The sequence below is a fragment of the Neobacillus niacini genome (genome assembly GCF_023715785.1).
GTDB lineage: Bacteria > Bacillota > Bacilli > Bacillales > Cytobacillaceae > Neobacillus > Neobacillus niacini_E.
The window spans coordinates 459,525-517,195 of the sequence record NZ_JAMBOX010000002.1; the positions used below are offsets into that span (position 1 = coordinate 459,525).

General features: G+C 43.8%; 49 protein-coding genes and 4 pseudogenes (2 of these 53 cut by a window edge). 9 read left to right on the forward strand and 44 right to left on the reverse strand.

From position 1 onward, the window contains the following. Positions 1-853: the beginning of a lipoteichoic acid synthase gene (ltaS, locus tag M3234_RS06865; RefSeq protein ID WP_262303986.1), read on the reverse strand. The gene continues 1,103 nt to the left of window position 1, outside the view; only the first 853 of its 1,956 coding nucleotides appear in the window; it begins with the start codon at positions 851-853; its stop codon lies beyond the left edge, outside the window. Positions 854-1,101: 248 nt separating this feature from the next. Between ltaS and M3234_RS06870 the strand changes: the two genes are divergently transcribed. The 3 genes from M3234_RS06870 to M3234_RS06880 all read left to right on the forward strand — a co-directional run bounded on the left by M3234_RS06870 (position 1,102) and on the right by M3234_RS06880 (position 4,592). After that, positions 1,102-1,773: a helix-turn-helix domain-containing protein gene (locus M3234_RS06870; RefSeq protein WP_262303987.1), complete on the forward strand. Its 672-nt coding sequence runs from the start codon at positions 1,102-1,104 to the stop codon at positions 1,771-1,773. 196 nt (positions 1,774-1,969) lie between these two features. After that, complete coding sequence (locus tag M3234_RS06875; RefSeq protein WP_262303988.1) at positions 1,970-3,169, forward strand: iron-containing alcohol dehydrogenase; 1,200 nt, start codon at positions 1,970-1,972, stop codon at positions 3,167-3,169. A 10-nt stretch (positions 3,170-3,179) separates the two neighbouring features. Beyond that, entirely contained in the window at positions 3,180-4,592 is a 1,413-nt protein-coding gene (locus M3234_RS06880) for an aldehyde dehydrogenase (RefSeq protein WP_396953931.1), read from the forward strand. Positions 4,593-4,641: 49 nt separating this feature from the next. Here the strand turns inward: M3234_RS06880 and M3234_RS06885 are convergent. The 4 genes and pseudogenes from M3234_RS06885 to M3234_RS06900 form a co-directional block, all read right to left on the reverse strand. Next, positions 4,642-7,254 (reverse strand): annotated as a pseudogene (locus tag M3234_RS06885) (cytochrome P450); the annotation flags it as partial. A 7-nt stretch (positions 7,255-7,261) separates the two neighbouring features. Then, positions 7,262-7,837: a TetR/AcrR family transcriptional regulator gene (locus M3234_RS06890; protein ID WP_262303989.1), complete on the reverse strand. Its 576-nt coding sequence runs from the start codon at positions 7,835-7,837 to the stop codon at positions 7,262-7,264. Between the two features lie 243 nt (positions 7,838-8,080). After that, complete coding sequence (locus M3234_RS06895; protein WP_262303990.1) at positions 8,081-9,049, reverse strand: NAD(P)-dependent alcohol dehydrogenase; 969 nt, start codon at positions 9,047-9,049, stop codon at positions 8,081-8,083. Between the two features lie 148 nt (positions 9,050-9,197). Beyond that, complete coding sequence (locus M3234_RS06900; protein WP_262303991.1) at positions 9,198-10,427, reverse strand: CapA family protein; 1,230 nt, start codon at positions 10,425-10,427, stop codon at positions 9,198-9,200. Between the two features lie 174 nt (positions 10,428-10,601). On the opposite strand from M3234_RS06900, the gene M3234_RS06905 reads away from it, so the two are divergent. Continuing rightward, entirely contained in the window at positions 10,602-11,729 is a 1,128-nt protein-coding gene (locus tag M3234_RS06905; protein ID WP_262303992.1) for a glycosyl hydrolase family 18 protein, read from the forward strand. A gap of 78 nt (positions 11,730-11,807) precedes the next feature. On the opposite strand, the gene M3234_RS06910 is transcribed toward M3234_RS06905, so the two are convergent. From M3234_RS06910 to M3234_RS06930, 5 genes are all read right to left on the reverse strand, one after another. After that, complete coding sequence (locus M3234_RS06910; RefSeq protein ID WP_262303993.1) at positions 11,808-13,412, reverse strand: FAD-binding oxidoreductase; 1,605 nt, start codon at positions 13,410-13,412, stop codon at positions 11,808-11,810. 6 nt (positions 13,413-13,418) lie between these two features. Continuing rightward, positions 13,419-13,835 (reverse strand): acyl-CoA thioesterase, encoded by a 417-nt coding sequence (locus M3234_RS06915; protein ID WP_066304763.1) that lies wholly within the window; start codon positions 13,833-13,835, stop codon positions 13,419-13,421. 10 nt (positions 13,836-13,845) lie between these two features. Then, positions 13,846-14,985 carry an iron-containing alcohol dehydrogenase gene (locus M3234_RS06920; RefSeq protein ID WP_262303994.1) on the reverse strand — a complete coding sequence of 380 codons (1,140 nt, stop codon included), beginning with the start codon at positions 14,983-14,985 and terminating at the stop codon, positions 13,846-13,848. Between the two features lie 375 nt (positions 14,986-15,360). Continuing rightward, the gene (locus tag M3234_RS06925) at positions 15,361-16,851 is read right to left on the reverse strand and encodes a class I adenylate-forming enzyme family protein (protein WP_262303995.1); all 1,491 of its coding nucleotides are present in this window, start codon (positions 16,849-16,851) and stop codon (positions 15,361-15,363) included. A gap of 203 nt (positions 16,852-17,054) precedes the next feature. Then, a complete protein-coding gene (locus M3234_RS06930; protein ID WP_262303996.1) occupies positions 17,055-18,155 on the reverse strand; it encodes a metallophosphoesterase in 1,101 nt (366 codons plus the stop codon). Positions 18,156-18,352: 197 nt separating this feature from the next. Here M3234_RS06930 and M3234_RS06935 point away from each other — a divergent pair, with 197 nt between their 5' ends. Continuing rightward, positions 18,353-18,715 carry a hypothetical protein gene (locus M3234_RS06935; RefSeq protein WP_262303997.1) on the forward strand — a complete coding sequence of 121 codons (363 nt, stop codon included), beginning with the start codon at positions 18,353-18,355 and terminating at the stop codon, positions 18,713-18,715. Between the two features lie 49 nt (positions 18,716-18,764). Here M3234_RS06935 and M3234_RS06940 read toward each other — a convergent pair whose 3' ends face one another. The 3 genes from M3234_RS06940 to M3234_RS06950 are packed head-to-tail and all read right to left on the reverse strand — an operon-like array spanning position 18,765 to position 20,665. Beyond that, complete coding sequence (locus tag M3234_RS06940) at positions 18,765-19,544, reverse strand: DODA-type extradiol aromatic ring-opening family dioxygenase (protein ID WP_262303998.1); 780 nt, start codon at positions 19,542-19,544, stop codon at positions 18,765-18,767. 20 nt (positions 19,545-19,564) lie between these two features. Beyond that, positions 19,565-19,993: a DoxX family protein gene (locus M3234_RS06945; protein ID WP_262303999.1), complete on the reverse strand. Its 429-nt coding sequence runs from the start codon at positions 19,991-19,993 to the stop codon at positions 19,565-19,567. 27 nt (positions 19,994-20,020) lie between these two features. Then, positions 20,021-20,665, reverse strand: a complete 645-nt coding sequence (locus tag M3234_RS06950; RefSeq protein WP_262304000.1) for an alpha/beta hydrolase — start codon at positions 20,663-20,665, stop codon at positions 20,021-20,023. A gap of 279 nt (positions 20,666-20,944) precedes the next feature. Here M3234_RS06950 and M3234_RS06955 point away from each other — a divergent pair, with 279 nt between their 5' ends. Next, the gene (locus M3234_RS06955) at positions 20,945-21,484 is read left to right on the forward strand and encodes a helix-turn-helix domain-containing protein (protein ID WP_262304001.1); all 540 of its coding nucleotides are present in this window, start codon (positions 20,945-20,947) and stop codon (positions 21,482-21,484) included. Between the two features lie 38 nt (positions 21,485-21,522). On the opposite strand, the gene M3234_RS06960 is transcribed toward M3234_RS06955, so the two are convergent. The 9 genes and pseudogenes from M3234_RS06960 to M3234_RS07000 form a co-directional block, all read right to left on the reverse strand. Continuing rightward, positions 21,523-21,774, reverse strand: a complete 252-nt coding sequence (locus M3234_RS06960; protein ID WP_066304739.1) for a hypothetical protein — start codon at positions 21,772-21,774, stop codon at positions 21,523-21,525. A gap of 109 nt (positions 21,775-21,883) precedes the next feature. Beyond that, complete coding sequence (locus M3234_RS06965; protein ID WP_262304002.1) at positions 21,884-22,159, reverse strand: DUF1292 domain-containing protein; 276 nt, start codon at positions 22,157-22,159, stop codon at positions 21,884-21,886. Between the two features lie 66 nt (positions 22,160-22,225). Continuing rightward, positions 22,226-22,546: pseudogene (locus tag M3234_RS06970) on the reverse strand (nucleoside recognition domain-containing protein); the annotation flags it as partial. Between the two features lie 180 nt (positions 22,547-22,726). After that, positions 22,727-23,422, reverse strand: a complete 696-nt coding sequence (locus tag M3234_RS06975) for a FeoB small GTPase domain-containing protein (RefSeq protein WP_262304003.1) — start codon at positions 23,420-23,422, stop codon at positions 22,727-22,729. Next, positions 23,412-23,666, reverse strand: a complete 255-nt coding sequence (locus M3234_RS06980; RefSeq protein WP_262304004.1) for a FeoA family protein — start codon at positions 23,664-23,666, stop codon at positions 23,412-23,414. The genes M3234_RS06975 and M3234_RS06980 overlap by 11 nt, the downstream gene beginning before the upstream one ends. A gap of 129 nt (positions 23,667-23,795) precedes the next feature. Then, positions 23,796-26,072, reverse strand: a complete 2,277-nt coding sequence (locus M3234_RS06985; RefSeq protein ID WP_262304133.1) for a helicase C-terminal domain-containing protein — start codon at positions 26,070-26,072, stop codon at positions 23,796-23,798. Positions 26,073-26,259: 187 nt separating this feature from the next. After that, a complete protein-coding gene (locus M3234_RS06990) occupies positions 26,260-27,501 on the reverse strand; it encodes a glutamate-5-semialdehyde dehydrogenase (protein WP_262304005.1) in 1,242 nt (413 codons plus the stop codon). Positions 27,502-27,506: 5 nt separating this feature from the next. Then, positions 27,507-28,619 (reverse strand): glutamate 5-kinase, encoded by a 1,113-nt coding sequence (gene proB, locus M3234_RS06995; RefSeq protein WP_262304006.1) that lies wholly within the window; start codon positions 28,617-28,619, stop codon positions 27,507-27,509. 434 nt (positions 28,620-29,053) lie between these two features. Continuing rightward, positions 29,054-30,370, reverse strand: coding sequence for an FAD-dependent oxidoreductase (locus M3234_RS07000; protein WP_262304007.1), 1,317 nt, complete (start codon positions 30,368-30,370; stop codon positions 29,054-29,056). Between the two features lie 130 nt (positions 30,371-30,500). Here M3234_RS07000 and M3234_RS07005 point away from each other — a divergent pair, with 130 nt between their 5' ends. Next, a complete protein-coding gene (locus M3234_RS07005) occupies positions 30,501-31,739 on the forward strand; it encodes an MFS transporter (RefSeq protein ID WP_262304008.1) in 1,239 nt (412 codons plus the stop codon). A 35-nt stretch (positions 31,740-31,774) separates the two neighbouring features. On the opposite strand, the gene M3234_RS07010 is transcribed toward M3234_RS07005, so the two are convergent. The 13 genes from M3234_RS07010 to M3234_RS07070 all read right to left on the reverse strand — a co-directional run bounded on the left by M3234_RS07010 (position 31,775) and on the right by M3234_RS07070 (position 47,688). Next, entirely contained in the window at positions 31,775-33,130 is a 1,356-nt protein-coding gene (locus M3234_RS07010) for an aspartate aminotransferase family protein (protein ID WP_262304009.1), read from the reverse strand. Between the two features lie 156 nt (positions 33,131-33,286). After that, positions 33,287-34,753: a CoA-acylating methylmalonate-semialdehyde dehydrogenase gene (locus tag M3234_RS07015; RefSeq protein WP_262304010.1), complete on the reverse strand. Its 1,467-nt coding sequence runs from the start codon at positions 34,751-34,753 to the stop codon at positions 33,287-33,289. A gap of 117 nt (positions 34,754-34,870) precedes the next feature. Beyond that, on the reverse strand, positions 34,871-36,481 hold the full coding sequence (locus M3234_RS07020; protein ID WP_262304011.1) for a PucR family transcriptional regulator: 1,611 nt from the start codon (positions 36,479-36,481) through the stop codon (positions 34,871-34,873). A 70-nt stretch (positions 36,482-36,551) separates the two neighbouring features. Then, positions 36,552-36,770 carry a hypothetical protein gene (locus tag M3234_RS07025; RefSeq protein ID WP_262304012.1) on the reverse strand — a complete coding sequence of 73 codons (219 nt, stop codon included), beginning with the start codon at positions 36,768-36,770 and terminating at the stop codon, positions 36,552-36,554. 19 nt (positions 36,771-36,789) lie between these two features. Then, complete coding sequence (locus M3234_RS07030; protein ID WP_262304013.1) at positions 36,790-38,265, reverse strand: NCS1 family transporter; 1,476 nt, start codon at positions 38,263-38,265, stop codon at positions 36,790-36,792. Between the two features lie 145 nt (positions 38,266-38,410). Then, entirely contained in the window at positions 38,411-39,829 is a 1,419-nt protein-coding gene (gene hydA / locus M3234_RS07035; RefSeq protein ID WP_262304014.1) for a dihydropyrimidinase, read from the reverse strand. 25 nt (positions 39,830-39,854) lie between these two features. Continuing rightward, positions 39,855-41,141, reverse strand: coding sequence for an NAD-dependent dihydropyrimidine dehydrogenase subunit PreA (preA, locus tag M3234_RS07040; RefSeq protein ID WP_262304015.1), 1,287 nt, complete (start codon positions 41,139-41,141; stop codon positions 39,855-39,857). Positions 41,142-41,155: 14 nt separating this feature from the next. After that, positions 41,156-42,511 (reverse strand): NAD(P)-dependent oxidoreductase, encoded by a 1,356-nt coding sequence (locus M3234_RS07045; protein ID WP_262304134.1) that lies wholly within the window; start codon positions 42,509-42,511, stop codon positions 41,156-41,158. Positions 42,512-42,929: 418 nt separating this feature from the next. Beyond that, the gene (locus M3234_RS07050; RefSeq protein WP_262304016.1) at positions 42,930-43,736 is read right to left on the reverse strand and encodes a uroporphyrinogen-III synthase; all 807 of its coding nucleotides are present in this window, start codon (positions 43,734-43,736) and stop codon (positions 42,930-42,932) included. Positions 43,737-43,748: 12 nt separating this feature from the next. After that, a complete protein-coding gene (locus M3234_RS07055) occupies positions 43,749-44,420 on the reverse strand; it encodes an oxidoreductase (protein WP_262304017.1) in 672 nt (223 codons plus the stop codon). A gap of 252 nt (positions 44,421-44,672) precedes the next feature. Next, positions 44,673-45,440, reverse strand: coding sequence for a cobalamin-binding protein (locus M3234_RS07060; protein ID WP_262304018.1), 768 nt, complete (start codon positions 45,438-45,440; stop codon positions 44,673-44,675). A gap of 47 nt (positions 45,441-45,487) precedes the next feature. Further along, complete coding sequence (locus M3234_RS07065) at positions 45,488-46,060, reverse strand: branched-chain amino acid aminotransferase (protein ID WP_262304019.1); 573 nt, start codon at positions 46,058-46,060, stop codon at positions 45,488-45,490. A gap of 95 nt (positions 46,061-46,155) precedes the next feature. Beyond that, the gene (locus M3234_RS07070; RefSeq protein WP_262304020.1) at positions 46,156-47,688 is read right to left on the reverse strand and encodes a DHA2 family efflux MFS transporter permease subunit; all 1,533 of its coding nucleotides are present in this window, start codon (positions 47,686-47,688) and stop codon (positions 46,156-46,158) included. Positions 47,689-47,874: 186 nt separating this feature from the next. Between M3234_RS07070 and M3234_RS07075 the strand changes: the two genes are divergently transcribed. Further along, positions 47,875-48,780, forward strand: a complete 906-nt coding sequence (locus M3234_RS07075; protein WP_262304021.1) for a TetR/AcrR family transcriptional regulator — start codon at positions 47,875-47,877, stop codon at positions 48,778-48,780. A 38-nt stretch (positions 48,781-48,818) separates the two neighbouring features. On the opposite strand, the gene M3234_RS07080 is transcribed toward M3234_RS07075, so the two are convergent. The 3 genes from M3234_RS07080 to M3234_RS07090 all read right to left on the reverse strand — a co-directional run bounded on the left by M3234_RS07080 (position 48,819) and on the right by M3234_RS07090 (position 51,038). Further along, the gene (locus M3234_RS07080) at positions 48,819-49,205 is read right to left on the reverse strand and encodes a hypothetical protein (protein ID WP_262304022.1); all 387 of its coding nucleotides are present in this window, start codon (positions 49,203-49,205) and stop codon (positions 48,819-48,821) included. 181 nt (positions 49,206-49,386) lie between these two features. Beyond that, complete coding sequence (locus M3234_RS07085) at positions 49,387-49,872, reverse strand: PaaI family thioesterase (RefSeq protein ID WP_262304023.1); 486 nt, start codon at positions 49,870-49,872, stop codon at positions 49,387-49,389. Between the two features lie 14 nt (positions 49,873-49,886). Then, complete coding sequence (locus M3234_RS07090) at positions 49,887-51,038, reverse strand: lactate 2-monooxygenase (protein WP_262304024.1); 1,152 nt, start codon at positions 51,036-51,038, stop codon at positions 49,887-49,889. Between the two features lie 163 nt (positions 51,039-51,201). On the opposite strand from M3234_RS07090, the pseudogene pepF reads away from it, so the two are divergent. Continuing rightward, positions 51,202-53,020: pseudogene (gene pepF, locus M3234_RS07095) on the forward strand (oligoendopeptidase F). Between the two features lie 125 nt (positions 53,021-53,145). On the opposite strand, the pseudogene M3234_RS07100 reads toward pepF, so the two are convergent. The 6 genes and pseudogenes from M3234_RS07100 to M3234_RS07125 form a co-directional block, all read right to left on the reverse strand. Further along, a pseudogene (locus M3234_RS07100) lies at positions 53,146-53,841 on the reverse strand (bifunctional acetaldehyde-CoA/alcohol dehydrogenase); the annotation flags it as partial. Positions 53,842-53,968: 127 nt separating this feature from the next. After that, positions 53,969-55,699 (reverse strand): bifunctional metallophosphatase/5'-nucleotidase, encoded by a 1,731-nt coding sequence (locus tag M3234_RS07105; protein WP_262304025.1) that lies wholly within the window; start codon positions 55,697-55,699, stop codon positions 53,969-53,971. A 118-nt stretch (positions 55,700-55,817) separates the two neighbouring features. Continuing rightward, complete coding sequence (locus M3234_RS07110; RefSeq protein WP_262304026.1) at positions 55,818-56,312, reverse strand: hypothetical protein; 495 nt, start codon at positions 56,310-56,312, stop codon at positions 55,818-55,820. 38 nt (positions 56,313-56,350) lie between these two features. Then, positions 56,351-56,785 (reverse strand): universal stress protein, encoded by a 435-nt coding sequence (locus M3234_RS07115; protein WP_262304027.1) that lies wholly within the window; start codon positions 56,783-56,785, stop codon positions 56,351-56,353. A 307-nt stretch (positions 56,786-57,092) separates the two neighbouring features. Then, complete coding sequence (locus M3234_RS07120) at positions 57,093-57,290, reverse strand: hypothetical protein (protein ID WP_262304028.1); 198 nt, start codon at positions 57,288-57,290, stop codon at positions 57,093-57,095. A gap of 135 nt (positions 57,291-57,425) precedes the next feature. After that, positions 57,426-57,671, reverse strand: partial view of a hypothetical protein gene (locus M3234_RS07125; RefSeq protein ID WP_396953932.1) — the final stretch only. 309 nt of this gene lie beyond the right edge of the window; only the last 246 of its 555 coding nucleotides appear in the window; its start codon lies off the right edge, out of view; it ends in the stop codon at positions 57,426-57,428.

Sequence of the window (57,671 nt, forward strand, 5' to 3'; positions counted from 1 at the left end):
TTGTCAACGAGTTTAAAAACGGTGTTACCTCTTCCCCATGCAATGTGTAGTTGATCAGGAAGTTCTGCATTGATTCAAGATGCAAATAAATCACGTTCATGCCTTTCGCAGCACCAAAATATTTCGGGTTCGGCGCGGCATAGTTAGACGTAGTGAAGTTCTGGACTTCTGTTATATCATCGCTATCAGCCATAACGCGCTGTGCCGATGCTTTCGTGCTTTTTACTGCATCGTAAATTTGATAGTTATACATGCCCAAATATTTCACAATGTAGTTGCGGTCAAATCCACGTGTCAATAACTGTGGCCGATCTGTTTCTGCTAACGAAAGATTTAAACATGAAATCGCCAGTGACATCGAGAATAACGCAGCCACTTTTGGACGGCTCATGTTTTTTGCCTCGATTTTTACAACGCGGAAAACAAGCAAGGCAATTAACAGCAGCGTATCAACAAAGAACAGGAAATCATATGGCTTCATTAATGTTATTATACTGCCGCTGACATCGCCGAAGTTTTGTGTTTGAGTCAAAGTCGGCAATGTGATGAAATCATTAAAGAATCGGTAATACAAAATATTGGCATATAAAAGGAAAGATAATAGAAAATCTAACACAATCAGCCAAATGTATTTCTTTCTCCCTTTAAATAAGGAAGAAAAACCGAGAAAGATTAGGGCCGAACCTAAAGGGTTAATAAACAACAAGATTTTTTGCAGCGGGTTTTCAATCCCCAAGTCAAATTGCGTTAATTGAGCAAAGTAAGTTTTCAGCCATAACAGCAATACGGCGAAAAAGAAAAAGCCAATATATTTATTGAAAATACGTTGACTCACTCGTCGTAAGGTATTCATATTTTACACCATCCTTCTAGCAAGTAATGCTATCTATCTATATATTAAACTAGAATTAAATTAGCATGTTTTTTAGTTTAGCATTAAGATATGAACAAACTATGAACAAATCAAGGCAATGTCTTTACAAAGCCTTAACAATTTATTAACTATACTACTTTTTATAAAAATGTCAAGGCACCTTAAAAGGTTATTCATGATATAATAATTTTAAAAAAATTCATTTAAATCTCGGAGGTGAGAGCTCTGTGTCGATAACCAAAAGAAGACGGGAGTTTTTAGATCATATTTATCGTCAATATAATAAAACCAGCCTTCCTGTTCATTATTCCGAGGTTGCCAAAGCAATCGGGGTCAGCAAATGGACAGCATATGACGTATTAAAAGAATTGGAAAACCAAGGATTGGTAAAACGAACGTATTCGATGAATGAAAATGAAGCAGGCCGGTCAATGGTGGTATTCTCCCCCACCGAATTGGCTGAAACTTTCTTTCAAAAAGAGCGGCGGGAAATCTCCAATCTTGAAGAATGGAACAACATACATAACCAGGTTATTAAGGCAGTTGAAAATCCACAAAACCTACCGCTGCGCGAAGCTATTAATCAAACCATTCATCTAATGAAGGATGTCGAGGTTAAACTTGAGTTTTGTGCTTACTTTTTAAGCATCTTGCTATTGTATTTGAATAGTCTGGGGAAACAAGTGAAAAGTTTGACGGTCAACGTGATCAATGCTTCAAAAGAACCTAAAATCCAGCTTACCGTCTTTGTCGGCGCCGTTGTTGGGATGATTATACAGTCTGTGAGCGATGATTTAAGCCCGGAAATGATCCAGCTGATCCAGCAATTTTTCAATAATGTTAACCAACTGAATTCGGATGAAATGCAGCTATTAATCGAGTTAATAGAATATTGTTAAGAAGCCAACCGATTGGTTGGCTTTTTGATTTCAGTGCTAGTGTAAAAGCGTTACTACCATTGGAGTATTTTTCAAAACTTTTACTATTTTACAAATATTCTCTTGACGTTCTCCTGTTAAGTAAGGTATATAAGTTATATACATTTTTTGGTCTTTTGGGTATTTTTTAAAACTATAAATAAAGTGAGGTAATGGTATGTACGAGTTGTATTGCAGGACCTACCAAGGAACAATGAAGATGGCCTCCTACGTCCTCCCGTGGCGCGAACCTGTGTTGCTCCAGGGTGAAAACAGCTTGGCGAAACTGCCAAAGCTTATTAAAACTAAGAATCTTGAAAGCGTTTTAATTGTAACCGATCAGGGCATTACCTCCATCGGCCTCATGGATGATTTCTTGGAAGGGTTAAAAGCGGAAGGAATCAAGTTTTTCGTGTATGATAAAACCGTTCCCAATCCTACTATAGATAATATAGAGGAAGCCTATCAAATGTATAAAGCCAACCAATGTCAAGGGATTGTCGCCTTTGGCGGCGGATCGCCGATGGATTGTGCCAAAGGTGTGGGGGCCAGGGCCGCCAAGCCCAACAAGAGTATCCCAAAAATGAAAGGTGTGTTAAAGGTTTTAAAGAGTATACCGCCTTTATTTGCTATTCCAACAACTGCCGGAACTGGAAGTGAAGCGACTTTGGCTGCCGTCGTCTCCAATAGCCAGACACATGAAAAATATGCGATCATGGACACCTCCCTCATCCCCCACTACGCAGTGCTGGATCCGCTGCTAACGATAGGGCTGCCGCCGCACATTACCGCGGCTACCGGTATTGACGCCCTGACACATGCGGTTGAGGCCTATATTGGCAAAAGTAACACAAAAAGTACCACCCGCTGGAGCATTGAGGCGGTTAAGTTAACTTTCGATAATTTATATGAATGCTATGAAAACGGCACAAATGTTACCGCCCGGACGAATATGCAGCGGGCTGCCTACTTGGCTGGTATGGCATTCACTCGTGCCTATGTCGGATATGTCCATGCGATTGCCCATACCCTCGGCGGCTTTTACTCGGTTCCGCACGGACTGGCAAATGCGATTATCCTCCCTTATGTGCTGGAATACTACGGCGAATCCGTCCATAAGCCATTGGCGGAGCTCGCAGATGTAGTTGGGTTGGGTGTGCCGTCGTATACTGAGGAATTGAAGGCCAAGAAATTCATTAAGGCAGTGAAACAATTAAATAAAAAAATGAACATTCCTGAAAAGGTGAGTGGAATTGTCGATAGCGATATCCCGCTTATGGTCGAACGGGCTTTAAAAGAAGCGAACCCGCTTTACCCTGTTCCGAAAATATTATGTAAAGACGATTTATTAAAGCTTTATCATATGATAAAGGAGTAGACACGGTATGATGATCACAAATAATGCCTACACCTTAAGGGAAGGTGACAGCTTGGACAATTACAGCTATCTTGTGGAAAACCAAAAGGCATTTTTTAAAACCGGTAAACCGAAGGAACTTGCCTTTCGGCTGGAAGCCTTAAAAAAGCTAAAATCTGCGATTCAAGCCAATGAAAAGAAACTAATGAACGCATTAAAGTCTGATTTAAACAAATCCGATTTTGATGCCTATACCGCGGAAATCGGATTTGTCCTCGCTGAGTTAAGTTTTACGATGAAACATCTGCTATCATGGGTCAAACCGCAGAAGGTGAAAACACCGGTGACTCATATTGGTTCGGCCAGTTATATATACTCCGAGCCCTATGGCGTGTCATTAATCATCGCACCGTGGAATTATCCGTTTCAATTGGCGATTGCTCCACTAATCGGGGCGATTGCAGCCGGTAACACGGCAGTCATAAAGCCATCGGAACTAACGCCGAATACCTCTGCTCTGTTGGCGGAGCTAATCAAAGGCCTTTATCCTGAAAAGTATATCGCTGTTGTGGAAGGTGCAGTTGAGACAAGTCAGGCCCTGCTTAAGGAGAAATTTGATTACATCTTCTTTACCGGCAGTGTTCCGGTTGGCCGAGTGATTATGGAGGCAGCTGCCAAAAATCTGACTCCTGTCACGTTGGAACTGGGCGGCAAAAGCCCTTGTATTGTTCACCATGATGCCAATATTAAATTGGCAGCGAAGCGAATTGCTTGGGGCAAATTCACCAATGCCGGACAAACCTGTATCGCACCGGATTATCTATATTTGCATAAGGGCATTAAAGAAGAATTTTTAAGCCTATTTAAAGACGCGATTAAAGAGTTATACGGAGCTGAACCGTTAAATAATCCAAATTATACTCATATCGTAAGCGAACGCCATTTCAATCGGCTTCAATCCTTCCTAAATAATGGTGAGGTGTACTGCGGCGGAAAAACTGACGCCCAGACTCTGGCCATCGAACCAACTGTTTTAACCGGTATTACCTGGAGCGATCCGATTATGGAGGATGAAATTTTTGGTCCAATATTGCCAGTGATGGAATATGAAAGTCTCGATGAGGTGCTAAAGGGTATTCACAACCATCCGAAACCATTGGCACTTTATATTTTTTCGGAACATAATGAGGTGCAGCAGGAGGTTCTTGGCAATGTCTCCTTTGGCGGCGGTTGCGTGAATGATACCGTCTATCACTTTGTCTCCCCGCATCTGCCGTTTGGCGGGGTCGGACCGAGCGGGATTGGTTCCTATCACGGTAAAGGCAGCTTTGATACCTTTTCCCATAAAAAAAGCGTCCTGAAACAAACCACTTTATTCGATCTCCCGTTCCGCTATCCGAATGTAAAAAACGGACTGAAAATAATCAAAATGTTCCTCAAGTAAATGAAAAGGTCCTTGAATCGTTACAGACTCAAGGACCTTTTCTACTTTAACTATTTTCGTGTCGAACAAAAATGACGACTTCCTCTCCCGGCTTTCGTTTAGCCAAGTAATCTTCTCCCTCCAATCTTACCTTGACCTGCTGGTTAACACATTCGGTAATTGGATAATATTTCGGTTTTAGCGATGGCAATAGCTCCACAAATCGTTCAAACGGTAGCTCACACGCTTCATATTTATCCAGGAGGTCGACCATTGTCAGCACCTTTTGCAAAACTTCCTGTTCATAGACACCCTCAACAAGCAGGGTTTCCAGCTCCCGCTTATGCGGCGGGCATACAGTGAATGCCGCCAATTCCCGGATTTGTGCTCTTGTTGACGGTTCGCGCAGCTCCACATTCTGGCTCAGCAGGTCAAAAAGGCTTACCGGACGGTCCAACGGAAGATGCGCGGTGCTATGTCCGCTTGCAGTTAAAATGACATATTCTCTTGCGTCCAACCCGAAACGCTTGAGAATACGATTCACCTCCTTAGGACTGTTCCATGGGAATACACCTAATGAATCACCAAGGTGATAAGCCACACCTTCTGGAAGAGCCATCTCCAGCTCTTTAATGCCGTTTCCGAAGTCGATAATTTCCAAAACGGCAGCATGTACAGCATCGTACTTGTTTGCCAGCGTTGATCCATTGATGGCACCAACAAACTGAATCCCCAAGGAAGGTCCCTCTTTCACTGACGTTTTATTGACACTGATGCCAAAAGTTTTAAAGGCATCGGCCAGCATCCGGTTTTTCCAATCCTCAAACTGCTTTTCAAAATCATCGCTTGCATCGCCCTCGCCGCGGCGTGAAAACCGTGTGGCCCCCTTCTGTGCCAGCAATTGATCAATCAATCTTGGAACGTCCTGATAGGTATTGGCCCAATTGCGGTCCCCGCAGCCAAACACCGCGTAATTCACATCAGTTAAATTGCCATTATCCAGCCTTTCCAGCCATTGGACAAATTGGCGTGCGTTCCGGGGCGGCTTCCCGTTATAGGAAGATGTGATGATGATAACAGCGCCTTCAGTCGGCAAATGGCCAATCCGGTCATTGAGCGGCACTGCCTCGCTCGTAATGCCATGCAGTCGGGCACTGTCGGCCAGTTCGTGGGCAATCCGCTCTGCCGTGCCCATATTGGAACCATATAAGACGAGCAGCGGCCGATTATTGACCCCAGTAAGAGAAATTTGAGGAGTGGTCTTCCCCTTATTTCTTGAAACCTTTGGCTTGGCATCAATCGTCAATGCCATTTTTCTTTCGCGCTGCTTGACACGGATTTGGAAATTGTCCGGCTTTAACGTCAAGGTTTGCTTGATTTTCAACTGGTAGTTCATATGATCAATCAATTCAAAATGTTGAAGAATCATTCCGAGAACCAATGTCGCCTCATGCAGCGCAAACTGCATGCCGATACAGGCTCGCTGGCCATTTCCGAATGGCTTATAGGCGTCCGCCGGAATTTTAGTCATATCTTCAAACCGTTCGGGACGGAACTCTTCTGCATCCTTGCCCCAAGCGGTTTTGTCGCGGTGAAGCTTTGGCAGGAGGACCGAGACACTATCATATTTTTTAATTCGGTATTTGCCGCCGATTACCGTGTCTTCCTTTGCAAAAAGAGTAAACTGCGGCGCTGTCGGGTATAACCTTAAGGCCTCGTGCAATATCATTCGAATATATTTTAAATCCAAGACTTGCTGATACGATGGAACTGATGTGGTTATCACCTGATCCACCTCTTCACGGGCCTTCTTGAGGACTTCCGGGTGCTTCAACAGAAGAAAAAGCGCAAACGACAATAATCCGCTTGTCGTTTCATGCCCAGCAATCAGGAAGGTGATGATTTGGAAACGGATATTTTCATCATCAAGCCTTTCGCCGGTATGGGGATCCTTGACGTTCAGCATTCGCGCCAGTAGATCCGTCTCTCCTTGGTCACCTCGTTCTTTTCGTTCCGCGATGATTTTGTCTACCAGCGAGAACATTGATTTTATGTCTCGTTCAAACTGCCGTTTCGTTATCAGCATCATCTTCGTTTGGATCGGGAGCCTTGTCGCCTGATGCATTGCTTCATCGAGGGCCCTTACCATGCTGATGATGAATGGGTCATGTTTTTCGCGATAAAAGCTGTTAAATCGATAGTTAAAGCCGCAAATTCCAATCGTATCCAGCGTCAACCTTGTCATGTCATCGGCGACGGCAATACTTTCATTAGGATTTAACCTCGCCCATTTTTGAATAAGCTGCCCGGCAATATCAACCATCATATCGTGGTACCCTTTCATTGCCTGCTGGCTAAAAGCCGGCATTAGGATATTGTGGGCCTTCTGCCAGTTTGGTTCTTTCGTCTTGCTGGTAAAAAGGCCGTCTCCACCCAGAGCGCGGAGAAAATATAAACCGCCGGAAAGGCTTTTGTCAAACCGGGATTCATCACAAACTTCTGCTGCCAGTTCATGTCCTGAAACGAAATACATCTTAAAGCCAAAAGCTTCAAAGCGAAATATCGGTCCGTACTCATCGGCCATATTCCAGAAGGACAGGGTTGGGGCATCTTTATCAATTAATGGAATATTTCCAAGCGGCCCAAAGGTTTTCGGCTGGGGAATCGGTATATTCTTTTCCATCCAATCATCACTCCTCCTTTTTTCCTAAAATGCCATATAGCAGGATATCGGCCATTTCATCTGCCATATGCTCAAGCGGCAATTTTTCCGGGATTAATTGTTCTTGGAGTTTTTCAAAGTTAAGGATCGACCATATGGCACTAGTGATTCCGAGTTCATATAGAAGTGATTGGACTGGGGGGATGTCTTCTTGTGTTGTTTTCATCAGCTCTTCCATGCTGTTGTCCTGGGTATAAATTTGCTCCAAGAACATTTTGGCAATCTCCGGATGGTTCGGTGATTCCCGGTAAAGAATATTAAAGCTGTCGAGGTTGCTGCGAATTAGATTCACCCTTGCTTTGATCAGAGTTCGAATAGATTCCGAGAGGTTTTCTGGATTGATTTCGACTTTGACATAGTCTGTCGGTGTCAGGCAGGCCAAAATCATCTCTTTTTTGCTTTTAAAATGCTTATACAGGGCTGCTTCCGAGACCCCGACCCTCCTGGCAATTTCAGCTGTGGTAGTGGCACTATAGCCTCGTTCCGCAAATAACTTTCGCGCCTCCTGTATGATTTTCTTTTTTGTACTGATTTGCGTCTGCACCAATATCACATTCTTTCTGGTAAGTGAATACTTACTAACAACTATATAGTCTTCAGAATATTGGGGCAATACTACTTTAGGTGTATTTGCAGCTCGGAATAAGTTTTTTAAAAAAAATAAAGAAGCTAACATAACAGGAAAAGCCGTTGTCTTTTGGAGTATCCACAACTATAAAAACATGTAAAAAAGCAATGCGTTTTGCAAATGAAATCGCATTGCTCTGGGGTTAATATCAGTTTAATATTATACAGTAATGATTACTTTGCCTTGAGCGTGACCATCTTGAAAATAGTTGAATGCTTCCGTTATTTCATTTAACGTATACCGTTTATCAATTATTGGTTTTACTTTGCCAGTCTCAAGTAATTCTTTTATATGATTTAAGTCTTGTTGGTTTGCTCTCTGTAACAGGTTACTTATTTTCTTGCCTCCAGTCATCGAAATAAAGGGGCCGAAAAATAATGTTTGAAAAAATTGGGATTCGGAACCTCCAACGTGGACAAAATGCCCATTTGGTTTTAGTGCCCGTTTATAAGCTGAAATGGAATTAGAACCGTTCACACCAAGAATCAAATCGTAACGTTCTTCATCTAGGGTGAAACCCTCTTTTGTATAATCAATGATATGGTGGGCTCCAAGTGAACGCATGATCTCTAAATTTCTTGAACTACATACAGCTGTTACATCAGCGCCAAATGATTTGGCAATTTGTACCGCGAAAGTGCCGACACCGCCAGATGCCCCATAAATTAATACCTTTTGTCCCGATTTAATTTTACCATTATCACGTAATCCCTGTAAGGCAGTTACACCTGCCATAGGTGTTCCAGCCGCTTCCTCGAAGGAGATATTGGTTGGTTTTAAGGCTATAGCATGTTCGGGAACAGCTGCATATTCAGCAAAACCGCCCCAGCCACAACCAGAGAGGTCGCCAAATACTTCATCACCTACTCGAAATAGCTTAACGTCTTTGCCAACAGCTTCAACTGTGCCAGCTATGTCACCGCCTGGTATGGAGTATTTTGGTCTCGTTAGTCCGAAGGCAAAGCGGGCTAAGAAAGGTTTGCCTTTCAAAAGAACCAAGTTGCCAAAGTTCAAGGATGCTGTATGAACTTTTACTAATACTTGATTCTCGGTTGGTAAAGGTTTTTTTACCTCTTTTAATTCAAGTACATCGGGTGAACCATATTTATCACAAACTATTGCTTTCATAAAAAACTCCCTCCAATTATCTTTAAAAGGTAAAATTTCCTTGTTTTCATTTTCTTTCATAGTAACAAGGGGATTAAAACCTTTCATTGACTTAAGTTAAGTTCATGATATTGGTAAGGGAGATTTTTTTTTGTCAGCTTTATTACTATTACTCTGTTTTGACTACTTGCTCCGTTGTGTCGTAGACGAGCCAGTCTGAGCCATTGATCTTATTGGAGGATTCAATGATTTTCTTCTTCACCCGATCACGTTCTGCTCCCGATAGTAATTTAGGCTGATAGTTATTTCTGTTTGAAACGGACGAAATCGAGAATGGCACGACGGCAATTTCTTTCTTATCGGTCAGTTCTCCATTTTTCAAATGAAAGGTTTGCTGGAATACATAGGTATCCTTGTCACTTGGATTTCTGTTGCCGCCAAACATAAAGTTGCCAAGGCTGTAAACGATAAACTTGCCATTGTATTCTTCAATTCCCTGGACGACGTGAGGATGGTGACCTAGGACCAAATCGGCGCCGCTGTCAATGGTGAAGCGGGCCAATGATTTTTGCGATGCATTGGGTACATACTGCCGTTCAATTCCCCAATGATAATGGACCAGGACAATTTGTGCCCCCTGTTCTCTCAGATGCTTGATTGCCTGCGATACTTGATTGCGGATTTGCGGTGTATCCTGCCAGCCCTCATAGCCCAATGCCCCGATTTTTATTCCTTTTACCTCGGTAATGTACTGATGGTCATAGCCGAAATAACCAATTCCTTGATTTTTCAAGGCATCAATTGTATCCGTATAGCCTTTCTCAAGATAGTCGTGAATATGATTATTGGCTAAATTGACTGCTTCGATTCCACCCAATTCAAGGATTTTTGTATAGCTGGGGTCACCTTTAAAACGAAATTTTTTGGTCGCTTTTTGTGTCGCATTGGTTAAGGTTGTTTCCAAATTCACCGTGGTAAGATCATCTTCGGCAAAGATGTTGTTCAAGCCCTTTACAAAATAAGGAAGTCCATTTGCTTTTGCCACATTGACAAACGAATCGCTATAGTTAAAAGTCTCATCTGTTCCAAGTGTGAAATCTCCGGCCGCACTTATTTTTATTGTTGTTTCTGTGACCGGTTCCGGTTTTTGCTCTTGTTTTTGTTCCTGTTTTTGTTCCGGCTGTTTTTCGGCTTTTGGCTTAGATTTTTCCTGATTAATATTATTTTGTTGTTTATCTGCAACCTTTGTCTCAGATTTGTCCGGCTTCATCAAGTATGCCAGCGAAATACTGCCAACGGCTAATACAACAATGGCAAAAATGGCAACTCGAACCCAAGTTTTCAGCCTTCTCCGTTCTTTTAACGATTTTTCCCTGCGCCTGTCTTCTCTATTATTCATTTGCGTCCTTAGACCCCTTTTTTGTATAATCCGAACATCCTAAAATTTTACCATATTTACCAATCATAAAAAAGAAATATGGAAGGGCTCCCCAATCAAAATTTTACCATCTCTCCCCTATCTCGTTTTCTGTTAAACTTTTAAATGTAATACAAGATTGGGAGGAATGTGAAGATGAAATACAGAAAGCTCCTCCTGGCAACGGTAATATTGATTACCTTTATTGGAGGAATTTTTACAGGCGTTTTAATTTCTGGCAACAGTTCAAATACTGTAAAAATAAAACAAGCGGCAAAAACAATTAACAAACCTGCAGAAAAAGAAAAACCGGTAATAGATCAATCACAATCAAAAGTTTTGATTGGGTATGTACAGGATTTTCGTGATCCAAATGTGGTAGATTACGATAAATTAACACATGTGATATTTTCATTTGCCCATCCGACCAAGGATGGCGGCATGCTGCTTAATGGTGATTCTGCCCTAGGCAACTTGCGGAAAATGGTGGCAAACGCCAAAAAGCATGACACCAAAGCGATATTGGCGATTGGCGGCTGGTATCATATCAATGGCGGTGAATCCTATGATTATTTTAAAACGGCCATTTCAGACCCAGCATCTCGTTCCAAACTAGTGAATGAGCTTGCTAGTTTCGCGGATCGGGAACAGCTTGACGGCATTGATGTTGATTTTGAACATCCCCGCAATGAGGCAGACGCGCAAAATTTGGCTGCTTTTGTAAAGGAATTAAGCGAGCAACTTCACCCGAAACATAAAGAGGTATCCGTTGCGGTATACTCCAAAATCCATGCGGTGACCCTAACAGAGGTTGGCTTTGTTCAATTTGACCCGTCCATGTTCCAATATGTGGACCATGTCAATATCATGGCCTATGACGGCCAGTGGGATGACGGGTACAATGCCGCGAATTTGTCGCCATATCCGTACACAGAGGCTATTGTCAACTATTGGAGCAATCTCTTTGATACACTTCAGATTACGCGGGAAAAACTTGTCCTGGGTGTCCCGTTATATGCCCAGCCTGAAGACCCGAAAATTAAGCAGGTCTCCTTTGCGGCCATTATCGACCAAAATGAAGAGAATGCCGGAAACGATACCGTTAGTATTAACGGCACGACCTATCATTATAATGGCGAGAAAACCATGAAAATGAAAACCAAATTGGCGATTGAACAAGGTTTCGGCGGGATGATGCTGTGGGAGGCAGGCCTTGATGCCCATGGACCAAATAGTTTGACAGCGTCAATATTTGAAACGCTGAAGGATTCCGAAAAAGATTAAATCAAGTATTATTCGACGAAAAAATAGCAGTTAAAAAGGCAGCACTCTTTGTTTTTGAGCGGCTGCCTTTTTGATTTCTTAATCTATCAAGATTCCAGGATTCAAAATATAGTTGGGATCCAGTGTCTGTTTGACTGCCTGTAAAGCAGAGGCATACAAGGGTGGCCGCTGCTGGTCATACCATGGGCGGTGGTCACGTCCTACCGCATGATGATGCGTAATGGTTCCACCTAAATGAATAATAGCTTCCGACACAGCCGCCTTGATTTCATCCCACTGCTCCAGCTCGCTGCCTTTTTTGCCAAGTGCTTTTACGGTGTAATATGGAGCAGGGCCATCGGGATACACGTGAGTAATTCGGCATGTCACCCAGCCATTCAGTCCGGATATTTCCCGGATTGCCTTTTGGGCGGCCTCCATGACACCATTATGGAATTCCTCAAATCGGTTCCATGTAACAGCTGTTTCAAAGGTTTCCACAATCACACCTAAACCTACCATAACATCGCGAAAGTATGGCGCTTGAATAAAGGCGTTTCGCCAAGTTTCCGCTGCTCCTTCTCTTCTTATCGATGAGTCTTGATTTGTTTTTATAGCATCCGGATGATAAGTGCCTCCAAATTCTTTGCAGCACTCCAAGGCTCGTATCATCCAAATATCCAACAGATGGTCATGTGATTCAAAACCAAGCATTAAAACGGCGGATTGCCCGTCTCCTGCGCCAGAATCACCCGTTTCGCCTGGGTCAAGCAACCGGCAATTGGACGGATACAATCCTGATTGGCTCAGTCTTCTAACCGCCTTTACACCAGATTGGAAATCAGGAAACCGTACCGAAGCTGATGTTCGATGAATAGGGCGGTCCTGAAGCCGTACCCATGCCTCCGTAATAATTCCTAGTGTTCCTTCCGAACCTATAAATAAACGGTCTGGACTTGGACCTGCACCGGAACCAGGCAATCTCCTCGTTTCTACCACTCCTTTTGGCGTAATGACCCGAAGTGACTCCACTAAATCATCAATATGGGTGTGTAATGTAGCAAAATGTCCGCCAGCTCGCGTAGCAATCCATCCACCTAATGTAGAAAATTCAAAAGACTGGGGAAAGAAACGAAGCGATAGACCATATTCTTTTAACTGGCTTTCCATGGCTGGACCGCGAATTCCCGCTTGAATCTTAGCAGCGCGGGAGATTCCGTCCACTTCGAGCACCTGATTTAGGTTCCTTAAATCGATGGAAACGGCTCCGGAATATTGCTCCCCAATGACAGCCTCCACTCCCCCTACCACACTCGTTCCGCCGCCATAAATAATAGCTGCGGCATTTATTTGATTACACCAATCCAATATGTTTATTAAGTCCTCTTCCGTACGGGGAAACGCTACGATATCAGGAGCGTTTTTGAAGTCACGGCGAAAAGCTCGGACTACATCCCGATAGGATTTACCGTAAGTATGCGACAGTCTCTCAAAGGGGTCGTTTGAACAAAGATGTTGGAGTGTTTGCGGAATGGATAATCGTGCTGGATTTAACGGTATTTCTTCCATTGTCGGAGGCGGTGTGGTCCGCCATTCACTAACGCCAAACCGATGGGCCATCGCGGCTTCCACTTGTTTCTGAATTTGGGGAGACAATCCATCTTCATAGCCCCAACCCCAGAATTTCAATTTGCGAGGTGCCATTACCATTCACCCTTTCAGTTGTTCGGATTCATTTCGGTAGTCGTGCTGTTGGAGCTCCTGTCTGATGTGGTCTGGGATACGTTCAGACTTTTGCGTTTGGAGATTAAAGTTGACATATAATGCTGTCCCTTTTGCACATAACCGCCCTTCTTGGTGAATTTCCTCGTACAGTTCTAGGCTGCTATTTCCGATTTTGTTTACCCATGTTCTGATTTCGACATTTTTTCCGAAATATATTTGTGCTACATATTCCACATTCATTTTTAAAATAATCATTTTCCAGTTTTGAAACGAATCGTCCGGAGTAAATAATTTAAATAATGGGTTCCTTCCGGCTTCGAACCAGATCGGAATGGTCGTATTGTTGATATGTCCAACACCGTCTGTCTCTGAAACTCTTGGTTCTATTATTGTTGAATACATAACTTCACCCTTATAAACCGTTATAGGCCATTTGATAAATTTGATAAATATCCTCTTTATGCAGCGGTTTCGGACTGCGTGCCAAGAGCCGCTTTTGCTTAATCGCATCCTCCGTTAAGCTGCTTAGCGCCGCCTCAGGAATTCCGTATTCCTTTAATGTGGTTGGCAAGCCCACATCTTCCACCAGTTTGTAAAAGATCTCTAAATAGTCCTGCTCCGACCACTTCATACCGAGGATGTCGCATACAGCAGTTAATTTTTCAGAACAACTGGATGAAATATAATCCATTACATAAGGAAGCAGCACAGCATTTGATTCGCCATGCGGAAGCTTAAATTGGCTCCCCAAAGGATATGCCAGCGCATGCACTCCGGCAACACCAGCATTAAAGAAGGCCAATCCTGCCAAATAGCTTCCGTAACTCATCGCTGTTCTTGCCTCTTGGTTTTCTCCATTTTCCACAGCTTGTTTTAAGGAGCTTCCGATTAACTCCACTGCCTTTATGGCCAAAGCATCGGTAGCTTCATTGGCGTTGATGGAAAGATAGGCTTCCACCGCATGGGTCAACGCGTCAATGCCGGTGGCTGCAGTGATCCTTTTAGGCACGGATACTGTTAATTGCGGGTCTACGATGGCGATATCGGCGAGTAAAAAGTCGTGGGTGACAACATCTTTGGTGCCTTCAAGTGAAACAACAGCGATATCGGTTACTTCGCTGCCTGTTCCAGACGTGGTCGGGAGCAGAATCTTGGGTACGCCTTGATTCTTAAGTTGCCTTTTACCGGTAAGATTTAAATAGTCAGTTACATTTCCATCATTCTTGGGGATTACTGCAGCTAATTTGGCCAAATCCAAAGCGCTGCCGCCGCCAAGGCCGATCACTAGGTCAAATCCGCCGTTACGGGTAAAATCAACTAGTTTTTCGGCACAAGCTAGAGAAGGCTCGGGCTCCACATCGGTATAAACTCTTACCTGATAATTTTCATTTAGAGGTGATAAAAATCTATCTACCATACCGATTTTGACTAAAGTTTCATCCGTTACAATTAGAATTTTTTCAGGCTTTAGCTCCTGTAGCTCATTGATCAGTTTTTCTATGGAACCCCAACCGGTATACGACCGTTTTGGGAATCTCAAAGTCGCAATCATTTTACTGCCCCCTTTTTACTTTCTTTGGATATTTATTTCAACAAGCATTCAAATATCCCTGCCATTTGCCAAAATAAATAGCCCGGCGATTGCCAGAGCTATTTTTAAAAAGTTAGTTGAATTTGGTAATGATATTAAATCCATATGTTTTGTAATGGGTCATATCGTTTAGGATGCTGTTCACATCATCTAAAGCCACTTCCCGGGATACAAGCGAGCGAGGATTCAATTTTCCTTGCGCAATCAACGTTAATAGCCCATCATACTCAGAGCGCAGCTCTCATTTATTTTCCCCCTTATTTGTTCTGTGAACGGTTCCTTCCTATTCCTATTCGTAGTCCATTTTGACTATGAGGAATTCTCAAGGTTCATGTCCTATTTTTTTCTAAGAGGTGTTTTAAGAATTTTCCCGGTCGTCGTTTTTGGCAATTCTTTTAAAAAGTAGACTTTTCTCGGCACTTTATAATGGGCCAACTGCCGTTTACAGTAGCTGGTGATATCTTCAGGTGTCTTAGGTGATTTGGTCACTACGTATGCAGCAACCTCTTCTCCGAACACCGGGTCTGCCTCTCCCACGACCGCACACTCGACAACATCAGGATGAGTGTAAAGAACTTCTTCGACTTCCCGTGGATACACGTTGTAGCCGCCGCGAATAATCAAATCCTTCTTGCGGTCAACAATGTACAGATACCCCTCTTCATCCCGCTTCCCAAGGTCACCGGTATAGAGCCAGCCGTCTTTGATTGTTTCCTTTGTCTCTATTTCCTTCTTATAATAGCCCTTCATGGCATTGGCACCCTTGAAGATGATTTCGCCAACCTCGCCCACTGGGACTTCCCGTCCATTCGGGTCCACTATTTTTAATTCAAGTCCAGGAAGCGGTACACCGATCGATCCGTATTTTTTCGGAATATCGCTTGGATTACAGCTGATCATCACGGTACTTTCGGTTTGCCCGTAGCCTTCACCGATTTCCACACCCATTTCGGCTTTCACTTTATCGATAATCTCTAAAGGAAGGCTGGCGCCGCCAGAACCGGCGATTCTCAGACTGGTAAAATCCAAGTCTTGTATTTTGGGAGATTGAACAAACATGGTGTACATGGTCGGCACACCTAGGAAGATGGTAATCTTGTTGTCTGAGAGTTTTTGGAGTATGTGGTCAGGGATAAAGCGTTCTTCCAGGTAAATTGTGCAGCCTTTTAACACGCACTGAAGCAAGCCCTGGAGCTTGGCATAGGCATGGAATAGCGGGAGGACGACAAGAACCCGGTCCTCCTTCGTTAATTCGAGAATGTCCGCACTGGTTTTACTCATCCACTCCAGGTTTCCATGGGTAATCAAAGCGCCTTTTGGTTTGCCTGTCGTTCCGGAAGTGTAGATGATTTGGGCATTGTCGATTGGATCTTTTGGTTCAAGGGCGAAATGGACCGGATTGCCAGAGACCTCAGCCCATGGAGTAAATTGATCGGTTGGCGGCAAGGAGATGAAGTGTTTTACAGAAGACAAGTTATTCCGGGCTTTCTTTATCTCTTCCACCCCAACCTCATCCACAATAATGGCCATGGCATCCGAATCGTTAAGAATATAGGTAATTTCCTGTTCTTTAAAGGTGGGGTTAATTGGTACGACCGTAGCGCCGATGGCCAGCAGCGAAAAATAAGCAATCGCATAATCGGGCTTATTGGCCATCATCAGGGCGACATGGGAACTGTTTGTAATCCCGTGTTCTCTAAGCCCCACGGTCTTTTCCCTTACTCTTTCTGCAAATTCGTAGTAGGTAATGCTCTCATTTCGAAAAATCATGGCTGGATGCTCCGGTAACACCCGAGCCGTCTCTAGTAAAATTTCACTAATATTCACTCCATCTCCCCCTTACAACTATCAAACTAGTCTTGCAATAGGCATATAGACATATTGTATGCGCCTACATTATAAACTATGAAATAGAAACAGATATTTTTAAAAAGCACGTGGTCATAGTGCGCGTCTTATGACTTTTCATAGTTACAAATCGAACACAAAAAACCAACTCGGAGTCTGAGGTGACCCCAAATTGGTTCTTTTTATTTAAACGTTATTTTTATTTGCACAATTTCCGCCTGTGTTCCGATTCTTAAGGGTGTCCCCCAGAATCCATAACCGGAAGAAACAATTGAATGCATTTGTCCTTTTTTAAGATAGCCAAAATCATTTTCAAAAAGCATGTCTGTTACCAGATTGCCAGGTGCCATTTGTCCACGATGGGTATGGCCAGATACCATCAGGTCTACGCCATTTTTTACGGCAATGTCCAAATCGTATGGCTGATGGTCGAGCAAAATGACCGGTTTTGTTTTGTCGACGTGCTTCATTAAATCCGCAAGCTTTAAGCGTACGACATCTTGGTACCCACGGTCTTTCCTGCCTACTAGTGTAATCCCATTATCCAATACGGTAACCTCATCAGCAAGAAGTTTCATCCCGCTATTATTAAAAATGTTCACAAGGTCCACATCAGGATCCTCACGATCATGATTTCCAAAAGAAGCATAAACCGGAGCTTCAATCTCCTTTATAATGTCCGGAATCCCCTTCCGCAAGAACGGGCCAATGTCATCATCAATAATATCCCCAGGGAACAAAACCAGGTCAGGTTTCAAGGCATTTATTTCTCGAACGAGATTCCTGGCATGACTAGCTCCGGACATTTCACTAAAATGCATATCCGACGCCATAACAAAATTAATAGATTTAGCCCCTTCGACCTGTTTGGGTATGGTGATTTGATAGGTGTTGACAACCGGTGTAAAGGCATTATAAATCCCTAATACAAATAACCCAATAATGATAATAATTGTAGAAAAACCTGCCCATTTTTTCGCTTTCTCTTTTGGAACACGTGTAAACCTGGTCAAAAAAACAAATAGATTAACAAATGGAAGGAGCAAAACTAGATAGAAAAATAATCCAAGCCAAATGCCGCCTAGCCACGTTAACACCGGAATGTCATCCAAGAAGCGGGCGAACACAAAAGTGTAAGCAAATAGAATCAGAACTAACCAATATGTATATTTTACTCTTTTCCGATCACCGATGATGGTCTGAATCCACTTCCAGCCGTTCCAGCCGATATAGAACAACACTAAATTATAGACTAACAATACTACTGCGAAAAAAAATCCCACTAATATTTCCCCTCTTCACACTCATGATGCTTAATTTTATTAGAACGTATTTTTCCAGAAATGACAACAATTTGGTTTCTCGTCACGATTCTGTCATAAATACTGGCAATTGTCGAATAATTTTCCAATGTTTCTGCAGGAATCTGTCGAAAAAGAATGTAATATAGTAGATGAGTCTAAAAGAGGAGGAGAAAAGTATGAAGAAAAAAATTATGGCTCTACTATTCGGTGGGGCAATGGCGTTTTCGTTGTTTGCTGCACCAGGTAATCCGGTACAAGCAGCCGAAAATGATGACTGCGGTTGTCATGACCTAGTGCCACTATCAGGTGCCGAGAGAAATAAAATCGTAGCAAAATTTTTAAGCAGTGACGCTTTTAAGGACAAAAAAGCAGAGTTACTTTCATCAGGTAATAAGTGGAATGGTGCACACACTATTGAGGTTGTTTTACCTGCAGAAGGTGTTACCATGATAGGTGTTCCTTTTATTGATGCAAATGGAGTCCCGTTAATGTATGTATTTTTAAATGGAACTTTTGTAGGAACTGCACCAGTTAATTAATACAAACGAAACAAGCCCTGCAGTTGAATACCTGCAAGGCTTTTTCTTCTTATCCAAACTGCCAAACACTATGGGTAAGGCTTCCATACCGGAAACTGCGGTGAAGCAATGTTGCTTTCTTAGCATCATCCGCCGCTCCCATGGCATAAAACAGAGGTATAAAATGCTCGTTCCCGTATGGTGGGACAGCGTATGCCGCATTAGGTGCCAAGGTATCGTACTTGAAGAGTGAATCCAAATCCCAAGTCTGGATATGGTGGGCAAGCCAGTCCTCAAATTCAAGTGCCCATGGGAATACTTCGCCGTTGTCAGCCCAGTTTAACGCTCTTAGGTTGTGCGAAGTACCTCCGCTTCCAATTATTAAAATATCGTTAGCTTTTAACGCCGACAATGATTTACCGATTTTATACTGTTCCTCTGGTGTTAGGTTAGGGTTAACCGACATTGCAATAACCGGAACATCAGCATTTGGATATAACATCCGTAGAACAACCCAAGCACCGTGATCCAACCCGCGGCTTGTTTCAACCTGGTACTGAATTCCATTAGCTTCGAATAAGTCCTTTATTTCTTGTGAAACCTGATGATCGCCTTTTGCTGGGTATTGAATCGTATACAGCTCCTGCGGGAAGCCGCCGAAATCATAAATAGTGCTGTACTCATCCACGTCACTGACTTTTTGCTGGCGCGATTCCCAGTGTGCCGAGAACACGACGATTGCTTTCGGACGAGGCAAATTCTGCCCCACCACATTTAAGAATTGAGTGTATTCATTGTTTTCAATCGCCAGTAACGGCGAACCGTGAGCGATAAATAATGATGGAAGCATGTTACGTCCTCCTTTTCGTTTTAAGCTGCTTTTTTTACATTAGATTCATGTTTATCTTTTTTGAAAAATAATGCATCAAGTGCAAACATCTTGCTGCCAGTGATGGCAATAACCAACGCCATTGCAGCCAGCGCCAAATCCAATTCATAACCGGCACCTTGGCCATTGCCTAAAAAGCCGCCGGCTAGTTTCGCACTAAAAGTTGCTCCGAGCATTAATAGAACAAATAACGCGGATACAATTCTGCTGCCCAATCCAACAATTAATGCGATTCCTCCAACTAGTTCCAACAAAGCAACAGCATAAGCCAAGAATCCTGGTAGTCCGATGCTGTCAAACCAGCCGACGATATTTTCAATTCCGCCCTGGAATTTCACTAATCCGTGAATAAAGAATGTTACTCCTAAAACTAAACGTAAAATTAATGTACTTGCTTCAATTCTTTTCATGTCTTTCTTCTCTCCCTAATATATTATTTATTTTGTTAAATCTTCTAATAACCACTTCGTAAATTCCTGATAGTTACTTAATGAAACAGTATGGCCTGCCTGATACCGATGAAAGGATACCTTTGCGCCGAGGCTGCTAAAATACTCATCACTTTCAACACCCCACTGAAAAGGAAGGACTGGGTCCATTTCACCGTGAGATATAAAAATAGAAAGTTCATCAACCGGCTGCAAATTGTAGTCTTTTTTTACAAAACCAGGAATGTAGCCGCTTAGAGCAATAATACCTCGAATCCGATTCCCTAGTGTCAATCCCAAGGTCATCGAAAGAATCGCCCCTTGGCTGAAACCGAGCAGGTAAAGCTGCTTCAAATCAATTGGATATTGTTCACAGGCATAATCAATAAAACTGGTTAGCTTGCTGACAGTATCGTCAAATACCTCACGATAGGGTTTACCAAACCCCTCAATTGTGAAAAAAGCAAAACCTGGCGGCTGTGGAATAGGTCCACGAATACTAAAAATATAAAATTGCTTTTCCAGACCGGCTGCTAATGACAGCAAATCTTGTTCGTTGCTTCCCATACCATGCAATAAGAATAGTGCCGGATAGGTCTTATTGGGTTCAATCTGATCGGGTTTACGGAGCTCATATATCATTGGCGCATTCATACCCATCACTCCTTGAGGAACATTTCATCTATTTCACCTTAATAGATTGGCTAATTTTCAAAATACTACTTACTTTTACAAAAACACCACCTTTTTATTTTTTATAAACAAAAAAGATTCATATTAGAAAACCTAATGACAAAAAATAAAAACCACCTAGTTTTCAAATATGAACTTTTATTGTCTATAACATAACAAGAAGTTCGCTAGCTTGTCAATTGTTTTTTTGCTAATATAGAATTATGTTTTGTATAATGAAACCCAAAGAGGTGGATTACCATGGATATCGGATCAAAAATACGCGCCATACGAAACCGAAAAAAAATAACGATCGCCCAAATGTGTGAAGGCACTGGACTATCGAAAGGATTTATCAGTAATGTCGAGAACAACAACACCTCGCCATCAATTAGTACATTGCAAACCATTGCCACCTTTTTAGACGTGCCATTGCCGTATTTGTTGCTAGAGAAAAAAGAGCATATGAAGGTTGTGAAAAAAAGCGAACGCACCTATTCGACCTTTAACAGCCTAAAAGTGGAACATATCTCATCGAAGGGCGGCCTAAGGATGATGAGCGTCGAGTTTCCCCCAGGCGCCTGTATTGGCGAAGCCCATTCGCATGAAGGAATAGAAAGTCATTTGGTCTTGGAAGGGAAAGTATGGGCCCAACAAGGCGAGGATACCTTTACTTTGGAGGAGGGAGATTCGTTCAGTTGGAATGCCAGTGTTCCGCATACAGTGAAAAATATTGGTGATACAAAAGCGGTCGTTTTAATTGCTGTTTATTCTGATAGCGAACTCAGTGATTTATTTTAACAAAAAAGAGAGGGCAAGTATTTACACCCTCTCTTAAGCTAACTTATATGTTCTTCATTATTTTCCGCTGTATTGATTAATGCTCGTTTATTTGGAACTTTCGTCAAGTTTGATCTCTTAAGCAGGTAATTGAGGTGTTCCACGGGCATTGACCCGTATCCCTTGTCTTCCCCGAGCGTAAACTGAACGGTTACGCCATTATTGGAAATGACCGTCAACGATTCAGCAGAGTTAAAGTTTCCTTGAATCCCCTGAGAAATTTGAAACTTGGTACCTTCTTCAATCGGCATTTCTTCTTTCCTCCATTGTTTTACTCCCTAACAGTATACCATTATTAAATTTATCCATACATAATTTTCCAGTTAATGAAAAGAGAGGCAATTATTTGCCCCTCCGTGGTTATTCTTCACCCTCGGCATCCATCATTTCATCAAAAGCTTTGGTGACTTTATCAAATTCGTCATCGTTTTCGATTTCGGAAAGACTTCCATCCTCCTCTGCTTTTAAGAAAAAGATATCGATGTCCTCCTCATTTTCTTCCTGAATGTCCTCAACAAATGCGACTACAGCGTATTCCGCTCCTTCTACCTTTAAGATACCGAGTACCTCTACTTCTTGCTCTTCACCGTTTTCGTCATTTAGCGTATATATTTCGCCTGCTTCAATCTTACTCATTTTCGGTCTCCTCCCGATTTAAAAAAATGCACTCCTATACAGTATTTCATAAAAGGGGCCATTTAATCAAATTAACCCTAACATTCTTACTGTTTGGGTAATGATGAACGGGACGAGAATCGCGATAACCGTTGGAATCAGGAACGATAGAAATGTCCACTTTTTCCTCTTTGTTTCTTTGTAAATATTGAGCATGGTTGTGCCGCATGGATAATGGAGAAGCGAAAACAGCATCATGTTTAAGGCAGTAAGCCAGGTGCAGCCGTGGTCATGAAAGATTTTTTTCAAATCAACCAGACTGTCAACCTCTGTCAGCGAACCAGTGGATAAGTAGCCCATTAACAAAATCGGAAGGACGATCTCATTCGCCGGCAGCATGATGGGAAAGCCAAATATCGGCGAGGTAAAGATGGCATCGAGCTTTTCCGTTCGCGTATCCCGTTTGTTTTTGTATAGGAAACGCCCTCTTGGCATAGCTTGTGACTGCGCTCGTATAGCTGTTTAACAATATCATCTCTCATTTTTGCTGTCGATAGTTGCTGCGCTTCCACTAAAGCTGTTGAATATTCATCCCGATACCCCTTCAGGTACAAATCGCTTCGCCAATTCCGTCAATAACGCCTCATCCCCATCAAGCAAACGCAGCGAAATCCACCGGGCCGAAATCCGGTCGCCGACCACCTCGCGCACTTTTGGCTCGATCTTGCCAATTTGCGCTTCGATTTCTGGCGAATACTGCATTTGGGTCGGGTGGCATTCAATTTCCCCTGTGACAATCCGGTCAATCGTATCAAGCAATACCGGGAACCCTTGCTTATTTCGGGCCGAAATTTTAACGACCGGTACACCCATGCGGTTCATCAGCAACCGCTCATTAATTCTGATTCCCTGTTTTTCCGCTTCATCAATCAGGTTAATACAGACAATCACGTTTTTAGTCATTTCCAGAACCTGCAGGGCTAGATTGAAGTTTCGCTCCAATGAAGTGGCATCCAACACCACAAGGGTGACATCCGGTTTTTCGAACACAATGTAATTACGGGCCACTTCCTCATCCTTGGAATTCGAAAACAGCGAATAAGTGCCCGGAAGGTCGATGAAATGCAAGGTTTTATTTTTAAAAGAAACACTGCCTTGAGCCAGGGAGACGGTTTTCCCGGCCCAGTTGCCGGTATGCTGCCGTAAGCCGGTTAACGCATTGAACAATGTGCTTTTTCCCGTATTCGGGTTCCCTGCCAAGGCAATCCGATATTCATTCCCCATTAGCAACCAGCTCCCCTTCCATTTTTTCACTTTCCTCTTTTCTTAAGGCAATTGTCGTTTGCGCGACCCGGAAAGCTATCGGGTCTCCCAGCGGGCTTTTTCGGACAACCTCTACCACTGCACCCGTAACAAACCCCAAATCCAATAATCTTCTTCTCATCACTCCATCAAGGTTAATGGAGGTAATTTTTATTAAGTTTCCTTTTTGTCCATTTGCCAGTTTGATAATATTAGGTTGAGCCATCTCTATTGCCCTCTTTTCAAAGTTTTTACCTAATGCAACTTTTTATTAATTATATGATAAAAATTCCGAAATTGTCATCCAAAATGCAAAAATTTATAAAAAAAAAGCACACCCATTTTTAGATGTGCTCTAGATTACTGTATAATTGCTCCATTCTTCAGGAAGCAGGGCGTGATAAGGCTGCTTTAGGAAACGGTCATCAATCAGGACGATGGTACCCCTGTCCGTCTCCGAACGGATCAGCCGGCCGGCCGACTGCAAAACTTTGTTCATGCCGGGATAAACGTAGGCGTAGTTGTATCCGTTTTTACTATTTTTATTAAAATGATCTTTTATCAGATCTCGTTCAAAACAAATTTGCGGCAAACCTACACCGACAACCATGACCCCATTTAAACGGTCCCCCTTCAAATCAATCCCTTCGGAAAAAATACCACCAAGGACGGCAAAACCGAGTAAAGTGTCCGTTGAATCAGGCTGGAATTCCTTTAAGAACGCCTCGCGGTCAGCTTCAGTCATTCCCTGTGACTGAAGCAGTGTATTTGTCTCAGAATCCTGTTGCTTGAACTGTTCGTAAACTGTTAGCAGGTACTGATACGATGGGAAAAAGATCAGCCAGTTTCCGGGATTGTTTTTGATGAATGTTTGGATGGCTGCAACGATTTCCCCCTTTGTATTTTCCCGGTCCCGGTAGCGGGTGGACAGCGGTTTCAGGTAAACATCCGTCTGTTCTTTGGAAAAAGGAGATGAAATCATAACCGCAAAGTCATCTTCATTCCCGCCGACAACGTCTCGATAATAGGTCATCGGTGACAGAGTTGCTGAAAAAAATACTTTTGACCGAAAGCTCTTCCCCATCTGTTTTAACAGTTGTGATGGATCAAGGCAGAATAGCTTAAGAGTAAAATTATTTTTATGTTTCTCTCCATACATTACGAAATGGTCATCGAGCAATTCTGCGATTTTTAAAAAGCTTTGGACAGTAAAGTACGAGTCGAGTAGATTGGCATGGGGCTCGATCTTAAGCAGTGGTTCGGCCGTTTCAATAAATTCGTGGAGCAGCTCTATTAAGCCTTCATCAAGCGTTTCGATGACAAATTCATTCTTATTTGGATGTTCTTTTTTTAACGAAATAAACCATGAGTTAACCTTCCCGGCTGCTTCATAGACTGGCTTATTAATTCCTTTGTATTCCTTTTTAAGCTGCAGGAACACATCTTTGCTGATGGAGGCCGAAAACATTTCTCGGCCGCGGTCGACTAAGTTATGGGCCTCATCCACCAGTAAGACAGTGGACTTCTTTTGCTCCTCAAATAGACGCTTTAGTGAGACCTGTGGGTCGAAAATGTAATTATAATCGCAAATGACGGCATCGACGGCATAGGCAAGGTCAATCGAGTATTCAAACGGGCAGACCTTATGTTTGAGGGCATACCTCTCGATCACTTCACGGGTAAGCCCCTGTTCATTGGCCAAAATGTCCAGGACAGCCCCGTTAATTCGATCATAATAGCCATTGGCAAATTCGCAGTATTCCTTTTGGCAATTGGTTTCGTCTTTAAAACATACCTTATCTTTTGCGGTAACTGTAACCGACTTTAAACTAAGGCCGCAGGCGCGCATCCGGTCTAACGCTTCCTCTGCCGTTGTCCTGGTAATCGTTTTGGCGGTCAGGTAGAAAATGCGGGTAATCTCGCCTTCACCAATCGCTTTGACTGATGGAAAAAGCGTTGAGATGGTCTTTCCGATTCCAGTCGGGGCTTTCGCAAACAAATTCTTTCTGTCTGAAATGGTCTTGTAAACCGCTCCCGCCAGTTGCCGCTGGCCATTTCGATAAGAAGGGAACGGAAAGGCAAGTTCTTTGGCAGATGCATTCCGGTTTTCGATGTGCTGCAGTTGAAGCCGGGCATATGGCGCGTAAGTTTTAATCACTTCATATATGAAATCTTCTAGTTGCGTTAAAGTGAACTTACTTTTGTAGTATTTTTTCTGGTCTAATTCCGTATTGACGTAAGTGAGCTGGACAAAAATATCTTGCAGCTTCTGTTCTCTGGCATAGATATAGGCGTAAGCCTTTGCCTGGGCCCAGTGAACGGGATAGCCCTCCCCCTCTAACTGCTCTAAAGGCCTGGAGAAAGACTTGATTTCATCGATTGTGACTTCACCGTCCTCAAAAAGCAGCCCATCACAACGGCCGTCAATGACAAAGTTCATCCCGTCAAAAGGAATTTCCACGCTTAGATAGACTTCTTTTTGATCCCCAACTTTATAGGTTTTCTGGATTTTTTGATGGGCCCTTGTTCCATCCACGAGTGTCGATTGCGGCCGGAACCGCGAATCAATGCTGCCGCTGGAATAAACATATTCAACTAGGGTCCGTACCGATATATGTATGTCAGACATTATAAATCAACTCAGTTCGCGAGAATATATGTTCTTATTATATCAAAAATAGTTCGGGGCACGCGTTTATTTGCGCGTTTTTGTGATTTATTTGCGGATTTTGGACTTTTATTTGCGCAAAATGGAGTTCTATTTGCACTTTTAACGATTTTATTTGCGCAACGAAAAAAACTCCCCATAAAGAGGAGTTCTATCCGCGAATTTGCCCCGTGCCTCGGACAAACGCTTTTGTAGTGGTAATTGCTTTTAGTCCCATTGGACCGCGGGCATGGAGCTTTTGCGTACTGATGCCGATTTCAGCACCATAGCCAAATTGTTCGCCATCGGTAAATCTCGTAGACGCATTATGATACAGCACCGCTGCGTCCACCGCCAGGAAAAATAACCGAACATTTTCTTCATGTTCAGATATAATCGCTTCGGAATGCTTCGTTCCGTATTGATCAATATGTTCAATCGCTCCTTTAAGGTCTCCAACTATCTTTACCGCCAAAACCGGCGCTGAAAATTCTGTCCCCCAGTCTTCTTCCGCAGCCTGTTTGACAAATGAAAATTCATCACACAAACCATCATCCCCACGGAGTTCCACACCATTATGATGAAGTTCGTTCAATAACTCAGAAGTATGAGCCCAGTTTTCGTGAATTAACAGCGTTTCCACCGCGTTACAAACCGAAGGACGCTGTAATTTTGCATTTAGCACTATCGGAATCGCCATCTCTTTTTTCCCAGATTCATCAATAAAGATATGGCAGTTTCCAACCCCCGTTTCCAATACAGGAACAGTCGCATTCTGCACCACCGACTGGATTAACCCCGCCCCGCCGCGCGGAATTAGCACATCCAGATATTGATTCAATCGGAACATTTCGGAGGCCGTTTCGCGGCTCGTATCCTCCAAAAGCTGGACTGCATCTGCCGGAATCGCCGTTTCTTCCAGTGCGGCACGCATCACTTCTACAAGTGCCTTATTGGAGTTCAACGCTGAGGTACTGCCGCGTAACAGCACGGCATTGCCTGCCTTCATACAAAGGGTCGCCGCGTCAACCGTCACGTTCGGCCTTGCCTCATACACCATTCCAATCACCCCAAGCGGAACCCGGACGGTTTCAATTTGCAGGCCATTTGGGCGGTCCCAAGCTTCAATCCTTTCACCAATCGGATCTTCAAGTTCAATAACCTGGTAGATACCATCAACAATTTGATCAATCCTGTCAGAGGTCAACAGCAGGCGGTCCAGCAACGATTCCGACAAACCGTTAGACTTTCCGGTCGCAAGATCCTTTTGATTTTCCTGTAAAATGTACTCCTTTTCTGCGGATATTCGCTCCGCCATCACCGCTAACGCCTTATTTTTTTCCCCGCTGGACAGCATCCCCAGTCTTTTTGATGCCGCCTTCAATTTTTTCGCTTTTGTTAGCAATTCCGTCATGCCCCTCACTCCTCTCTTAATTTCACCCAATTATCCCGATGTATCACTTCTGCCCGGTGATTAATCGAATACGCTTTCGATTGTTCGCTAGGAAGTCCCTTAACCTTCGTCAAATCCAGTGCTGAAAAATAAACCTGTCCTTTGCCAATTGTTTTTCCCTTTTGATTGCGGACCTCGACAACGTCCAAGGCATTAAATTCGCCGATGACATTCGTTACTCCTACCGGCAGCAAACTTTTCCCCTTCTGTACAATCGCCTGCTCGGCTCCTTCGTCGATTTCAACGACGCCGCCAACCTGGGAATGGTAAGCAATCCATTGCTTGCGCATTTGCATTTGTGTTTGGAACGCGCCGCCGATATAGGTGCCATCCCCTTTCCCTGCCAAAATGTCCACCAATTTTTCCGGGCCTGAACCTCTGCCGACAAAGACACTGACACCTAACGATAATGCTTTTTTCGCTGCGAGCAGCTTCGATTTCATGCCGCCGGTTCCGACACTTGACCCACTATCACCGGCAACCGCCAGCAAATCTTCCGAAACCTCAGGGATAAAATGATATTTTTTTGCAGTTGGCGACACCCTTGGGTTCCCATCGTAAATCCCGTTTACATCCGTTAAAATAATCAGCGCATTTGCATGCAAAAATCCGCTTACCAGTGCCGACAGCATGTCGTTGTCGCCAAACGTCAACTCCTCGATCGCGACCGAATCATTTTCATTAATAATCGGCAGCACTCCCCGATGAAGCAACTCGGTCATCGCGGAATATAAGTTATGAAACCGCTGTTTATTGTAAAAATCCTCTCTTGTTAACAGGATTTGTGCCGGAACAATCTCAAATTTTTGAAAAAGCTCATTATAATGCTGCATTAGCAGGCCTTGGCCAACAGCCGCAGCGGCCTGTTTGCCGGCCACCGTTTGCGGGCGCACCGGGTAGCCAAGCGCTCCAAAGCCGGCTGCAACCGCCCCGGAGGAAATGAGAATCACATCATGACCTTGTTTTTTCAATTGCGCTATTGCCTCGACATGGTCGCGCATTTTCTCGGCTGATATTGCCCCTGATACTGTCGTAAGCGAGCTGCTGCCGATTTTTACAACTACCAATTGTTTCTTCATTTCGACCCCTTCTTTTAAAAAAAATAAAAAACGACTCTCCTGTCCTATACAAAGGACGGAAAAGTCGTTTCCGCGGTACCACCTTATTTGATGCCATGCACCCACTCGATCCCTTAACGCGGGTAACGGCTTATGTTTGCATAAGCAGGTTAATAGGGCAGGTTCAATCCTCTTTCCATGAGAAACCTTGCAGCCACGGGTTTCACTCTCTGGCATGTTCCAAAAATTTACTGATCCCTTACTGATTTCTTTTTTAATTTTATTTATTATCTACAGAAAATCGATAAAAGTCAATGGAATTTTTTGAAAATTTCATTTAAAATAAATAATGAGCCAACCGAAAATTTCGGTTAGCTCATAACGTTTTATTGGTTACCTTATTTACCCCATAATCTTTTCCAATTAATAAGGAAGTAACTTACCGCAAAAAAATTTTATACTTTGGTTTTAAAAACTGCTTTGATGGTAGATGGTTTAAAAAGAATCAAGGCAGATCCTGTCAAATTCATCACTTTAATAAAATCTTGATAGATGGGACGATTTACCGCAGATTGCTGAAAAATTCGTTTCACATACCATTGTTGAAAACGTAAACCGAATGGTTTCTTGCCTTTAACCCCTGGGTATCGGAAGTCTTCGCATAAAACCATCGACCAAACCGGGGCCACGATTTTCGCCAATTTCTTTTGTAATTTTTTCAAGCTGCCCAGTCTGGAAGCTTCCGAAAAAAATTCTCCTATTGCCAATGCTTCCAGTGCTGCAATACTCATCCCTTGACCGAATACTGGATCGATACGGCAAATGGAATCACCCGCAACTAAAAGACCTTCCGGAAGCTTGATTTTATCGAACCGGCGCCATTTGATCTGAGGAACTTTAAAAATTTTCGTTTCGGTTAGGGAGGAGCCATTTACCAGTTCTTGATAAAGATCAGGCAGCGGCAGCTTGGCGGCTTGTTCAAGAAAACCTTGGTCACTCCTGACGTCTGCTGGATTCAAGCTGTTTAAATAGCCGATTAGTGTCACGATATATTTATCATCTTCGACCATCGAAAGCGTACCCCCAATCGTTTGAGAGGGTGCTTCTGGATAAATAAGCTTAATTTTAAACTCCCTTGGCTGCACCGGTAGTTGAAATTGTCTCGTCGCATAGCAAAGGCCGATTTCAACTGTTTCTTCCGGAACCGATCTGTCTTGTTTTTCCAACCAGGCCTTCGTCAAAGAGCTCGAGCCGCTCGCATCAATGACGATATCTGCTTTTAGATGTTTTTGTTCATCATTTTCCAGGACCTCCACTCCGTTTATCACATCTTTATCAGATTGATAGGAATATGCTAGCACTCTGATACCATATGTATAGTGGATATTAGGAATTAGATTGACCCGATCATCTATATAAGATTCCAACAATGGTCTTGTTTGCAGCAATGTCGTATCGTTCCCTTTAAAACGCATTTTCCAAACACCATGGTGATACCAGGCCAAATCTTCCGTGGAATTAATTATAATCGACCCACGGGAAACCATATCTTGTTTAAAACCGGGAAAAAGAGTTTCGAGAGCATGATCACCGGCGTGAAGCAATGCATGAATGTGATTCCCCTGGGTTACTCCCGCTCTGACGGTACTATTGTTACCAGGATATTGATCCTTCTCCAAGATTTCAACTCTATTAAAATATGGCGAGATGGCGGCGGCAATTAGTTTTCCGGCCATTCCCCCGCCAATGATGATCGCTGTTTGCTGATTCAATTTGCACTAACCCCTTTTATACCGATTTCAGCCATGAATAGTTTATCACATTTTCCAACATCACAATGATTTAAATAGAATAGGATTAGGTACGTCAAGGGGATTTTTCTATCGAAAAGGAGAACATCACATGGATAAAAAAAATCGGAACCGATTGTGGCTATATGCCATTATTGGCATGTTAACAACCATTGTTGTATTAGCTTTTGCACGCCTGTCATACGGCATCATTCTCCCGTTTATGAGAGATGGGCTGTCACTTACATATAAAGAGGCGGGTTTTCTGGGAACAACCACGTCATTTGGATATTTAAGCACGTTAATCTTCGCTGGCATTCTTGCATCCAAATGGGGATCCAAAAAGACGGTTTTACTTGGGATTTCACTTGTTACAGTTGGGTTGGCCGGACTTTCGGTCACAGCCGCTTATTCCGTTGCATTTTTATTTATGCTGTTATTGGGAATTGGGACATCCTTCACCTTTACGCCATTTATTTCACTGCTAGTCGGCTGGTTTCCTCAGAAAAAAGGCCTTTTGATTGGGTTGACAACTAGCGGAGCAGGAATTGGGATGCTGTTTTCCGGGATCATCATCCCCTATTTAAACAGCCTAAACAGCAACGATGGCTGGAGGCTTGCTTGGGGCATTTATGCTGTCATAGGTTTGATCGTAGTAGTTTTGACATTCATTTTTATAAAAAATCCGCCAAATGAGATACCATCTGGAGAACATTCCCCACGTCCATCAGCAAAAGAGATCTACAAAAATCCAAAAGTGATCAACATTGGCCTCATTTATGGAGTTGTCGGCATTACCTATATTGTTCAGGCCGTTTTTATCATGAGCTATATGATTGATTCGGGTGTCGAAGCTAAATTTGCTGGTCAGCTAATGGCGTTGAACGGAATACTGTCGATTTTTAGCGGTCCGATTTGGGGATCTATTTCCGATAAGATTGGGCGGAGAACCTCATTAATTTTGACAATGGCGCTGACGATGGTGTCGATGCTCCTGCCTGTGGTATTGCCGACTATTATAGGATTTACCCTGCATATTGTATTGCTAGCCAGTACCACTACAGGTCTATTTACCCTGACACAGGCTTCCAGCATGGATTATGTCAAGCCTGCTGACATCCCAATTGCTTTCAGTTATGTGACTTTTTATTTTGCGGTGGGACAGTTGATTGGTCCTGCCATTGCCGGGTGGCTAATCGAGGATTGGGGCGGGTTTCAAACGGCCTTTATCTTCTTAACAGCTTGTTTGGCTTTAGGACTGTTGCTAACCCTTAGAGTAAGGAATTCTGAACAGAATCAGCCGGAAACGGCAGGGATTGAGGCTGGATTAAATGAACGGGCCGCACCATGAAAGAAAACTCGCAATTTGCGAGTTTTCTTTTCATCCTATTTAATTTTCTCAAGTGATTCTGTCAATGTTTTAACCAGAAACTTCAGGTCATTCTGTTCAATACTAAGCGGCGGGGATAGTGTCAGCACATTATTGTAGCCGGCGACCGTTGCCCCATTTTTTCCGATAATAACGCCCTGATCCTTACAGTTGGCAATAACTTGATTGACCAGCCCAACATCAAGCGGCTCTTTTGTATCTTTATCCTTCACCAATTCAATACCAATCAACAGGCCCTTGCCGCGGACATTGCCGACATAGGGATGATCCTGCAGCAGGTTGATCAAGTCATTTAACAGCTGTTCTCCTAATTCTTTCGATCGGTCAAACAGCTTTTCTTTTTCCATGATTTCTAGATTTTTGAGCGCCAAGGCACAGGCAGCCGGGTTGCCGCCAAAAGTGTTTACGTGACGGAAATAATCATATTCATCTGTCCCTTTAAACGCTTCATAGATATCCTTGCGAACAGCAGTCGCCGATAATGGCAGATAAGCGCTCGTAATCCCTTTTGCCATTGTAATGATATCCGGTTTTACCCCATAATTCATGAAGCCAAATGGTTTTCCAGTCCGTCCGAAGCCGCAAATGACTTCATCGACAATCAACAGGGCACCATGCTTCTCGCAAACCTTTTTGGCAGCCTGCATGTATCCATCAGGAGGAACGAGGATGCCTCCGCCGGTAATAATCGGTTCCATAATCAATGCGGCAATCGTTTCGCTTAGTTCCCATGTCATGGTTCTGTCGAGGTCTCTGACGGATGACAAATCCATGGGGTCTGCTACGTTTGTATCATCGCGGTACGAATCCGGCGGTGGCACATGGACAAAGCCTGGTGCGAGCGGTTCATATTTATATTTACGCTGCGCTTGGCCGGTTGCCGCCAATGACCCAAAGCCGTTACCGTGGTAGCCCCGGTAGCGGGAGACGATTTTATAGCGGTTATGTTCGCCCTTTTGCTGATGGTACTGACGGGCAATTTTAAAGGCAGTTTCATTTGCCTCTGAACCGCTATTGGAGAAGAATATCACATATTCATCTCCGAGCATTTCATTTAGCTTCTCTGCCAGTTTAATAGCGGGTACATGGCTCTGAGTAAGTGGAAAATAGGCCATTTCTTTCAATTGTTCATAGGCGGCCTCGGCAAGCTCGGTCCTGCCATAGCCGACATTCACACACCAAAGCCCGGCCATCGCATCCAAATAACGGCGGCCATCAACATCGGTAATCCAAGACCCTTCTGCCTTCTCCACCACAATCGTAGCCTGCGGGCTATAAGGCCTCATTGCGTGCCAAACGTACTTATCATCCTTATTAACCAAAGTATCCTGAGAACGATCCGTTTGAACCATACCTCATCCCTCCGATTCCAATAAATGGGTTTCGGTGCCTGACACCATTAGCTGAGTTACCATTATTCTTATGCTCCAAATACTCGCTTCGGTGCCTGACACCAAATGTCATCTTTTCATTATCCTTATGTGACAATCCCCCTGCGCAAGCCTTGCCTAGGCGTCGAAGCGGGAGGTGATCATTTTCTTTCTGGTGTAGAAGTTGACGCCGTCTTTGCCGTTGACGTGCATGTCACCGTAGAAGGAGTCCTTCCAGCCGGAAAATGGGAAGAAGGCCATGGTGGCCGGGACGCCGACGTTAATGCCGAGCATGCCCGCGTCGGCTTCTTCGCGGAATTGCCGGATTGCCTTGGCGTTGTTTGTATAAATCGTGGCCCCATTTCCGTATCTCGACCTGCGGATATACTCCAAGCCCTCATCCAAATCCTTTGCACGCAACAGGCTTAATACCGGGGCGAAAATCTCATCTCGGGCAATCGTCATCTCAGGTGTAACATGATCAAAAATGGTCGGGCCGAGGAAATTTCCGGAAGGATGGTCATCCATTTCCTTGCGGCCGTCCCGAATCAATTCTGCTCCCTCCGTAACTCCCTTCTCAATGTAGCCAAGAACCTTTTCACGGTGTTCCTTGCGGATTACTGGGGTCAACAGGACTTCCTCATCCATGCCATTCCCCATAATCAATTCATCCGCTTTTTTCCTTAGCGCCTGCACAAACGGCTCGTTATCCCCGACAACCACTACCGCGCTACAAGCCATGCAGCGTTGTCCGGCACTGCCAAAAGTGGAGCTGATAATATGTTGCACGGCCTTATCCATGTCGGCATCCGGCATCACGATATGATGATTTTTAGCACCCGATAATGCTTGAACCCGTTTTCCTTCTGCGGCAGCGCGTTCGTACACATACTTTGCCACCGGCTGTGAGCCGACAAACGAGATAGCGGCAATATCTTTATGCTCAAGAAGGCCATTTACAACATCATGAGCGCCATGAACGATGTTTAGAACGCCCTTTGGAGCCCCTGCCCTAGTAAACAACTCTACCAATCGATTAGCCAAAATCGGCGTCCGCTCAGATGGCTTCAATACGAACGTATTTCCACAGGCAATCGCAAGCGGGAACATCCATAACGGTACCATCATTGGGAAGTTAAACGGGGTGATTCCCCCAACCACGCCAAGGGGATAACGAAACATTTCCGAATCAATCTCCTCCGCAATACCAGACAACGTCTCGCCCATCATCAGTGTCGGGGCACCGCAGGCAAATTCTACACACTCAATCCCGCGCTGCACCTCGCCGTAAGCTTCTTTGTAAGCCTTCCCATTTTCTTGGACAATCAAGCGAGCCAATTCCTCATGATTCTCGGTTAATAGCGTGTGATATTTATAGAAAATTCTCGCACGCTTTGGCACAGGAACGTTTTTCCATGATTGAAACGCCTCTTTAGCGGCAGCAACGGCCAGATTCACGTCCTCCTTGGAGCTTACTGGCACCTTCGTCAACAGTTCATCAGTTGCCGGATCTGGAACATCCAACGTCTGACTGCTTAGTGAGTTTACCCACTCTCCATTTATATAATTCTTCAAAACTGCCGTATTACTTTTTGTTACACTCATCTTTAGTCCTCCTTAAACAATGGTTACTACACTCATTATCTCTTATTCTGAAAAATCAATCATTAGACAGAATGTCAAACGCAGACGTCCTGTTCTTAAACAAGTTGACCTCCCGCCCTACTTGGCCTGCCCTATTTTCCCGGGCTGTGATGCGGCCAAATAATCATGTACCAGCAGCATGAATTCAATCGCCACCCGCTTTTCCCGCTCCATGAAATCCTCACCTAGGAGGTTTTCAAGCTTCTGCAGCCGATGGTAAAGCGTCTGCCTGACAATGAAAAGCTTATTGGAGGTCTCTTGCTTTGATCCGTTGCATTCCAAATAGGCTTTTAACGTCTCCAGGAGCTTGGCATTGTATTTTTTGTCATATTGAATAACAGGCTGGAGGTACTCAGCGGCCAGCTCCTGCAGGTCGGTATACTTGCTGAGCTGGGAGATCAACCGGTACAAATGCAAATCCTCATAAAAATAATGGCTTTGCTTTTGAGTCATTTTTTGCTGAATCTTTAATGTTTCTTTCGCCGTAAGATAGCTTTTATGTACATCGCACAGAGATTCTGAGACCTTTCCGGCTGCAATAATAAATTTGGCTGATCCCTGTTTGCGGATAAATTCAGACTCTTCAAGCGAAACGATGGCCTTCTTGATGCGCTCCTTCAGATTCCTCTTGGCCCGATTGTTCAATAAAATAAACGTTAACTCATTTCTTTTTTCTACAAAAAATACCGTAAACCCATTTTGTTCAAATACGGAACGGAACAACAGCTTGAGATAGGTGACGTCGGAAATGGATTTTTCTTTTAAAGGAATCAGCTTAGTGATCAGCACCGCTGCCTCATTTCCTTTTGTCTTACACCCATTCTCAGTTAAATAATCGTAAATATCTTCAAGGGAATGTTCCCCGGCAAGCCAGCCTTGCAGCCATTCAAACTCCTCCGCCCGCTTTTTTTCCTCGACATATAACTCTCTTAGCAAATGCTGGGCAAGAGCGGTGGCCGTACGGTCCAATATCAATAAATCATATTCGCTGATCGGGATATCCGGGGAATAGATACTCAATTCAGCAAATTCCTGGCCGAATAAAAAGATCGGTGCCACAGCAAAATGTTCATCGCTCTGCTTTTTTGCCAGCTGCTCTAGGATCACAGCTTGGCTGCTGGGAGGGATATCTGGCACAAATTCGTATTCCCCATTTTTTAGCCGGAAAATGACCTGGACATCCAATGCGGAAAAAATAAACTGGAGGATTTCCTCATGGCTTTCAATGGTTAACAGCCGTTTATTTAAGCTCTGCGAATAATTCTCCAAATCGGAAATCTTTTGGTATTGCTGGTTGATGATCACCGAATGAATGTCCTGGGTGATTTCGACAAACGGTACCTCCTGTTGAAAAATAATAATGGGGAACTGCTGGTTATTTGCCAATTCCAACACTTCACCGGGAATGTCCGTAATATAGGTTCCCAGTTCGATGCACAACCCTGCGGCATTATTGTCAATAAATTCTTTAACCATCGAAACAAACTGGTTCGAATTATCCTTCCAGGCAACACCGGTAGACAAAATGAGCTCCTGTCCTTTTAAGAGATTGCGGATGCTGGTAACCTCCACAACATGGACCCATTTGACCACGCGGGAAAGCCCATCGTGACCGGCAATGACAGCGGCATGTTCAAAATGTTTTCTTTTTAAAATATCGAGGACTTTTAATTGAAATTGTTCCTTCATGATTTTGTCTCCTTAGCTGGTTAAGGGAAAAAGGATTGGTTTTTGAAGGCCCAATCCTTTTCCTTTGCCATTACAGCAATCCTTGATTCTGCTTGATTAAAATGCTGGAAAAATATTTACGTGCATTGGCATTTCCAATCAGCAATGTTTCGATTACGTTACCGTTCGGATGGACAAAATCCACCGTGGCACCATCCAAGTGCTCCCTGACACCCGAAATTCGGTATCCTTTTTGAATTAAAAAATCAATTTTATCCCGCTCCTCAAGAAAATGGTGATATTCTGACATTTCGCACCCTCCAATTTGCTTAATATAAATCCAGATTTTCCGGAAGTTTTTGTATAGCAGGTTCAACTAGCGATTTTTCATCAATTACCCAGTCGCGCCCCACCGAAATCCCTAAATATTTATCATCATCTGGGTCTTCAAGTTCTGCCTGGCGATACAGATTAAACCACCAGTATTTTGCCAGCACATAATAGACGGCTGCGCCGACGAGGAAACCAACCAAGAACCCATATTCTGGCACAAAATAGGAAGCAATCCCGCCCATAATCCAAGCTATAAACCCGGCCACATTTACACCACCAAGATACTTAAATTGGCCATGATCTTCGTAAAGTTCCGGTACATTTACCCGCCGCTTGCGGATCAAGTAATAATCGGCAAACAGGATGCCGACGATTGCTGATAGGATGCCGCCTACAAACAACAGGATTGGAATGATGACGCCAAAGAGCTTCCAAGGCTGGACAACAGTTCCCACTATTCCCGCTGTAATGACACCGGCCCAGAACGGAAACTTCGGTCCGCCGACATTGGAGAAAATAGTTGCGGCAGGAACTACATTCGCGGCTGTATTGGTAGACCACTGTGCCAAAACTACCATTAATAATAAAATGGCAAGAATAAAGCCGCCGGCTGCCTTCTGCAGGGCAACAACAGGGTCATAGTTCAACACAGCTATATAGGAAACCGCACCGATAATAATCATAAATGTTTGTGTAAGGGGCATTGCAACAAGGTTGCCAATAAGCGACCCTTTGTTCCGTTTAAACCAATTTTTCTCATTTGCAGGTGCCTTAATGAACCGGGATATGGAAGGAATATCGGCACTTAATGTTGCCCAGAAGCCCATATTGGAAAAAATAACGACTAAAAATGCAGTAAACGCTGCACCGCCGGTTACAGGCGATTCCACCCAGCTCCATACGTCCCTGCCTGCAGCGGCTGCCTCATCTGACAATGAAACATACATCCATAAGGATATAATTAGAATGACTGGCGCAGCCAAATCCGCAAACCGTTCAATCGATTTAATCCCAAGTGCGGTATTCACCAATTGAACGAACGCAAAAATCAAAAAGCAGATAAACCAATTGTCTAAGCCAAATAAAATATTTAAAATACCGTTCATTGCCGTGGCCCCAAAATAGGTATTAATACCAAACCACATCGAAGCTGTAACACCGCGGGTAACCGAGGGAATATGTGTCCCAATCGTCCCAAACGGCGCCCTCATGTAAACTGGAAAGGATAGACCGTGTTCAATGCCGATATCGGCAATCAGAGAGATGAAAAACCCAATGGCCAAACTTCCAATGATCGTTGCCAGGATGACCCACGGCAAAGATAGGGTCATAACACCTGATCCGCCGATGGCAAAGGTGGCAAGCACGACAACCATACCCACCCACATGAAGGAATAACCCAGATTCGTTATTTTCCGGTCTTTATGATGGATGGGCAATAAATCTGGCGATTTTAGATGGCTTTTTTTCATGTGAACACTCCATTTCGGTTAAATTTTTATAAATCAAAGATTCATACAACCGATATCAACGAACATTCATCATGGGCAATTCCGAAAAGCCCCGGCAATTGGCAGGAATGGTTCATTTATGAAGCGTGGATTCTATACTAGTTAATTAGATTGATAGGGTTTGATTTTGTGTTAACGGGGCATTCATGCTGTATTTTGCCCGCTTCAAATAGTGACCTGAGCCAGGCTTGCCGACAAACTGCTTGTCACGAACAACGTATTCGCCGCGAACAAGCACGGACACTGGTTCACCTGTTACCTTCATGCCTTCAAAGGCATTGTAATCAACGGCCATATGATGCGTTTCTGCGGAAATGACCCGTTCGATATTCGGATCAAAAATAACCAGGTCAGCATCGGCGCCAACGGCGATCGTTCCTTTTTTCGGGAATAGGCCGAACAGCTTGGCAATTCGCGTCGACGTAATATCTACAAATTGATTGAGACTAATCCGCCCCTTCTTTACCCCCTCAGAGAATAAAATCGTCAATCGGTCCTCAATGATCGGGCCGCCATTCGGGATTTTCGTGAAATCTTCTAGGCCCAAATCCTTCTGGCCTTTAAAATCAAACGAACATTGGTCAGAACCAAGCGTTTGCAGCTGGCCGCTCTTCAACGCATTCCAAAGCGCCTGCTGGTTCCATTTTTCGCGGAGTGGCGGGGACCATACATATTTTGCTCCTTCAAAATTTGGTTTCTCCAAATAGCTTTGATCAAGCACTAAGTATTGCGGACAGGTCTCGCCCCAGACATCGTATCCCTTTGCCCTGGCCTCGGCGATCTTTTCAGCCGCATCAGCACAGGAAACATGAACAACATATAATTGCGAGTTTGCAAGTCCGGTAAATCTGGCAGCACGTCCTGTTGCTTCCCCCTCCAATTCAGGCGGTCTTGTCAACGCATGGTAAATCGGATCCGTTTTTCCTTCAGCCAGTGCCTTTTTCGTTAAATAATCGATGACATCGCCGTTTTCGGCATGAACCATGACCAAAGCCCCGAGTTCCTTAGCCGTGACAAGTGTTTTAAATAGTGTTTCATCATCGGCTTGGAACACATTTTTATAGGCCATGAACACCTTAAAGGAGGTAATCCCCTCTTCATCAATCACCTGCGGCAATTCGCCTAGTACTCTATCATTAATTTCACTGATCATCAGGTGGAAGCTATAGTCAATGACCGCTTTATCCTTTGATTTGTTATGCCAAGTTTGGATCGCGTTTTTCAGCGGTTCGCCCTTGTTTGTTAAGCAGAAATCAATAATGGTTGTTGTTCCACCAAACGCTGCGGCAACCGTTCCTGATTCAAAATCATCCTTCGTGACCGTGCCGCCAAAAGGCATATCGAGATGGGTATGGGGGTCAATTCCGCCTGGAAAAACCAGACAGCCTTTGGCGTCAATCACTTCTGCTCCAAGGGCAGACAGGTTTGCGCCGATTTGCGTGATTTTTCCGTCCTCAATTAATATTTCGCCTTGAAACGTGTCGGTTGCGGTAACGATGGTTCCGTTTTTAATAATTTTTTTCATCCTTTAATTCCTCCATTCTATTACATTATTTGGAAACATCTATTTTGCATTGTACTGCGGCGTTTAACGAAGCCTGGCGTTCGTTCCAGGTCATCGGCGGCAGTTCGTTAGGCACTTCAACCATGTCAATCGCACCGTCAACTGGGCAGACAATCGAGCAGAGGTTGCAGCCTACGCAGTCTTCCTCGCGGACCTTCAGATAGCTCTTTCCTGATGCATCGGTCAACATATCGATACATTGATGTGACGTATCTTCGCAGGCAATATGGCATTTATTGCAGTTGATGCAAACATCTGTATTGATTCTTGCAACAATGTTGTAATTGAGGTCTAGATCGCCCCAGTCCGAGTATTTAGGTACTGATTTACCAATGATGTCAGTAACAGCTGCAATTCCCTTGCTGTCAAGATAGTTGCAAAGTCCCTCAATCATATCTTCGACAATCCGGAAACCGTGGTGCATGGCGGCTGTACAAACCTGGACACCGGTTGCTCCCATAAGCATAAATTCAACAGCATCCTGCCAATTCGAGATGCCGCCGATTCCGGAAATCGGCACATTGATATGCGGACTTCTGGCGCACTCGGCTACCATATTCAAAGCAATTGGCTTGACTGCCGGGCCGCAATAGCCACCGTGTGCGCCTTTACCGGCCACATGCGGTATCGTGTTCCAGGAATCAAGGTCGACTCCCATCAGGCTGTTGATCGTATTAATCATACTGATGGCATCCGCCCCTCCCTTGCAGGCTGCCTCGGCGGTTGCGGTAATATCGGTAATGTTTGGCGTTAGTTTAACAATCACCGGTGTTTTCGCGACTTCTTTTACCCAATAGGTCTGTTTTTCTACTAATGCAGGTACCTGACCGGAAGCCGACCCCATCCCACGTTCGGCCATTCCGTGCGGGCAGCCGAAGTTTAATTCAAGGCCGTCGACGCCGACATCCTCGACGCGCTTGACAATTTCATGCCATTTATCCTGTTGTGGCTCAACCATCAGCGAAGCGATAATCGCATGATTGGGAAACTTCTTTTTCGTTTCATAGATTTCTTTTAAATTCACGTCCAACGGCCGGTCGGTTATCAATTCAATATTGTTAAAACCGGCTACCCGCTGCCCGTTGAAGTTAATTGCGGCGAATCGGGACGTTACGTTTAAAATCGGATCTCCCAGCGTTTTCCATACGGCCCCACCCCATCCAGCTTCAAAGGCCCGCTGGACTTGGTAACCGGAATTCGTTGGTGGCGCAGACGCAAGCCAGAATGGATTGGGTGACTTGATTCCCGCCAAATTAATGCTTAAATCAGCCATCTCGTTTCCCCCTTTTAATTGACCGTTTCAACTGCAGAAAATTGTTTATGAATCGCGTAGGCAACATCTTTTCCTTGCTGGGCGGCCGTCACGACCATCGCTTCTCCTTTTCCTTTGCCAAAAATCACATCGCCACAGGCGAAAATTTTTGGATTGGAGGTTTGAAGTGTTTTGGAGTCAACTCTGACGACACCCCCGTCATGGTCAAGACCTAATTGCTCGATTAAGCTGAAATGCCTTGTTTGTCCGATTGCCTTTATTACGGCATCAACCGGAATCACGTGCTCCGACCCTTCTACGTGTACAGGCCGGCGGCGGCCATCCTCTTCCTGTTCGCCAAGCTTCATCTTTATGCACTGTATTCCGGTAACCTTGCCATTTTCATCGCCGATAATCTGCTTTGGCGCGGTCAACCAGCGAAACTCAACGCCATCCTGCTTGGCAAATTCATACTCAAAATCATAGGCCGTCATTTCCTCGGCGGTTCTACGGTATAAAATTTTGACGTTTTCCGCCCCCAGTCGGACTGAACAGGTCGCTCCGTCAATCGCGGTATTACCGGCACCAATGACGACCACCTTTTTGCCGACAAAATCCTGAGTGATTCCACCATCCTTTGTCGACTTTACAAATTCAATTGCATCATAGACACCATCAAGGTCTTCACCGTCAATACCTAAGCTTGGGACTTGACCCATCCCGGCGGCAAGCACAACCGTGTCAAACCCTTCCAGTAAATCTTTAACGGAAAGATCCTTTCCAACAACCGTGTTGGTTTTGATGGTCACATTTAATTTTTCTACCTGTTGGACTTCCCAAAACGATATTCGCTGTGGCAAGCGGAACGAAACGATTCCATACGTGTTTAAGCCGCCGGCCTTTTCGGCAGCTTCAAAAATCGTAACAGCATAGCCGAATCTTGCCAGCTCGCGGGCTGCAGATAATCCGGCAGGGCCACCGCCGATAACGGCAACAGTCCGGCCATTGGATTCACTAGGTTCAAATAGGGTTTTGTCATTGTGGATGGCCCAATCTGTCGCATAACGCTGGAGATTGCCAATCATAATTGGTTTTGTGGAATGATTGAGCACGCAGGCTCCTTCACAGAGCTCTTCTGTTGGGCAAACCCGTGCACAGCTTGCTCCGACCGGGTTTGAAGACATAATGGTTTTTGCTGAACCGAGTAGATTTCCTGAGGCGATTTTATTAATAAATGTTGGGATATCAATGCCTGTCGGGCAGGCTTTAATACACGGGGCATCATAACAATAGAGGCAACGATTGGATTCCTCTATCGCTTCTTGCGTTGTCAGTCCGGGTTCTACCTCTTGAAAGTTCCGTTCAAGATTTGTCAGGGAAATCCGTTGCATTTTTTCAACAGCCAATGAAAAACCCTCCTTTTTTTTAGTTCTTCTAATTGAAAGCGCTTTATTAATTCTGTCTACTTAATTAATCCTATCATCCCCAGTCTTGCTTTTACAGAAAATTCTGCATTCTATACCTATTTTACTGATTCTGATTAGGTATTACACCTTACATTTTGTTAAATACTCCATCTATCCAAGTATTCAATATGTAAAAAACACCTGCTAATGTAATGACACGCACCGATTTCTGAATACTTTTCCAATTTACCATACCCTCCCTGAAAAATTTGTAAAAATTCATCGAGATGATAAATTGTTTGACAGACTATTTATTTAGTGAATAGGGACTTGGTATAAGGATCAGGGGTAGAACTTATCGACAAAAAAACAGTGTTTCTTTTATTAGAAACACTGTTTTAATTCAGCTCTTATAATATTGAGCCAATTCGATGATCATGGCGCCCATTCTTTCATGTTGTGGGACGACCATCCGCTCAACGCCCTCTTCCCTTAGTGCCTCAGCTGTTACCTTTCCAACTGCTGCGGCCAAAACATGTTTATTAAAACAGGCAGCCATTTCGGGATGGATGGAGTGCATTCTTGCATAATCAAACAGGGAGCGTACCTGAACGGCTGTCGTAAAACATACAGCATCACTTTCTTTACCCAGTATTTCCTTGACTAACGTTTCAACAGATTTGTCTTCTGGGGGAATATGCTGATAAGGCAGGATCTTTTGAACCTCCGCCCCGCGTGATTCAAAAAAACTTGTTAAGGCAGGCGCCGTTTCTCCATGCAGCTGGATCATGACTCTTTTTCCTGAAAAGTCTACATCCTGAAGAGCTTGGGCAAGACCTTTGGTTGTCCCGTCTTCAGCAACGGCTACAGGTGTGAGCCCCAGTTTCTTGAGCACTGCGACAGTTTTATAACCGCGGCAAGCAATCTTTGCCCCATGAAGCCTTGTTAATAATGCCTCTTCCAAAACTAGCTTTCCCGCCAGTTCCACAAGGGTTTCGGTACCGATTCCCGTTGTAAGTATCACCCAATCGGCACCTGTTTCAACGAATTGAATGATGTCTGGCCCCACTTCCTTCTCCGCTAAAAAAACAGTACCCTGAAGCGGGCGGACAAGCGGTATTCCTCCTTGCTTTTCAATTAATGCGCACATTTCTTCTATTTTGCGGGAGCCGCATATCACTACTTTCTTACCAGATAGACCTTTTTCCAATTGCAATCCCTCCTACAAATTTCTGACAGCCATTTTTTCGATTTCATGGGAAGGATAGATATTGATTCCTGTATTCGATGATTGGGCCGATGCTGCCATCGCTTTAGCCACATTCTTTGCCTCGATTGCTCTATATGGGGTGAGTGGACCAATCATCAACGCATTCAAGACACCGCTGAATTTGGCCGCGATTTCTTCCCCCAATCGTTGCTCCCCCCGGTCTCCCAATAGCAATGAGGGACGGAAAATATGAAGTGACGGAAGGTTTAATTCTTTCAGCGCGGCCTCGATATCCCCTTTCACTTGATTATAGAAAAACATGGATTTCGGATTGGCGCCCATCGCGGTTATGATTAAAAACTTTTCTGCCCCTTGTTTTGCTGCCATTTTTGCCGCCTCGAGCGGGTACTGGAAGTCGACCTTACGAAAGGCTTGCTTCGTTTTTGCTTTTTTAATCGTGGTGCCCAAGCAGCAGAACACATCGGTCACTTGAAATAGTTCTGGATAGGATTCCAGTCGATCGAAATCAACGGCATGGACCTCACACAGTGGGGCAACGGGTTCAATAGGTCTCCTTACCAATAAATGAATTTTCTCGTATGTATTCTGGCCGGCAAGAACCTTTACCAATTCACGGCCGACCATACCGCTTGCTCCCAGCACGAGCGCTGTTTTCTTTTTCATACAGTATCCCTCTCTATACAAACCGCATTGTTTCTATTAGACACTTTAGATACACCAACTGCGCTTTTTGTCCTTTAGAACGGTTCTATAAGACACTTTGGGTGCACCTGCAGTGCATTTTGTCTTTTAGAGGGCTTCTATTAGACACTTTTGTGGCTGAAGCTTCTCATTTTGTCTTTTAGAGCGGTTCTATTAGACACTTTGGGTACACTTATACTGCATTTTGTCTTTTAGGTGCCTCCAAATAGTCCATTAATCATGTATTAACCCATAAAGCTTTTCCAACCCATCTAGCAATCTAGGAGACGGCCGGCAATATAGTTCCTCTTCCAATATGAGAATTTGGTTATCGCTCGGATAGCCTAACTGATCGTAGCCCTGGCGCTTGGTTACTGTACTTTTTTGCACTTTATTCTTCCTGACTCCAACCCAGGCTAGGCAAATATAGTCGGGTTTCCGTCGAAGTACATCTTCCCAATCGGTCTGTACGCTGGCCAAGTCCACATCAGCAAAAACATTGACAGCTCCGGCAGCCGTCGATATTTCTGTTAGCCAGTTGATTTTTCCCGGGGTGAAAATTGGCTTCGGCCACCATTCCCAGTACAATTTTGGGTGATGACCCCTATTATTGGAAAGCTCTTTTACCCTCTCGAGCCGCGAACGAAATTCCTGGGCAGCCTTCACGCCGCTCTCCGGAACACCAAGTACCTCAGCAGTCCTAATTAAATCCTGCTCAATATCCTCCAATGATTGCGGATTCAACACAATATGGGGAATCCCGCGTTCTTGCAACGCTTCCACGTTTTTCTCCATCCCCGGAACACTTAATGAAGCAAGAACGATATCGGGTTCCAATTGCTCAACCAAATCCATTTTGATTGATAAATCCGGGCCGAGCTTCGGCAGGTCCCTAATTGCAGTTGGCCAGTCCGAAAAATCATCAACCCCAACCAATAAGTGGGTAAGGCCCAGATACTCAACAATTTCGGTATTGCTCGGGCATAATGAAATAACTCGCACAGACTCCCCTCCTCATAACCTATTGAATATATATTGGCGACTTCAAGCTAAATGTCCTCTTCCTCAATGCTTTCCATCAGTTTAAACAAGAATTGATAAATGAGCTGGTATCCTTCACCAATGCTCATGTTTTCATTGAAGCCTTCCATTGAATTTAACGCGAAGTTTAAGTCCCAAAGACCCTCTTGGCCGTTAAACAATAAATCAAACTTCGAACTTTCACTATGTAGATGGCTATTTAAAAACTGCTTCAGCTTTTTATCATATTTCTTTTGCAGCTTTATTCCGAGCATGACGTCGTATGTGCCAAAAACATCATCGGCCTCGATTGATACCGATTCAGCCCGAACTACATCAAACCATTTGGATTCCAGGTAGATGAATTCATTTTTGTGCTTTTTCAGGAAAACAAGCGGCTGGGTTAAAAATGACGATGATTCATTGCGAATTAGATTTTCTGTTTCTTTATCGCAGCGTTCGATGTATGCGTCTTCGAACCGAAGACTTGCTTCTTTTTCGATTAATGGCGTATCTGCCAAACCATGCCTTTCCGCATATTCTTTTTCCTCTTTAAAAATGGCTTCACTTGACATATATTGCTTGATCTGATCCTTTAACATCGTATTCCTCCATTACCAGTTTCATCTATAATATTGAGCGATTTTCACGAAAATAGCAAATAGAGGCGGCCCGATTTGGACCGCCTCTCTCGTGTTTAATTACCCGCTAATTTCGGAGCGATTTTTTTTTCGCCTGTAGGCTTATATTCCCCAGGATCTTCTGCTTGTTTTGCACGTTTAATAAAGATGGAAAGAACGATTGCGACAGCCGCAATAAATGTTGCAATTAAAAATGAATAGTTAATTCCATCCAACATCGCTTTCGCCATAATTTCCTGTTTCATTTGTGCGATCACCTCTGGAGTATGCTGCTGAGTAAGATTTTTCATGGCTTCGTCGCCAATCTCTTTTGCTCTTGTCTCAGTATGGTTTGACATGATCGTTACCAATAGAGCCGTACCAATTGCCCCGGCCACCTGGTTTAGCGTGTTGTTCATTGCCGTGCCGTGTGGATAAAAGCGCGCAGGCAATTGGTTAAGTCCATTTGTCGAAACCGGCATCATGACCATCGACATGCCAAACATCCGTATAGCATGGAGTGTCATTAAGTACGCATAGGATGTCTCAAAGGTTAATTGGCTGAAAAAGTAAGTCGTTACCGTCATTATTGTCAAACCGGCAAGTGCCAGCGGCCGGCCGCCAATTTTATCAAACAACTTTCCAGTGATTGGTGACATAAACGCCATAACCAGCGCACCCGGAAGCAGCATCAAACCAGCATCCATCGGCGTAATTCCTCTAAGGGTCTGAACATAAATCGGCAACAGCAACATCCCGGAAAACATCGCCATGTTCACAACCATCGTAATCGCTGAAGCTAAAGCAAACATCGGATATTTATAAATTCGGAAATTTAACAATGGCTGATTTTGTTTTAAAGAGCGCAGGATAAAGGTCACTAATGAAATGACGCCGACAGCAATGGTTCCATAGACCTGAGGGCTGTCCCAGCCTTTACTTCCTGCAGAACTAAAGCCGTAAAGAATTCCGCCGAAACCAACACTTGAAAGTAACAATGATAGTACGTCAAGACGAATATTTACTTTTCCCTTCTTATCTTTTAATAAGAAGAAGCCGATTAAAATAACGATAATCGCAATAGGTGTTACAAAATGGAACAGCATTCTCCAATCGTAGTGTTCAATAATCCAGCCTGAAAGTGTAGGCCCAATCGCCGGTGCTGCCATTAAAATCAACCCGAATACACCCATCGCCGCTCCCCTTCTTTCAATTGGGAAGCTGACAAGCATAACATTCATTAATAAAGGCATTAGAATCGCTGAACCAGCAGCTTGGATCATCCTTCCTGCCAACAATAACGGAAAAGCGTGAGCAAAGCCGGCGAGAATTGTACCAGCCGCAAACATGCCCATTGAAAATAGAAATAAGTTCCGAACTGAATACTTCTGGATTAAATAGGCAGTCGATGGAATCAAAATCCCATTAACCAACATAAACCCGGTGGACATCCATTGGACTGTCGCCGCATCCACATCCAAATCCTTCATAATCGAAGGCAGAGCAATGTTTAGTAATGTATTATTTAAAAATGCAATAAATGCGCCAATCATTAGGACAGCAATAATTCCATATGGTGGACGGTCAGTATGTTTAACGGATTTCTCCATGGTGTTTCCCCCTCTAAACTAATTGTTCATTTTTTTATACCCCTGTTTCATACTTACATATATTATACTCTCAGTTCATTTTTTGCAATATAAAAATCTTGCATATTTTATAGGTTTGTCAGGACAAAAAAAATAAGGTACTATAATTTTATACTCGTAGTCCAAAAAGAATGCAAGGAGATAGTGATGAATGAACGAAAGCAGCATGTCCTAAGGAAGGCTCATCAGTTGTTTATTGAAAAAGGGTTTCAAGCGACCTCGATCCAAGACATATTGGAATACAGCGGCATTTCAAAGGGTACATTTTATAATTATTTCTCTTCCAAGAATGAATTATTAATTGCCGTTTGCAAAAAGTCTGTGGCTGACTTGGAAAAAATGCGCGATGACTTATTAATCGGCCAATCGCCCTCAGACATTGAGGTTTTTATAAAACAAATCGAATTGCAATTAAAGTTGAATCGGAAAAATAATCTAATTACACTTTTTGAAGAGTTAATGTTCTCAGATGACAAAGACATGAAGCAATTTTTCAAGAAGGGGCAAATAAAAAATATTCGCTGGCTTTATCAACGGTTTATTGATCTTTTCGGGGAAGAAAAGAAACTGTTTTTATTAGATTGTGCAATTATGTTTATGGGTACTCTTCGCGATAATTTAAGATATAGTAACTTGGCTTATCAATCAAATACCAATATTGCTGAGGTTGTTCGTTACACGGTAAACCGGTTGGTTAAAATTGTCGATGAAGTGTCAGAGGCGAATGAGCAATTAATTGCACCAGAAACTTTGGAAACTTGGCTTCCTAGCAAAAAACCTGGTCCATCATTTAAAAAGGAGCTGCATCACCTTGTTGCTTCTTTAAAAAATTCTCTTCCGGGTACTGACCAGCAGGAGAGTCAAACCGAATTGCTTTCGTTTATTGAGGAGGAATTACTGGATTCAAAAAACCCGCGCCGTTTTTTAATTGAGAGTACCATGGCTGCATTAACGTCCCTTGGGGATCCAATATGGGAAAATAATCTTCGTCAGTTGAAGCGATTAATTGCGGACTATTTTATCAAAATAGAGGAAATGAAAGAAAACGGATGAGAGGCTGCCCCAGTGACAGCCTCTATTTATGTAATATATTATTGAAGAAACGCTTTTTGTATTTCCCAAATAAAGTAATGCCTCGAATATTGCCTTACTTCAACAACCGCATCTTCGCCATTTTTCGTAAAAATCAATCCCGATCCCATTTGTTCTTGATACTTCCAGCCTTTTGATGTCATAAAATCCTTTATTACCTCATACCGGTCATCCTCTGTACTTTCTGACAAATACCTGCTTCGCTTGTCAGTCTTAGCAAACTGGACATATTTTGAATCACCAAATTGAAGTTTAACAGCAGAAACAAGCAGCGGCACTGGATTTCCCTCTTGGAAAATGACAGGTCCAAAAGCACTAATGATAAGACCGGTTCCCATTATCATCATGATCAGAAATGGAAGTATATATTTTTTAATCCGTCCCATCTAAACCCTCCAAAACGCCCATTTATTTATTATGACGATCTTACCGGCGTTTTAGTTGCAGTAAAATTGGAAAACTTTATAATAAAACAGCCTCCTAATTGCGGAGACTGTTTTTCATACAATTATTTATTTTGGGCAGGGCCATCCTTCCAGCGGATGGCCGGAAGGGTGTTTACTAGTCTTATTCTTGTTTTATAAATGTACTAGGCATCGAAACGGCGATCACTTCCCCGCGGGCACAAAGCACGTCATTGGCAAAAACTTCTGTTTCTACCTTGAATTTTTTCGGGTGAATTTCGGTTACCGTTCCGACCGCTTTAAGCGGTACCCCGTGTGGTGTCGGCTTGACAAAGCTTACATTTAAATTGCCGGTGACAAACCGCGGCGGTTCCGCCCCATCACCCGGTTCGTGGCCATTTTTTCGATGCAGTGCCAAAGCCGCGGATCCGGTGCCATGGCAATCAATAAGCGAAGCAATTAGTCCGCCATATACGAACCCAGGGGCTGCTAAATGCTCCGGTTTCGGCGAATAAATTGTTACGGTTTGATCCCCTTGCCAGCCTGTTCGAAACTGATGGCCTGATTCATTTAGACGCCCACAGCCATAGCACCAGGCTATTTCATCCGGGTAATAATCCTGAATGGCTTTTACTATTATTTCTTCCATTCCTCTTTCCCCCATTACATTATTTTTAGTAACTCACGGCTCAATTCTTCGATTGACCGCTTGCCTGACAAAGCCAAAGTTAAATCAAAATCGGCAATCAGGTTGCGTAGCACCTGTTTAACGCCCTCTTCCCCTGCCAATGCCAAACCATACATGTAGGGGCGGCCAACCAACACCGCTCTGGCTCCAAGGGCCAGTGCTTTCAAGATATCAGATCCTCTGCGAATGCCGCTATCCATTAGTACCGGGATATTGCCTTGGACAGCATCGACCACTTCCGGCAGGGCATCGATGGCGGCAATCGCCCCGTCGACTTGTCTGCCGCCATGATTGCTGACCACAATCCCGTCAACACCATGTTCGACCGCCAGCTTGGCATCTTCAGGGTGCAGTATGCCTTTTAACAAAATTGGCAATGATGTTTGTCCTTTGATAAACTCCAAGTCGTTCCACGTTAATGTTGGATTTCCGAACACGCGCGCCCACAGCATAATCGCCGATTTCATGTCCTCATTTGGAGATTTCTCTAATCTTGAACAGAAAACAGGATCAGATAAATAGTTCCCAATTCCTTCCCCTTCGAGGAATGGCAAATAGGCATGCTCAATATCCTTTTCCCGCCACGCCATCATCGGTGTATCGAGGGTAATGACGATGGCTCCGTAGCCAGCGCCTTCCGCGCGTTTGACCATGCTGGCGGCAATTTCCCGGTCATTGCTCCAGTATAATTGGTACCAGCGCTGGCCATGTCCCATTTCGGCTGCCACTTTTTCGAGGCTGTATGTAGATGCGGTACTCGCGATGAACGGAACCTCCATGGCCGCAGCTGCTCTTGCCGTCGCTAATTCCCCTTCAGGATGGACAATCGACTGCACGCCTACCGGCGCAAGCAATACAGGATAGGATAGTTTTTTCCCAAACAGCTCAATGCTTAAATCCCGAGTAGAGGTGTCGCACAGCATTCGCGGGACGATTTGCCATTTTTCGAAGGCCTTATTGTTTTGCTTTGCCGTTACCTCTGCACCTGCTGAGGCCGCCACATAATAATACGGTTTCGCCTCAAGGCGCTCCTTTGCTTTAGCCTCCAACTCCTCATAGGAAACAGGGACAATATTCTTTTCAAACTGCTGATAAACCTTGAATTGGACCGAATTACCGAAACTCATCTTCTCTCCCCCTCGTAAACGCTTCCATAAATCCTTCTTATTTGATTTTAAGGAAATGTTGGAAATTTTACAACAATTAAGCTGTTAAAGCTATTGACTTAATTTTCTAGCAAACACTATGATAATTCTTAGTACCACGAAATATTATAGGAGGAATTTGCTCATGGAGAAAATAGTGGAAAAACGGCTTACCCGCTCTGAAGTTCAAGAAGATTTGACTTGGAATCTGGCTGATTTATTTTTATCTGATGAAGCATGGGAAGCCGAACTTGGGGTAATTGATTGTGAAATCGCGAAATTTGATAGATTCAAGGGCACTTTACATACTGGATCGAAAGCTTTGTTGGAATGCTTGGAAGCACAAGAGCAGCTTTCGATGAGAATGATTAAGGCCTGGACATATGCAAGCTTAAAACAATCGGCAGATGGAACGGACCCGGTAAACCAGGCTAATTCTGCAAAAATTGCGGCATTGCGTACAAAAACTGTTGCCGCCCTCTCTTTTATTGACTCGGAAATTCTTCAACTTGATGATGGTGTTGTTAATCAATTTTTGCAACAGGAGCCTGAGCTTATGGCTTTTCGAAAGAATCTTATGGAGCTTTTAGATTCGAAAACCCACCGGCTCGCTCCGGAAACTGAAGAGGTTTTGGCCGCTCTTGGGCAAGTTCATGATGCTCCATATCAAATTTATCAAATGACAAAATTGGCGGATATGGATTTTGAACCAATCGCTGATACTAATGGGAATGAACTCTCTGTCTCCTTTGCCCTGTTCGAAAATCGCTATGAATTTTCGCCAGATACAGAGGTTCGCAGAACAGCATACCAATCGTTTGTTTCGACCTTGAAGAAGTATACCAATACGATGGCAGCAACATACGCTACGGAAGTGAAAAAGCAGGTGACGCTTGCCCGCTTACGCAACTATGAGTCTGTTACACATATGTTACTGGATCCCCAGCAAGTATCGCTGGAAATGTACAACAATCAGATTGACATTATTTATAAAGAATTGGCACCCCACATGCGCCGCTTCGCACAGTTGAAGAAAAAAGTGCTGGGCCTCAAAAAAGATCATGTTCTGTGATTTAAAGGCACCACTTGATGCTGATTTTAATCCATCAACAACGTTTGAGGAAGCAAGCCAATTAATTCATGAGTCCTTAAAAGTCATGGGACCGGAGTATAGTGGGATCATACAACGAGGTTTTAAGGAAAGATGGGTCGACCAGGCAGACAATGTCGGAAAATCAACAGGTGCTTTTTGTTCCAGCCCTTATGGTGTCCACCCGTACATTCTTATTACCTGGCAGGAAAATATGCGCGGATGCTTCACCTTGGCACATGAATTCGGTCATGCTGGACATTTCTATTTGGCCAATAGGAATCAGCGAATCATGAACGTACGTCCTTCCATGTATTTTATTGAGGCGCCTTCGACAATGAATGAGATGCTGTTAGGTCAGCATTTATTAGATAAGTATAAAGATGACCAGCAAATGAGCCGCTGGGTCATTCTGCAGCTGCTAGGAACCTACTACCATAACTTTGTCACCCACTTGCTAGAGGCTGAATATCAACGCCGAGTTTATGCGCTTGCCGAAAAAGGCTCAGCACTGACAGCGAAGACGCTGACAGAAGTTACCGGAGCGGTGTTATCAGAATTCTGGGGTGACACGGTGGAAATCGATGAAGGGGCCAGCTTGACATGGATGCGCCAGCCGCACTATTATATGGGGCTGTATCCATACACCTACTCTGCAGGATTAACCGTTTCAACAGCCGTCGCTCAAATGATTCAGGAAGAAGGCCAGCCAGTCGTTGACAGATGGCTCGACGTCCTCCGCGCCGGCGGGACCATGAAACCACTGGAACTCATCAAACATGCAGGCTTAGACATGTCAAAACCTGAGCCAATTCGCAAAGCGGTGGCATACGTAGGATCCCTCATTGATGAACTAGAAAGATCATATCAATAGTTACTGTTTTTCTATTGGTGTTATTTCTATTGGTGTCAGGCACCACAAAAAGACAATTGAGGCCATTTGTCCACCCCAGGTGGACAAATGGCCTTTTTAATTTTATTCCATATGTTAATTATTTGTTAGACACCTTTATAAGCCTGGCGGTAGATGGCTGCGAGCTCAGTTATGAGCGGAAGTTTTGGATTAGCTGTCGTGCATTGGTCTTCGAAGGCACGATCTGCCAAGTAATCCACTTTGCTTTCGAATTCCGCTTGATCGATTCCGGCAGCTTCAATGCTCATTGGAATATCTAGGTCTCTTGCCAAATCAATGATGGCCTGAACGAGGCTATTAACACCTTCTTCTGTCGTGCTCGCAGGCAGCCCTAGCAATCTTGCAATTTCAGCATAACGCTTATCGGCGATGAAATGTCTATATTTAGGGAATGCCGTAAACTTCTCAGGCTTCGTCGCATTGTAGCGAATGACATGCGGCAGTAAAATCGTATTGGCCCGGCCATGGGCAATTTGGAATTCGGCCCCAAGCTTATGAGCCAAGCTATGGTTAATGCCAAGGAACGCATTTGCAAATGCCATCCCGGCAATCGTTGATGCATTATGCATTTTTTCGCGAGCTTCTTCGTCACCGCCATTTTTGTAGGCTCTAGGTAGATATTCAAATACTAGCTGAATGGCTTTCATCGCTAATCCATCCGTATAATCATTGGCCATGCAAGAAACATAGGCTTCAATAGCATGTGTCAATACATCCATACCGGTATCGGCCGTTACATGTTTCGGCACCGTCATCACGAACTGCGGGTCGATAATCGCTACTCTTTTTGACATAAAAATACTCCCCTTGAAGTAAACAGATTTTTATTTTTTAATCTGTCTACCTAAAGGGGAGCATATCAAACGCATCACAGTCTTTTGTTTGTTAAAAGAAGTTCCAAAATGCTTTCTATTGCAGCTTGCGAATCCTATTTTGCAACTCATAAGTGAATGGTTTCGACTGGGCCTTGATATAGGCAACAAACACATCTAAATCTACAGGTCCAACTTGTTTATTTTGGGCTTTGGTGAATTCAGTGAAACCGTCACCTCCGCCTGCTAAAAAGATATTTGCCGCAACAGTATACGATTTATTGGGGTTAATCGCTGAGCCGTCTGCCATGGTAACGTCCACTACCTTTTGTCCGGACGGCTTGTTTGAATCCCAGGTGTAGCTCAGACCGGAAATTTGCAGCATGGTAGTTTTTGCTCCCCATTGCTGGTTTAACAGATTATGGATTTGCTGACCCGTCATGGTCATTCTTATCATATCATTGTTAAATGGCTGAACAGTATATACTTCACCCCAAGTTATATCGCCGGAATCAATGTCGGCACGGATGCCGCCGGGATTCATGAAAGCAAAATCAGTCTTTAATGCGATCCTTTGGGAATCGGCAATAAAGTCGCCAAGCACGGATTCGCCGTTTTCATTCTGCTTTGAGGATAAGGCAGTCGTTGTGGAGCCGACAACCTCATTTACAATTGGTTCGATTTTTGCCTCGTACCCTTCAATCATTTGCCTAATTTCAGGATCAGGTTGGATTCCCTCCTGGAACGTGGTGACTATTTCTGCCCGCTTCGTTACAATATCCTTTGTTTTAGGGTCAATTTCAAGATCGACATCAGAAAAAGCGGTGCCATAGGAGTACGATTGAACGACTAATTTATTATCAACCGTCGCATTCATATAGGCATGATTGTGGCCGCCGAAAATAACATCGACTTCATCATCGACACGATTGGCAATGTCCACAAGCTCTCCTGTCGGGTTTTCGCCGTTCGGTCCGGAAGTGCCCGGATTATGAGCTAGGACTACGATCGCCCTTACACCTTGTTTCTTCAATTCCGCGACACTTCGATTAATCGCTTCCACTTCATCGGTGAATTCCAAACCAGCCACGCCGCTTGGAACCACAATTGTAGGTGTTTCTCTTGTTACGACGCCGATAAAACCAATCGGCATCCCATTCACTCTGATTACTTGATGGGGCGGCAAGATCGTCTTGCCTGTTTCCCTATTCACGACATTAGCTACAACCCAAGGGAATTTGGAGCCAGCAAAATTTCCGGTTTTTGGGTGAGCACCGCCATGAATTAAGCGTAGCAGCTCATTCACTCCTTCATCAAACTCATGATTCCCTACGGTACCAATGTCAAAGCCCATTCTGTTTAAAAATTCGATCGTCGGTTCATCCTGCAGCAATGCTGAAACCGGCGGGCTAGCTCCGACCATGTCCCCTGCCTGGACGAGAAGCGTGTTCTTATTTTCTGCGGCCCGTTGCTTTAAATAGGCTGCTAGATAGTCAGCACGGCCCGCAGGCTTACCGCCCACTTTTCGGGTTACATTTAATTGACCATGCAAGTCGTTAATTCCCAAAAGCTGAATTTGAATATAGCGCTGACTTGGCGCAGGAGGCTTGACCTTTTTCTGTTTTGTTTCTGGACGATTCGAAATATGGCCATGGTATTCCTCCGATAATCCCTGGTCACCTGTCGGATTTTGCCGGACCACTTCGACATTTGGTTTAGCCGAGACATCTGTATTATGATTCTCTTCCAAAGCTAGGGCTGAAACATATGTATTCCCTGACCACCCCAATAAACAGCAAATGATCAAAGAAATCACGCTTTTATTCATCCATTTCCCTCCTAAATTTTACTACAAACCAAAGGTATTTTGTGCTTTGACTGGGAGGAATATACATATTTAAAACCAGGTAAAAAAGCAAAAGCATCGGAACTCCGATGCTTGGGTTTTAATTCCTTCGTTTGGATTTTGACGCGGCATGCCCCAAACAGGCACCACCAATAGCACAGGCAATCATCATGACCACTCCGGAAAAAATTCCAGGAAGAGCGGCGCGGAACCACTCCATCATGCTAAAGGCTATCCACCAGCTAAGTCCAAACCCAACTATCCCCCAGACCACAAAGTCTTTAATATTACGAAAAACAATTCCAAGCAGCAGTCCGCCGGTAAGGCCCAAGAATAATCCAATAAATAGGTACTTTAACGGAAGCTCAAAGAACGTCAGAAACACAAAAATCGGAACGGCGAAACCAATGAAAAATCCGATTCCACCAAAAATCCCTGCCATCACTGTTAGCTTAATATTACGGGCAGGTACTGTGAGGAAAGCGCTTCCTAAAAACCCTGACAAAAGAAACGCCTGGACCATGTAATCTCCCGCCATGCCTGCAATCAATCCACCCAAACCAAACCCAATTGCCCCATAAAGTTTATAGGACATCCTGCCTTCCCCCTTGATTCCATTCGAAAAAACCCTGGCTAATTTCGCTTTGGAATAATTAATACGGGTACCCGGGATTCATGAAGGACTCCATTTGAAACACTCCCTAGTACAGTACCTTTAATTAATCCTATGCCGCGCGACCCGATAACGATATATTGAGACGATAATTCTTTTGCAAGTTTGCAAATTTGCTGCGTAGGATCGCCAATCCTTAGAATCAGTTCATAATCCACCTTCTGTGCTAGCATAAAGTCAGCTGCCAGTTTTGTCGCTTCCTCAAACATCTCCCTTTGATATTCTTTAATCAATTCATCATTAATAAACATTTTAGTGTGAAAGAAGTTGTAGGAAGGCTGCACATTGACCAAGAAAAGCTTACTTTGATATGCCTCTGCCAAGCGAACGGCCTCCTTTAAGGCCTCAAGAGAATGATCCGAACCATCAATACCGACTATAATTCGATTCTTCATGTTATTCCCTCCAATAAAGTAGTAGAAATGACAAAAGACCTTTTGACTGTGTTCAAAAGATCTGGCGAGAAACAAATGGTGTCAACAGGACGGCTCCACATCCACAAGGATAACCACTTACTATTAAGTTCTAGTTTGAAAGGGCCACCCCTTCACCTTTATTGTATGGGGATTTTACTAACAAATCAATGTGAATGTTTGAACAATTTATGACTTTACCCCTTGGAAACGGCTATACGACCGGCAATATGGTTTAATGAAATTGGATATATTTTCCATCTTAAAATTATTTGGAAGGGTGAAGTTTTCATGTGGCATGCCAAAAGTAATGCTGAGTTAATTCATGAAATGTAGCAAGGTATCTATCGACGATGGTTCGAAGGAAAGCCTCCTTACAGCCTGTACAATCCAAAGCGCTGATCCAAATGACTGGCAGGCGCTGGTCAGTTTGGTTAAGCTGCTCATCTGTCACGTTAATTGCCTCTAACCAGTTATATTGCGGCATCGTATCTACCCCTCATTTTAAAAATTGACTTTTATACTATCATTAGTATAGAGTTTTCCTAAAACTGACGTCTATTTTTTGTGAAACAATTCACAAATAATTCTTTGTTACAATATCACCTTGAAAAGGGTAAATTCAAGGCATTATTATTTTTATTAATCTATTAAACATAGCCCGGCCCAGTTCCATCCAAATCCAGCTGCAGACATACGAAAACAACAGGATTCCCCCTGCTGTCCATAAAGAAAATGAACCAGCAATCCCTGGACCGAGGACGGGAAATTTGATAATGAATAATAAACTGCTAATCCCTAGAGTTAAAACTAACGAGCCCACCGCTGATACGGCCCATCTCGTTGTGAAAAAACGGAAAGCAATACC

Excerpts from the sequence above, each read along its gene's own strand:
- M3234_RS06875 (WP_262303988.1), top strand. The coding sequence starts at position 1,970 with ATGTACGAGTTGTATTGCAGGACCTACCAAGGAACAATGAAGATGGCC.
- M3234_RS06880 (WP_396953931.1), top strand. The coding sequence starts at position 3,180 with ATGATCACAAATAATGCCTACACCTTAAGGGAAGGTGACAGCTTGGAC.
- M3234_RS06895 (WP_262303990.1), bottom strand. The coding sequence starts at position 9,049 with ATGAAAGCAATAGTTTGTGATAAATATGGTTCACCCGATGTACTTGAA.
- M3234_RS06900 (WP_262303991.1), bottom strand. The coding sequence starts at position 10,427 with ATGAATAATAGAGAAGACAGGCGCAGGGAAAAATCGTTAAAAGAACGG.
- M3234_RS06905 (WP_262303992.1), top strand. The coding sequence starts at position 10,602 with ATGAAATACAGAAAGCTCCTCCTGGCAACGGTAATATTGATTACCTTT.
- M3234_RS06910 (WP_262303993.1), bottom strand. The coding sequence starts at position 13,412 with ATGGCACCTCGCAAATTGAAATTCTGGGGTTGGGGCTATGAAGATGGA.
- M3234_RS06915 (WP_066304763.1), bottom strand. The coding sequence starts at position 13,835 with ATGTATTCAACAATAATAGAACCAAGAGTTTCAGAGACAGACGGTGTT.
- M3234_RS06920 (WP_262303994.1), bottom strand. The coding sequence starts at position 14,985 with ATGATTGCGACTTTGAGATTCCCAAAACGGTCGTATACCGGTTGGGGT.
- M3234_RS06935 (WP_262303997.1), top strand. The coding sequence starts at position 18,353 with ATGAAGAAAAAAATTATGGCTCTACTATTCGGTGGGGCAATGGCGTTT.
- M3234_RS06940 (WP_262303998.1), bottom strand. The coding sequence starts at position 19,544 with ATGCTTCCATCATTATTTATCGCTCACGGTTCGCCGTTACTGGCGATT.
- M3234_RS06945 (WP_262303999.1), bottom strand. The coding sequence starts at position 19,993 with ATGAAAAGAATTGAAGCAAGTACATTAATTTTACGTTTAGTTTTAGGA.
- M3234_RS06950 (WP_262304000.1), bottom strand. The coding sequence starts at position 20,665 with ATGAATGCGCCAATGATATATGAGCTCCGTAAACCCGATCAGATTGAA.
- M3234_RS06955 (WP_262304001.1), top strand. The coding sequence starts at position 20,945 with ATGGATATCGGATCAAAAATACGCGCCATACGAAACCGAAAAAAAATA.
- M3234_RS06960 (WP_066304739.1), bottom strand. The coding sequence starts at position 21,774 with ATGCCGATTGAAGAAGGTACCAAGTTTCAAATTTCTCAGGGGATTCAA.
- M3234_RS06965 (WP_262304002.1), bottom strand. The coding sequence starts at position 22,159 with ATGAGTAAGATTGAAGCAGGCGAAATATATACGCTAAATGACGAAAAC.
- M3234_RS06975 (WP_262304003.1), bottom strand. The coding sequence starts at position 23,422 with ATGGGGAATGAATATCGGATTGCCTTGGCAGGGAACCCGAATACGGGA.
- M3234_RS06980 (WP_262304004.1), bottom strand. The coding sequence starts at position 23,666 with ATGGCTCAACCTAATATTATCAAACTGGCAAATGGACAAAAAGGAAAC.
- M3234_RS06990 (WP_262304005.1), bottom strand. The coding sequence starts at position 27,501 with ATGACGGAATTGCTAACAAAAGCGAAAAAATTGAAGGCGGCATCAAAA.
- proB (WP_262304006.1), bottom strand. The coding sequence starts at position 28,619 with ATGAAGAAACAATTGGTAGTTGTAAAAATCGGCAGCAGCTCGCTTACG.
- M3234_RS07005 (WP_262304008.1), top strand. The coding sequence starts at position 30,501 with ATGGATAAAAAAAATCGGAACCGATTGTGGCTATATGCCATTATTGGC.
- M3234_RS07010 (WP_262304009.1), bottom strand. The coding sequence starts at position 33,130 with ATGGTTCAAACGGATCGTTCTCAGGATACTTTGGTTAATAAGGATGAT.
- M3234_RS07015 (WP_262304010.1), bottom strand. The coding sequence starts at position 34,753 with ATGAGTGTAACAAAAAGTAATACGGCAGTTTTGAAGAATTATATAAAT.
- M3234_RS07020 (WP_262304011.1), bottom strand. The coding sequence starts at position 36,481 with ATGAAGGAACAATTTCAATTAAAAGTCCTCGATATTTTAAAAAGAAAA.
- M3234_RS07025 (WP_262304012.1), bottom strand. The coding sequence starts at position 36,770 with ATGTCAGAATATCACCATTTTCTTGAGGAGCGGGATAAAATTGATTTT.
- M3234_RS07030 (WP_262304013.1), bottom strand. The coding sequence starts at position 38,265 with ATGAAAAAAAGCCATCTAAAATCGCCAGATTTATTGCCCATCCATCAT.
- hydA (WP_262304014.1), bottom strand. The coding sequence starts at position 39,829 with ATGAAAAAAATTATTAAAAACGGAACCATCGTTACCGCAACCGACACG.
- preA (WP_262304015.1), bottom strand. The coding sequence starts at position 41,141 with ATGGCTGATTTAAGCATTAATTTGGCGGGAATCAAGTCACCCAATCCA.
- M3234_RS07045 (WP_262304134.1), bottom strand. The coding sequence starts at position 42,511 with ATGCAACGGATTTCCCTGACAAATCTTGAACGGAACTTTCAAGAGGTA.
- M3234_RS07055 (WP_262304017.1), bottom strand. The coding sequence starts at position 44,420 with ATGAAAAAGAAAACAGCGCTCGTGCTGGGAGCAAGCGGTATGGTCGGC.
- M3234_RS07065 (WP_262304019.1), bottom strand. The coding sequence starts at position 46,060 with ATGTTAAAGGATCAGATCAAGCAATATATGTCAAGTGAAGCCATTTTT.
- M3234_RS07070 (WP_262304020.1), bottom strand. The coding sequence starts at position 47,688 with ATGGAGAAATCCGTTAAACATACTGACCGTCCACCATATGGAATTATT.
- M3234_RS07075 (WP_262304021.1), top strand. The coding sequence starts at position 47,875 with ATGAATGAACGAAAGCAGCATGTCCTAAGGAAGGCTCATCAGTTGTTT.
- M3234_RS07080 (WP_262304022.1), bottom strand. The coding sequence starts at position 49,205 with ATGGGACGGATTAAAAAATATATACTTCCATTTCTGATCATGATGATA.
- M3234_RS07085 (WP_262304023.1), bottom strand. The coding sequence starts at position 49,872 with ATGGAAGAAATAATAGTAAAAGCCATTCAGGATTATTACCCGGATGAA.
- M3234_RS07090 (WP_262304024.1), bottom strand. The coding sequence starts at position 51,038 with ATGAGTTTCGGTAATTCGGTCCAATTCAAGGTTTATCAGCAGTTTGAA.
- M3234_RS07105 (WP_262304025.1), bottom strand. The coding sequence starts at position 55,699 with ATGAATAAAAGCGTGATTTCTTTGATCATTTGCTGTTTATTGGGGTGG.
- M3234_RS07110 (WP_262304026.1), bottom strand. The coding sequence starts at position 56,312 with ATGTCCTATAAACTTTATGGGGCAATTGGGTTTGGTTTGGGTGGATTG.
- M3234_RS07115 (WP_262304027.1), bottom strand. The coding sequence starts at position 56,785 with ATGAAGAATCGAATTATAGTCGGTATTGATGGTTCGGATCATTCTCTT.
- M3234_RS07120 (WP_262304028.1), bottom strand. The coding sequence starts at position 57,290 with ATGCCGCAATATAACTGGTTAGAGGCAATTAACGTGACAGATGAGCAG.